Below are 57,671 nucleotides of genomic sequence, written 5' to 3' on the forward strand. Positions count from 1 at the left end.
AAGGGGCATAAATGAGCTTGGTGGTATTATCCATCAACCACAACATCTTAAAACGCACTCTTTATTCAGTGACTAATTTTCTGGAAACTGGTACTCTCAAAACTCAAATTTTAGGAAAAATAGTTAAAATTCTCTATTTTTCTGAAAAAGGCTACCCAGCCTCACCATATAAACCTTTCCAGATTTATTTCAGAACCTACTTGTGTTGGTAGATACCAACGATGCGTTAATTACGCGCTAATCGCATTGCTGATTTCAGCGAATCATTTGAAAAGGTCATCTTAGGATGACCTTTTTTGTTATCCCATGCTTAACTCGCATTCTCTAATAATGTGCGAATAAACTCGGCTTTGATAGCACTCTCCTGCTTACCGTCATGAATCAGGCATAAGTCTGCACGCAGTGATTCTTTCAGCTTGATAAAACGAATCCCATGCCAATGATGCTGAGAAAACGTCGACGGCACCAACGTCACGGTATTGCTGTTTGCTACATACGCCATCAAGGTGCTTGGCTCCACCACTTGTTTGCCAATATGGGGTGAAAAGCCTTCTTGCAGACAGGCATTGATGATGAAGTTTGCCGAGGCAGAATTCGCCAAGCTCATAAACGCAAACTCACACGTCTTTAAATCTTGGAGCCGCAGCAAAGATTTGCTGGCTAACTCATGTTGCTCCGACACCGCCACCACAAACACATCTTTGCCCAAAGATACCGACTGATACGGATAAATGTTGAGTGCATCGGCAAAACGAACAATGCCCACGTCGATTTTCTTCTCACTCAGATGCTTCTTTTGCGTCTCTGGGTTAAGGTCAAAAATGTCGGCGTGATAAGTGCTATGCTCAGCATGGAAGCGCTGTAACAAACGATCAAATCCGCCCCAAAATGCGCTACTTACCACACCAACTCGCAAGATATTTCTCTGGTTCAACCCCACTTGCTGCACTTGATTGAGCGAGACATCCAAGGTCTGAAAAATCAGTTGGCATTTGGACTCCAACAATCGCCCGGCCTCCGTCAGCATGACGTTTCTTGAATCACGCTCAAACAGTTTGACGTTAAGCTCTTCTTCCAACTCTTTGATGCGATTGCTCAACGGCGAATTGGTGATATTGAGGTTCTCGGCGGCCTTAGTGAAATGCTTGGTTTGTGCGACCTCGTAAAAGTAACGCAGCATCTTCAGCGTCACGCGCTCAAATGGTTCTGACTTCATGCATTGAGTCCTAGCGAATTTCATCATCCTCTTTTTAAGGATGATAGTAACGAATAAAGCAAAGATAACCAGCGCAGAAAGTCACACAATGGAATCAACACACAACCAGAAGGTGACTAACATGAATCACGATCCAGTAATCGACGCGCTACAAACCATTCGTGAACGCAAACCAAACTTCCAACCTAAAGCGGCGTTTATTTTAGGCTCAGGCTTAGGCGTATTGGCAGACGAACTACAAGACAAAGTGGTCATTCCATACGAAGAGCTCGAAGGCTTTCCGGTTAGCACCGTGCAAGGCCACTCTGGTGAGTTGGTGCTTGGTACCATGGGCGGCGTAGACGTAGTGTGCATGAAAGGTCGCGGTCACTACTACGAACACGGCTCAATGAAGGTCATGACCACGCCCGTGCGCACCTTTAAAAAGCTGGGCTGTGAGTTTCTGCTCGTCACCAACGCGGCAGGCTCACTTCGCCCTGAACGCATCGACGTCGGTTCTCTGGTGGTATTTCATGACCACATCAATACCATGCCTGAATCGCCAATGATCGGTCCGAATGATGAAGAGTACGGCCCGAGGTTCTTCAGCCTCGCCAATGCGTACGACAAAGACCTGCGCGCAGAAGCGTTTGAAGTCGGCAAAGCCAATGGCATTCACCTGAATGAAGGTGTGTTTGTCTCTTACACAGGCCCCAACTTTGAGACCGCAGCCGAAATCCGCATGATGCAAATCATCGGTGGTGATGTAGTGGGCATGTCGGTCGTGCCAGAAGTGATTTCTGCGGCGCATTGCGGCTTACCCGTATTGGCAGTGTGCGCGATCACCAACATGGCAGAAGGCTTGGGAGATGTAGAACTGTCTCACGCCCAAACATTGAAGTGCGCGAAGCTAGCCGAAGCCGATTTCATTCGCTTTATTAAGCGCTTTATGAAGCATCACTTCTAAAGCCGCTTCATTCCAAAAGCAAAAGGGCCATCAAGTAACTTGATGACCCTTTTTCGTATCACGTTTCCCAACGTTCGGGGGCATTTCGGAGCCGTTTGTGCGTTTTACTTAACTGCGCGAACCAATTCAGCAATGCCTTCCCAATCGCCGTTGTCCATCATTGCGGTTGGCACCATCCAAGTACCGCCACAAGCTACAACCGATTTCAGCGCTAGGTAATCTTCCACGTTGGATGGGCTTACGCCACCTGTTGGCATGAATTCCACTGGGTAAACCGCCGTGAGTGCTTTCAGCATGCTTACGCCGCCTGATGGCTCAGCAGGGAAGAACTTCAACGTACGCAGACCCATTTCCATCGCTTGCTCAACCAAGCTTGGGTTGTTTACACCTGGTACGATAGTCACGCCACGTTGCTGACAGTATTTCACTGTGGTTGGGTTGAAACCTGGGCTAACGATAAAGTCCACGCCCGCTTCGATCGCGATATCCACTTGTTCTGTGGTCAGAACGGTGCCCGCGCCAATCAACAGCTCTGGGTACGCTTCACGCATGATGCGAATCGACTCCGCCGCCGCTTCTGTGCGGAATGTTACTTCAGCACATGGTAAACCGTTTTCTACCAACACTTTTGCCAGTGGCAGAGCGTGTGCTACGTCGTTGATTGCGATAACTGGGACGATTTTGATTTCTCTTAATCGTTGTTCAAGTGTTGTCATGGGGAACCTCTAAAGAATAAAGCTTAATGTTGCGACGATAATAAACGCGATACCACCAAGTAACGTTTCCATTACCGTCCAAGTTTTTAATGTGGTTTTCTCATCCATCTCAAGCAGACGAGAGACCAACCAGAAACCAGAGTCATTGAAGTGAGACAGTACCGTTGCACCACCCGCAATCGCGATTACGATAAAGCAAAGGTCTAGTTCACTCAAACCTGTTGATGCTGCCACAACTGGCGCGATAAGAGCCGCCGTCGTGGTTAGCGCTACGGTTGCCGAGCCTTGAGCAACACGCAGACAGGTTGAAATCACAAACGCCGCCACAATCACAGGCATACCTGTGTCTGTAAGAACGTCAGCCAGTGCATCACCAATACCGCTTGAGCGCAGTACGCCGCCAAACATGCCACCTGCACCCGTTACTAGGATAACACCACAGATAGGAGCTAATGACTCACCACACAATTTTTCTAGTTTTGCCATGCCGTAGTCTTTGGCAAACACAGCCAAACAGACAATCAAAGTAATCAGCAACGCAACTGGGGTTTTACCTAGCATACGTAGGAACTCAACCAGTGCCGTTTTGCCATCAATCACACCCGCAACCGCCAGTGTGTTCAATACCGTATCCAAACAGATTAGCAGGACTGGCAGCACAAGGATGGTCATAACCGTGCCAAATTTTGGTGCGTTGCGCTCATCCACCATCGCTTCGCCATTAAAGAAGGCTTTAGATAGTGGAATATCGAATTTTTTGCCCGCGTACAAGCCAAATAAGTAAGCGCCAAGGTACCAAGTTGGAATAGCCACCAGAATACCCACCACCAATAACAGACCGATGTTTGCGCCAAGAAATTCTGCCGCTGCAACCGGCCCTGGGTGTGGTGGAACAAACGCGTGCATAACCGCAAAAGCACCGGCAGCAGGCAACGCGTATTTAATTGGTGAGCCACCAAAACGAGCCGCCACACTTAGGATGATTGGCATCATCACGACAAGGCCAGCATCGAAGAAGATTGGGAAGCCAAACAGTAATGAAGCGACGCCCAAAGCAAATGGTGCGCGCTCTTTACCAAAGCGACCAATCAAAGTGTCTGCCAGCACTTTCGCACCGCCAGTCACTTCAAGAATTTTACCGATCATCGCACCAAGACCAACCAGCAATGCCACGGAAGCCAGTGTGCCGCCGAAGCCGCCCATCATGGTCGATACGACTTTCTCAGAAGGAACGCCAGTGGCGATTGCTGTGCCTAAACTCACCATAGTAAGGGAAGCAAAAGCATGGACTTTCAGTTTAATGATCAGAACGAGTAACGCTGCAATGGCAAGGCCTGCAATCGTCAGTAGGAACGTAGGATCTGGGGCTTGGGTTAATTGCTCCATAGGTTCACCTTTAAGAATTATTGTTTGTGTTATGGTTCACATTTATTTCAGTTACCGGTAACATGTTACCGATAACATGAATAAGATAAACCCATATTTTAAAGTGAATTCAAAAATTGAGATCACGCGCAAATTTGGTTATGAGGATAAGTTATGGCTGGTAGTAGTGTCATCGTTATGGGCGTTTGTGCTAGTGGTAAAAGCACAATTGGTGAGCATCTAGCGAAAAAGCTAGGGCGTAAATTCATTGATGGTGATGATCTTCATCCACGAGCGAACATTCAGAAAATGGCATCGGGCCAGCCTCTGAACGATGATGATCGCAAGCCATGGCTAGAACGCATTCGTGATGCGGCGTACAGCCTAGAAAGCAAAAACGAACACGGCATTATTGTCTGTTCAGCACTGAAAAAGATTTACCGCGATCAGATCCGCGAAGGCAACGACAACGTGACCTTCCTGTTCCTTGATGGCGATATGGAGTTGATCCTGAATCGCATGCGTATGCGCAAAGGCCACTTCATGAAAGAAAACATGGTGAAGAGCCAATTCGAGACGCTAGAGCGCCCAGACAACGAGCCTCAAACTCTGATCGTCAGTATCGACGGAGACATCAGCGACGTGGTGGAACGCTCTGCCGCTGAGCTAATCAAAATGCAAGCGATCGAGGTGGCGTAATGACTCACTCTGTTGTTCTTGAGGTCACACAACGTTTGACCGAGCGCAGCCGTGAAGCGCGCGCTGCGTTTCTTGCTCGCACCGAAGTGCAAGCCGAAGCTGGCAAAGGCCGTGTTGGTTTATCTTGTGGTAACTTAGCCCATGCAGTCGCCGCTTCTTGCTCTTCTGAAAAGAAAAATATTCTCGATTTTACTCATGCCAATGTCGCGCTGATCAGCGCTTACAACGACATGTTGAGCGCCCACCAGCCGTACCAAGACTACCCAGCACAAATCAAACAAGTGCTGGCGGACTACGGCCATACAGCGCAAGTCGCAGGTTGTGTGCCAGCGATGTGCGATGGGGTGACTCAAGGTCAAGCAGGCATGGATATGTCGCTGTTTTCGCGTGACTTAATTGCGCAATCAACGGCGTTATCTTTGAGTCACAATGTCTTTGATGCCACATTACTGCTTGGTATCTGTGACAAAATCGCCCCGGGGCAACTGATGGGCGCGCTGTCTTACGCGCATCTACCGACTGCGTTTGTACCAGCGGGTCTGATGGCAACAGGCATCAGCAACGAAGAGAAAGTCGACGTGCGCCAAAAATACGCAGCGGGTGAAGTCGGCAAAGACGCTCTGCTGGATATGGAGTGTCGCGCTTACCACTCTGCGGGTACGTGTACGTTTTACGGCACCGCCAACACCAACCAGTTGGTGTTCGAAGCCATGGGCTTGATGCTGCCAGGTTCGGCATTCATTCATCCCCATACCCAACTGCGTATAGCGTTAACCGATCACGCGGCTCTGAAAATCGCCTCAATGACGGCGGGTTCTGCACACTTCCGTCCGTTGGCAGAAGTGGTCACAGAAAAGAGCTTGGTCAACGGCATCATCGCTCTACTCGCATCTGGCGGCAGCACCAATCACACCATTCATATGATCGCCGTGGCGCGTGCTGCTGGCATCTTGCTCACGTGGCAAGACATCAGCGATCTGTCGGATGTGGTTCCTTTGTTAGCTCGCGTTTACCCGAACGGCCCAGCCGATATGAACGCGTTCCAAGACGCGGGGGGCGTGCCTGCGTTATTGCACCGCTTGAACCAATCCGAGCTTTTGCATCGCGATGTGAAACCCGTGTTTGGTGAATTTGAAGACCAAATGACGCTGCCGAGCCTTGTCGATGGCCAACTGACTTGGACACCGTGCCAAGGCAGCCAAGACGGTGACGTGATCGCCAAACCGGACGCCACTTTCCAAAACACCGGCGGCACTCGCGTACTGACTGGCAACTTGGGTAAAGCCGTGGTGAAAGTGTCTGCGGTGAAAGAAGAGCAACGCGTGATTGTGGCACCAGCGATCGTATTCCAATGCCAACACGAAGTGGAAGCTGCGTACAAACGTGGTGAGCTGAACAAAGATTGCATCGTTGTGGTCACACACAACGGCCCAGCGGCAAACGGCATGCCTGAACTGCACAAGCTGATGCCCATTTTAGGTAACGTGCAAAAAGCGGGCTTTAAAGTGGCGCTGGTTACTGACGGTCGTTTATCTGGCGCGTCAGGTAAAATTCCGTCTGCGATCCATGTTTCTCCAGAAGCCATTCGTGGCGGCGCGATTGGTTTGGTGCGCAACGGCGATTTGATTCGTCTGGATTGCCAAACGGGCGAATTGAACAACTTAAGTGACACCACTGGTCGCGATTTGATTCATTTCGACACCGAATCTACCCAACAAACATGGGGACGAGGCTTGTTTAGCGTGATCCGCCAAAACGTCTCTAGCGCAGAAGAAGGCGCAAGCTTCATTGTTTAAGGCGAGAAGAAAAACCTCGTCATTTCGACAAGCCTAAGCAAGATCAGGAATTTAATATCAACGTGCTGTGAAGCCAGAGAAAACACCTCTGCCACAGCACTTTTTTGTTGGTAGATTCTGAATCACGCTCGTCCCTCGCTGTTCAGAATGACGAGATGTGGGATTGGTCATTTTTCTTTTTCAATAAACGAATTAGTCCGTCATTCCGACGAGCCTAGGCGAGATCAGGAATCTACTATCAACGTGCTGTGAAGCCAGAGAAAACACCTCTGCCACAGCACTTTTTGTTGGTAGATTCTGAATCACGCTCGTCCCTCGCTGTTCAGAATGACGAGCTTTGGGATTGGTCATTTCTCTTTTTAAATAAACGAATTAGTCCATCATTCCGACGAGCCTAGGCGAGATCAGGGATCTACTATCAACGTGTTGTGAAGCCAGAGAACCCCCTCTGCCACTGCACTTTGTTGTCGGTAGATTCTGAATCACGCGCGTCCCTCGCTGTTCAGAATGAAGATATCTGGGGTTCAGAGGATTGCATTAAGCGGTTTTCATCACCACGACTGCAGCAATCACCACAAAGATACCAAACCAGCCGATTGGCTTGAGTTTCTGTTTAAACAGCAAGGCACCACCAACTGCGGTACCTAAGATACCGATCGCGCCCCAAGAGGCGTAAGCAATGGCTAAGTCGATCTCTTTCACCGCTTGCGCCAATAGCGTGAACGCAGCCAGTACCAACACAATCGCGGTAATGCCCCAGCCTTTGTATTTAAAGCCGTGAGAACGTGTGAGCGCCATATTGGCCACGATGTCGACCAAGGCAGCCATCACGACAAATCCAAATGACATCGTAAAAAATTGACTCATGATTCACACCTTACACTTGTAGAAAATGAACGTTCTTTTGCCAGTTTATCGGCGTTTTTCTTGGTGTTAGATTGCCCGTGTGACTCCCCTAAAGTCACACAAACGATGCCGATGACAGCTAACATCAAACCAAGCAGCTCTTGGGTATTTAAGTCAGAATCAAACAACACGATCGAAACAACCGTGATCAATGAGATACCCAACCCTTCCCAAACAGCGTATGCCACGCCGATAGAAATCTTTTTCGCAGCAATCGAGAGGAAGTAGTACGACACCGCAATCAATACGTACATCACGATGTAGCCCAACCATCCATGACCTTGTCCGATAAAAGACATGGTGCTGGTGCCTGCTACTTCGGCAACGATGGCGAGCAATAAAAATAGACGTGCAACTAGCATGATGAATCCTCCATCAGAAATTAAAAAACTGCATAACGGAGAATGGTGAATGTCACGCATCTATATCGACATTCAAAAAGTTAAAAAGATAAAAATGAGCCACTTCTCCTGACTATTTGAGATAAGGTTAGCGCTGAGCAGGAAAAAGAGACAGGTAATTGAGATATTCATTTTTGAATATCTATAGGATCGAGTTGTCTATGTAATCACACATTTTCTTCATGGTTAAATTGTGCAGAGAATCTCGTTGACGAGAGACAATAATCAGTCGTCACTGTGCGAAAATTAATGGCGTCTTCAGAGTTTGGCGTACCACTTTATGTAAGTGTCGGTGCAAAGGATGGTTGCGATTGGTTTGTAAGAAACCGCCAGAGACGACAAACTGGCTAAACTCACGGTTGACCAAAGGCATCGCGTAAGAGTCCAGCTCCGGCATCAATACTGCCGAGCTTTGGCTGGCATACATAATCGCGTCGGTTTCTTGCAACATTTGGCACGCCACACGCAAATTATAGGATTTCAATAACACCACAGGCTCATAGCCCATACGACGATATTCGGACTCCACGGTACAAAGTGGTTTATACGAGGCGGGCGCAGGCAGAGACACCAGAGGCAGTTTGGAGACCGTGTCCCAATCATTGCTGACTTTCGACAAAGTCGGGTGGTTTTTACGTGCCAAAATCACCCGTTTTTCAACAAACAACGGACGCATATAAATGTCTTTCGACAGCTCGGTCTCTTGGTCAAGAATGCAGTAATCGTGCTCACCCTCTAACATTTCATCGTGCGAGTAACTGTTCCAACTGGAAAAGGCAAAGTGCGCTTTAGGGAACGCTCGATGGCAGCCAGTTAGCAATCGCTGCCCTTGTTCATCCATCAAATAAGGGTCGGTTACAATCGCGATCTGCCCTTGGTATTGCTGAGGGTCGAATACTTCAAACTCTTGCACCACTTTTTCCAGTGGTGCAATCATGTTGTCGAACTCGGCGGCGAGACGTATTGCCATCGGTGACGGCTCAACCCCATGCGCTTTACGCACAAACAGCGGGTCATCAAACACTTGTTTGAGCTTCATCACGCCGCGACTGGCGCTCGGTTGAGAAATGCCCAGCTGCATTGCGGCCAGCTTGATGCTGCGGTTTTCCACCACTGCCTTTAATAAACGCATTAAGTTGAGATCCAATGCATCCAGCTGATGTGCCATACCCTAACCTGCCAATACCATTGATGAGCGATTACAGAGAGCGGATAACTGCGAGTTAAACACTCTCTCCTGAGGTAATTTGATACCCCATATCAACCACTTTTTCTTCTTGCGCTTCACCTTTCAGACGCGCGATCAAAAGCTCTGCGCTCTTTTCACCGATTTTGAAACGCGGTGTATCGACGCTAGTCAGTTTCGGGCTGATGGTTTGACCAATATCCAGCGCGTTATAGCCCACAACCGCCAGCTGCTGCGGAACTTGAATGCCACGTTGTTGCGCGCTCAGCATGGTCCCTATCGCGATGTCGTCGTTGGTACAGAATACGCCATCAAGCGTTGGGTGAGTTTCTAGCGCGCGTTCAAGCAAATCATGCGCTAAAGAGAAGCTAGAGTGATCACCCGTTAATACGTGCTTAGGTTCTAGCCCTGCTTCCGTCATCGCGCGATCATAGCCTTGCATACGCAGCTTGGTTCGCGTATCCAAACGCGCCCCAAAATAAACGATTGTGCGCTTACCTGAATCTAGCATCTGCTTAACCGCCGTGTACGAGGCATCTTCATGATCGAGCCCAACCGCCATATCAATCGGCTTTGGTGGTAGTTCCATGGTTTCCACTACAGGGATCCCTGCATTTTTTATCATCTGCAATGTACGCGGCGTGTGATGGCTTTCGGTTAGAATAAGTCCATCGACCTGATAAGAGAGTAATGACGCGATCTTGCGTTCTTCTTCAAGCTCATCGTAGCTAAAATGCGCTAAAAGCGTCTCATAGCCATTGGCTTTGGTCACCATCTCAATGCCCTGAACAAAGGAAGCAAAAATTTGGTTGGACAATGAGGGCAGTAAAATACCAATGGCTTTACTGGACGACTTTGACAACATAGCGGGGGCACGGTTCTCGATGTATCCCATCTCTTCAATCGCTGTCGCAATCTTGGCCCGAGTCTTTTCTGCCACCGATTCAGGGTTACGCATATAACGTGAAACCGTCATCTTCGTGACACCAACTTGGTCTGCGACATCCTGCAATGTCGTGCGAGTTTTCTTATTCTGTTGAGCCATAAATATGTGATTTATCAGTAATGTTACAAGTAACATTATGACGAATAGACTCTCTGCCGACAAGCTCAGTGAAAATAATTCGCAAAATCATGACGTTATTATTCTATTAGCCACCAAATTGCGTTTCATACATTGTGAGTCAAAGCCGAATAAATAAATGACATTTATATCAAAGTTCTTATAAAATGCCGTACCTAAAAGAATAAGACATTAGGCACAGTGCAGTTAGGCTCTAGCGAAACTCAGATTTACTATCACTTGCTTGATCTGGACGACTCCCAAAAGCAGCAATACCTCCAAGCATTGCAACAAAGTCAACCTGAGCTGTATCAACAACTCGTTCCTCTTTTAGCCCACGAGACACCTGAAGAACAACTAACGCAGTTACTTTACTTTGGTGCTCACCAGGCTACGAACCGAGACGTCGATCTAAGCGGAGAAGTCATCAGTAAGTATCGCCTAACTCATGAGTTGGGTCGCGGTGGCATGGGTGTCGTTTACGCCGCTCTACGGGCAGATGAAACGTTCGAGCAAGATTTAGCTATCAAGTTTATTCAAAGCAATTTGAGTAATGTGCTGGGACAACGTGCACTCTTCGATGAGGCACAACTGCTCGCGCGCCTAAACCATCCATACATAGCGAAAGTGTTTGATGGCGGCCTTCATCAAGATTCAGTTTACATCGTGATGGAGCGGGTATTTGGTCAAACCTTAGATGAATACCTGTCAGAAAATAAGCTGGAAAAGACAGAAAAACTGCTGCTGTTTAAGCAGATTTGTCAGGCGATGGAGCACGCCCACCAGCATCATGTTTTGCATGCCGATCTAAAACCAGAAAATATACTGATTGATCGTAGCAAACGACCCAAACTGCTCGACTTCAACTTGACTCAAAAAGCGCACTCCACCCGAGAGGGCTCACCCTCGGCACTGATTGCGTTTAGCCAAAATTTTGCCAGCCCTGAGCAGCAGGCAGGACAAGTACTGACAGAGCAAAGCGATGTTTATTCATTGGGCAAAATCCTCGCTTTGATGTTTCCGTCACCAGCGGTTTGGTCTGATGTGTATTGGGTGATAAGACGGGCGACGCGTCCAGCCACCCAAGTGCGATACTCAGATGTACGAGCGCTACGCATTGATATCGAGCGAATTATCGAACGTCGCCCTATCGAGCAGAAAAAACACTGGCCGTTGTATAGCGCCTTTCGCTTGGTGCAACGGCGCCCTCTTGCTTCTGCATTGTCAGGCATCATCGTGCTATCAGGTGTGCTATTTGGCAGCGCCATGATGCAAAAGAATATCCAACTGCAACAAGAGAAGAAGATTGCAGAAGATATGATGTACGAAATGACTCGCCTTATCTTCCACGCGAAGGGGCAGAATGTCGAACACCTCTCGGTGAGCTCCATGATGGAGTTAACACGAAGGCGGATACTCTCTAATCCAGATATCCCCAAACATATAAAACAAAAAATGTTGTTGGCGATGATGACACCGGTGCCAAAGAAGCACCTAACTACTCCAATGAGTTGTCAGCCAAATTGTGCGTCTGAGGACAGCACCAACCCATAAGGCTTAAAACAAGATGTATACACGTTCAGTGGTATTTTGGCTGTCTGCATTGACGGCTACCTCCACGTTAGCAGCAGACACTTCTGCTGCCACTTCACACCCGCCCACTTCATCCTTGAAGCAAGGCTACTTTATCGATGCGCCGGTGACTGGCTTGTATTACAAAACCAGTTCCAATATCACTGGCGTTACCCAACAAGGGGCATTTCACTACCAACCTGGTGATGTGATTAGTTTCTTCCTTGGCAACGATGAGAAGGGTTATCTGCTGACAACCTTATCGAGCCAAGAAGTGCTTACACCGACGATGGCAACAACCAAACCCAGTCGTAGCATCAATATGACGCGCCTGCTGCTCTCTCTCGACAGCACGCCTGAGAATCGTAAGGAAATTGTCTTAGCCAACCGCGTGTTATCTGATGCTCGCTTTCAAAACCAGCTCAAGGGCCTTGACCTCAATTATCTGGATGACGCCAAACGTCACCTCAATCTCGACTGGGTGTCTGTCGATGAGGCAATTGAGCACCTAAACGAAAGCCAGCTGTACATTGAGAAAAACTTTGCCTCAGATGAGATCATCTTCGAACCTCGCGGCATGACGTTCAAAAACATCGTGATCAAAAAGAAAGATTGGCAAGGCCGCGCTTGTGCTTACGATTTACGTTATCAACATCATCCTAAATATCGCCCTCCGTTTGGTGAAACTCGATTCACCATCACCAAAGATTCATTGATTGAGCATCCAAGCATTGGCGATCATTTTCAAGGTTGCTTCCTCTCGATGAAGCGCCCTATCACGGAAGATGTTGTCGAACCGATAAGCAAGTTTGCGGATTGGTTTAATATCGTCGGTTGCTCAATCACTGGGTGCACCCGCAACGACTTGAATGGTTTCTCTCTCGAAGACTTTGATGATGAAGGCGACTGGAAATACCGCTCCGTTGCACTCAACTTTGATCCAAGTACTGAGCTACTGATGGAAAAAGTACAAGGCCTTGGGCGTAAAAAAAACATCCACCACCACAATCGTACAGAAATGCTGTGGTTTACGTATCCCAATACTAGCGAACACGACATTGACTACCTCGGCGTGTGGCAGCAAACCGAATACCACCAGCAGTCCATGACACAATCGTGCCTATTGATGCGCCACCAACAAGTCATGCGACTGCCGCACAATGCAGACACCTGTCCAACCGACGCAAGCCTATACACACAAGATGTCACCCAAGAGTATGCGGACATGTGGTGGGTCAACAATGACGAACCCAAAGCCGAGCTTGCGCAAATGAATGTCATGGTACGTTGGTCAACGACCCCTGCCGAAATCAATTACACCACTTGGGAATATCTGCCCGCTGGCGCAACTTGGGAACAAGGCATTTTATATCGCTATCAACAAGATGTTCTCCGCAACCGAGACGGCTCCGATCGCATTGAAACCCACACCATTTCTGAATTTGTCAAAGTGAGCGAGGATGTATAACCATGGCAACAGCAGTAGCACTGACACAAATCATTCAACAATGGCAATCTGGTGATAAACAAGCTGAGAGTGAGCTCTACCAATTTGCGTATTTGCAGTTACGTAAGATCGCCCAACACGAGCGTGAACGAAACGCGGAAAAGTACGGCACCGACAACAAAGTATTGGCCGATAGCGTCAACAGCACCACGGCATTAATTCATGATGCTTACCTGAAGATGTCCAACTGCGACATGAGTGAAATTGAAACAAAACGTGATTTCTTTTTGATGGCCGCCAAAGTGATGCGTCAAATCTTGATCGATAACGCACGCTCGCACCAAGCACAAAAGCGACAACACATCACATTGATGAGAGATGAAGAAGATCGCTTCGAACAGTTGATCATCATGGATAAAGCGCTGGATAACTTCAGTAGCCGTTACCCACGCCAATCAAGTGCACTCAAACTCAAGTATTTAATGGGCATGAAAAACCAAGAAATCAGTGAACTGCTCGAGTGCAGCGCGAGCTTAATAGAGAAAGACCTAAAATTCTCTCGCAGTTGGTTGCAATCACGAATGGCGCACGCGTAATGATAAGCAAAAAGTTTTGGATAATCGGCGCCATCTGCGTTGGTTTGCTCGGCGTATACTGCATGTCAGACGAATCCAGCTTGGCATCCGCGGCGGACTCATCAGACAGCACGAGCCAATCAACCACGCGAACACATCGTCAATATGAGCGCACATCTTTAGTTGAAGTAAAGCAAGCGTTGACGGGATCTGCGTTGGAGAACGCCCACACAAAAGACGGTGATGACGCCTTCAATTCTGCCATTTTAGGACAACCAGGGCCAGTTACGAACCCATTTCATACTACAGAAGACGGCTCTTTTTACGACTCGTCATTGGGTTATGAAGACAGCCGCTCAAAAGAGGACCCATCAGAGAATAATAAACCCATCATCAACCTCACGGTGGAACAACAGCTACAAACCATTATTTATACTTGGGAGCTCAACCAAAACTCTCCGATTAGCTATTCGCTCAATCTTAACCAACTGTTTGAAGACCCGGATGGCGATCTCCTCACCACTCGGATTTGGCTCGAAAACGCCAATGGATTAAGGGTGCTAAACCAAGGACAAATGATGGTACTAGGTGCACCAGAGAACATTAAAACCACCACATACCTGGCGGTAGCGGCGCGTGATGATTACCACGGCGACAGCGACCATGCGTGGGTCACAACACGTTTTGAGTTGCCTGTTGTCACTCCAGGTCACAATGACACGGAACACCCGTTAATTGGCGACATTGTCTATCGCTTGGAGACGACGCAAAATCTTGGCGGTACCGCGTACGCGTATGAAGTGGTGTATTGCGAAGCGTTTCAGTTTGAGGATGACGAGGTACGTTATGCCGCCTCAAGCAACAAACACCAGTGTCCTGAAGAGGGAGACTTAAAAAAGGTGGGTGAGTACAAAATCAGTGATGACTCGTTGATTGTTTATGTCCACGGCGTACGCCAAATTTGGACCACTAAAAAGGTATACGCATCTCAGGTTCATAAAGAGACTCAGAACTATTTCACCACCGTATTTGATGGCAAACAATTCGAAAGCTACACCATGCAAAAAAACAAGCAATCGATGGAAAAGCGCATCAATGTCCACACTGGTGAGTACGAATATCAAGGAACGTTGTTTGACTACCTCTTTCCCATTTCAGGAGGAGGTTACATAAACGGGACTGCTAGCAACTACATATTTGATAGAAGTGTTCAGGGTAACGAACCAGTGCACAAACTGGACTCTGATCTCAATATGAAATCAAACCAACATGACCTATTTTGTCATGATTATTTATTTTACTGGTACAGCTCTATCGTAGCGGGGCGAGGCGAGTTTGCCGATATTATCTCTAGCTCAATGGATTTTGACGGCGTAAGTCCAATACATTGTGCTGAATGGCCAGATGATTACTGGCAACGGACATTTATGTTTTACAACCTTGAATACACAGATTACGACATATTCATTCCAGGCGAAGTCTACAGTTATGTGCTTAAACCTCACCCTCAATTTGCTGATCGCGTTGAGGAATTTAAGATCAACATGATTTATCACGCCCCTGTCCTTAGCGACACCCAATAGACCTTTCTTTACAGGTGGTTATTTTGACAAAACAATCATCTCCAAAATAAAACTGGAACCGTGATCAAATTATCAATTTTCCATCATAGACAAAAAATAGAAATAAATTTTACGGGTTTTGTGCGGTTTTTCGTGTCTTGAACCTAGGCTCAATAGTCATTAAAAAGACACCACTCTCTTCAATCTCACTAGTGAGATTGAAAGATAAAAACAATAAAAAAGCGACTTTCTCATTCGGAAACGAAACAAGGACAAATGAATAATGAATAAGGTGAGTTTATTAGCAGCGTCAGTGGCTATCGCTCTTACTGGCTGTGGCGGTTCAGATGGTGGTTCAAACAGTGCTAACAACGGTGTTGTGATCACAGGCTTTGACGGCTACTTCAAACATGCAGTTGTTTTTGAAGATACGAACAACAACGGCCAATGGGACACTCAAGAAACATTCCTTGGTCTGACCGATGAGAAAGGTCAGCTTAAATTGGATGCAAAACCAGAAAAAACTCTAGCACTGCAGACCATTACACCAAACGGTGCAAAGCAGAAACAGCTTATCGCTTTGGATGCTAAAGAGTACGCTGGCAAATACACGGTTGATATGGATCATCCAGGCCAAGCCATGGCCCACGAAATCGTGTTCCGTGCACCAACATCGTCAAACGTGATTTCACCTATCACAGACCTTGTTGCGATTGAAATGGCAAAAGATCCATCCATTAGTGAAGAAGACGCAAAAGCCAAGGTAAACCAAGCGCTAGGAGGCTCAGAAGAAGCACCAATTGATCTGTACAGTGATTTTGTTGAAGGTGCGACAAAAAACGCCGAACTACATAAAACCGCTCAGATTCTGACCGACTCAAAAGCGCAAAACCCAGCTAACTACGAGAAAAAGGCCACTGAATTTGCTCAAGCGGCAAACCAAGAAGTCGATCGTCTTGTTGCATCTGGCGAAAACATCAATGACCCAAGTCTACGTCCAATCATCACTGACGCGACCCCAAATAGCGACAACTTAACACCTGAAACGGCAATCAATAACAAGCTAACCGTAAACGAAACCGTCGAAGAGGCTGCTAAAGATAAGCTTGGCAAATTACCAAAAATCGTACAAGGCGCAGGCTTTGATGGCGTTGAACTAAACATCGAAGGTCTTTTCACAGACAAAGACCAAAACCTTGTGACAACCAAACTGACGCACAACTTAGCAGGCACAGGCATTGAAGTTGCGCAAACTGGCAACCTGATTGTTCTATATCCGACTGCTATCGTAGAAAAAGCTGGTGATTTTGAGATAGTCCTAACGGCGCAAGACATTGATTCTTTAGGTAAGGTTTTGGGTACGGTAAGCACCGTATTTAAGTTCGAAATCGAATCGGCAAACTTACCACCAATGGTTGTAGAAACAGAACAAGCGCATCTACAGTCCATCGTTGATGGTTGGTACCTACAACAAGGTGAAGTATTTGAGCAAACGCTCGATATTTCTAACTTGTTCCAAGATAAAGACGGTCATATCACCGACTACTCAGCGGACTATGTGGACATTGAAGGTCTAACAGTATCTGAGGATGGTAATGCGATTGTCACCATTAAAGGCACACCGACAAAAGCGAGCGAAGCTGGTGCAGCACTTGCGATTAGCGCAACAGATGGCCATACCGCGGTACAGATTGCGCTTAGCATGCCAACGGTTATCGAAGGCGTAACGCCACCACCAGTAGTACCGACTTTGGGCTTCACTCACGAGCACTTCAACGGTCAAGAGTGGAAAATGGGTAGCTTTGCACAAAAAGACGGTGAAATTGGCTATGCCATGTTGATGCAAGACTCTGAAGGCCTACTATTCTGCTGGGGCTCAAACCATGATGAGATGAATCAAGAGTACAAAGCGAGCATCAGCGACTTCCTAGAAAACACATGGGAACACGATGCCTACGCTATTCTTTCCGATTTGGACCAACAAACTGGTTACGCGGAATACCACAATAAAGACTGTGAAGACGTCGAGCTGAAAGACGGCAAGCTATACAACAGCTACGGCGAAGAGTATGAAATGCTGTACCAGCACACAACCGAGCATAACGGCACTCAGATGATCGTTAAAATCTCAGATGATGAGCTGTTCTGGATGGATTCAAGCAATACACCATTCGCAGAATCACTTTCGGTTGCAGAACACATCAAACACGGCACGGTAGAGCATGACTTGATGGTAGAAAGTAAAGGCTCGGGCGACGACAAAGTCCTGAAATACTCGTCAGGTACGTACGAGTACGACGCTGATACTTACAACTACACGTCGTTCATGCCAACAGGATTCCAAACTCCAGGTAATTGGGAAATCCAGAATGATGAAGGCCGTGAGCTGCTGATTCTAAAAGAAACAGGCTCAGAGTCAGATTACAAAACTCGTCATCGTTACATCAACCGTGATTTTGGTGACTTCTACATCGGTATTCGTTGGAGTAAAGAGCAAAACGGTCATGAATCCGCGCCGGAATATGGTCTGTACTCTCACAACAAAGAAGCCATGACGAGCATCGCGAGTTCGCTCCCGATTTTGGAGCCTGGCGATGATGACTAAAGCAACCATCGTTAACCCTTGCTGTGATAGCGTGCATTTGCGTAGAAGACGCAGAACGCTTTGGGAACGCTTGGTCGGCATCAAAGAAGTGTATATCTGCTCTAACTGTCACAAAGAAACGCCACTCAAATAGCGATAATATTTGAGACCGCAAAAAAGCCCCGAACTCGGGGCTTTCTTCTATCTTTTTGACCGCAATATTTGAGTCGTTATTTCACGCACACTACGTTCAATAATGAGGTTCCGGTGAGCTGGTTTGGCTCACGATCTGCGAACAAACCTTTCTTATCTTTGCCCCAATACGGCAGTTGCAGTGGCCATTGATTTTTTTCCATCACACCAGACGCCCTCAACACTTTGAATTCTGCAGGGCTGGCTAAGCTCATACCCAGTTGCTGACATACTTTTTGCGAGTTTTCGTAGTTGAGACGATTCCACGGCTTGCCGTATTCCATGTAAAACTGATTGTGGTGGTCGAGTAAGTACGGCACCACGTACGTTTTGCCTTGTAAGGAGGTTCTCAACCGAACTTCAATGTCATCATTCCCGCTCACAACTGGCTTCGCTTTGGTCTTAGCAACAGGCTTGGACGAAGAATTATCACGTGTATTTTTTACCTTGGTCTTTGACTTCTCTGCCGGCGCTGTAAAGGCGTCGGTATCAGCTCGCACGGCAGGAACTGGCGCGGATTTCGGGGTCACCGTCGGTGTTGGCTTAACCGAAGATGCGGCTGATTTCGACGGCACAGCGGGTTTAGATGGTGTCGTAGACTGTTTATTCTCTTTTCCAACCACGCGGATGAACGCCTCTTTGTAATTCGACAAGGTTTTGACTCCTCGCAAATCCCCTCTCGCATCAGACAGATCTTTGTAAGGCCCAATCAAACAGCGATAACCTTTGGACTCCGGCTTCATCCACACGTCAGTCGTAATCTTGCTGTAAAGCGGCTTTGCTTTCGCGAGTGACATTGGCTTTGGTAGTAATCCGCATTGAATCCAGTAGAGGTAGTTGCCTCCTTGCGGCACTTTCTTTCCCCATACTCCGTTACCAATTGGGCACGTTTTCTCAAGCATCGGCAGTTCTTTCTCGCTGGCTTGAGTAGCTTGGCAAAGGAACTCCTCCGCCGATACTGGGCTAGAAAACTGGGCGCATACCAGCAACAAGCCGAAAGCTAGGCTTGCTTGGAAGATACGAGATGGGTGTTGTGCCTTCTTCATTTCCATACACTTCACTCTAAATTAGTGGGTAAGGTCATTATGGCGGCAAAGCGCCAAAAAAATGTGAACAAAGAATAACTAGCAAAAAAAGAGCCGGAATTTGCATCCGGCTCTCAGTTTAGGAAGGAATTAAGCGAATTTACAACGCTTGGCGGGAAAATTCTTAACCTTTGTACAGTTTCGGGTTGAATACATCTCGTAACCAGTCACCCAATAAGTTGATAACCAGAACCAGTGTAACCAACACGATGCCTGGGAAGGCAGTAATCCACCACGCACCTGAGAAGATGTAGTTAAAGCCGATGCTGATCAGCGCACCTAGTGACGGCTGATCAACAGGAAGACCCAAACCTAGGAATGACAGTGCCGCTTCCGACATGATCGCATTCGCTACCTGTACCGTCGAGATAACCAAGATTGGTGATAGACAGTTTGGCAGGATGTGACGGAACATAATGCGTGGCGCTTTAAAGCCCATCACTCGTGCCGCTTCTACGTATTCCTTCTTCTTCTCAGCCAGTACAGAAGCACGAATGGTACGTGCGTATTGCGGCCATTCAGCCACACCGATGATCACCACCAGCATCACCACCGCGTATTGACTGTAAAAATCGCTGCCAAAGCTGGCTTTGAAAATGGCCGATACGATGATCGCCACCATCATGGTTGAGAACGATAGTTGAACATCCGCAAAGCGCATCAAGAAGCTATCGATACGACCACCGAAGTAACCCGCCGACAAACCAATGATGATACCCAGAATCAACTGAAGACCGACGGCTAAAAAGCCGATCGTCAAAGACAGACGAGAACCATAAAGAATGGTCGATAAAATATCACGGCCTTGCTCATCCGTACCAAGAACAAAACGCTCATCGCCCTCTTCCATCCAAGACGGTGGTAGCTCTGAATCCATGATGTCGATAGACGTCAGATCATACGGGTCAGTCGGAGCTAGAATTGGCGCAGCTAATGCCAACACTAAGAACATCATAAAGACCGTAAAACTTGCCATCGCCACTTTGTCGCGCTTGAAGTAATACAAGAAGTCCGACTCTTTAAAACGCTGCCATGCAGATGGAGCGGCTTCAGGAGCTGGTGTTACATTTGATTGGCTCATGATTAAGCTCCTTTTCCAGTTAAGTTCACAGTTGGGTTGATGATGCCGTACAGCAAATCAACGATGGTATTGGTTACCACGAAAATCAGACCAACAAAGATAACGTAAGCTGTGATCAACGGTGTATCGACACGGTTGATTGCTTCTAGGAAAAGAAAGCCTGTACCCGGCCACTGGAATACGGTTTCGGTTAGGATGGTGTAAGCCACCATGGTACCAATCTGCACGCCACCTACCGTCAGTACTGGCAGCATGGTGTTCTTAAGTGCATGTTGGTAGTAAATCTTTTGTAAGTTCAAGCCTTTTGCTTTGGCGAACTTAATGTATTCCGAGCTCAGTACTTCCAGCATTTCTGAACGTACCAGACGGATGAACAACGGCAGCATGATAGACGCTAGCGCAATACACGGCAGGATAAGGTGCTTAATACCATCGATGGTAAAGAAGCCAGATTCCCAACCAAGCACGTTAGCGGTTTCACCTCGTCCGTAGGAAGGCAGCCAGCCGAGTTCGATGGAGAAGACGTACATCAGCATGATTGCGGTTAGGAACACCGGAATCGAGATGCCGACACTACTCATCGCCATAACAAATTTGGTAAAGACACTCTTCGGGTGAATCGCGGAATACACCCCGAGTGGTATAGAGAAAACGATAATGATGAGCGTCGCGCCAAACACGAGCTCTAATGTTGCCACCAGCTTATCGAGGATCACCTCAACCGCAGGTCGCTTGAAAAAGTATGATGTACCCAAATCACCTTGCAGTGCATTACCCACAAAGCGCGTGTACTTTGTGATAAAGGGATCGTTCAGGCCCAATTCGTCACGTAGCGCTTGGCGCTCCGACTCCGAAACCGACTGACCTACAAGCTCACGCAGCGGATCACCCAGGTTGTCCTGAATGGCAAACGCCACCAAACTGATCACAAACATCACTATCAGTGCCTGAAACAGGCGCTTGACCAGAAACGAAAACATTCCTTGCCCCTTAACTATCCATAGATCTCTAAACTTAGAGAGAAAATTCAGTCTGTAAAACTGGCTCAATCCGACTGAAATAAACCGAGCCAAGTGTCGAAAACAGAGAAGGACTGGCGCCCCTCTCTATCATGACTAAGTATGATTACTCGACAACTAGGTCGCCAAAGTAAGGCATTACCATTGGGTTCACGATATCTGCGGCTTTCACGTTAGACTTCGCACCCCACGCTTCACTTTGCCAGTGTAGCGGTACGAATGCAGCATCGTTGTATAGCGTCGCTTCGACACCTTTCAGCATTGCTGCACGTTTCGCAGGGTCCGTCTCTACGTTTGCAGCTTCAACCACTTTGTCCATTTCTGGGTTTGAGTAGTGACCACAGTTGTACTGACCACGACCGGTTTCTTCGTTACGAGTCATGGTTAGGAACTCGTTGAAGTTTGCCGAGTCCTCTGTATCCGAATGCCAACCGATCATCAGCATGTCTGCCGCACACTTATCAAACTCAGGCCAGTATTGCGCTTTTGGCATAGTTTTCAGATCAACCTTGATGCCAATCTTAGACAACATTGCCGCTGCCGCTTGCGCTACTTTCGCATCGTTTACGTAACGGTTGTTTGGCGCAATCATAGTTAGCGTCAGGCCGTTCTCATAACCCGCTTCTTTCATCAGTTGTTTTGCTTTCTTCAGATCGTAGCGAGGTACTAGCTTGTCATCGTGACCAACGTAACCAGTTGGACTCTGCTGACCAGCTGCAGTAGCGAAGCCTTTCATGATTTTCTTAACGATGCCTTCATTGTTGATTGCGTGAACAATCGCTTGGCGAACGCGAACATCTTTCAGTGCTTCGTTGCTGTTTTGGTTTAGTTGGAACGTGATGATACGAGTACCTGGTAGCGTGACTAGATCGATGCCGTCTGCGTCTTTCACACGTTTGTGATCGTTTGGTGCTACCGGGTGAATCATGTCAACGCCGCCAGAAAGTAGCGCAGCTACACGAGTCGCGTCTTCTTTGATTGGAACAAGCGTTAGCTTATCAACGTTACCTTTCGACTCTTTGTCCCAGTAATCTTTAAAGCGTTCAAATTCCACTTTTACGCCCTGTTCACGTGAAGTCACAATGAATGGACCCGTGCCAGATACGTTAGTCGATGCAAATGAGTTACCGTGCTTCACTAGCTCAGACTTGTCTTTACCGTCTGCTGTTTTACCCGTGTAGAACTTGCTGTCCATAGGGAAAATGTACGTTGCAGTTTGCAGCACAAGTGGGTAAGGACCTTTGGTTACAAGATCGAACGTGTTGTCGTCCACTTTGACGATTTTCTCGTACGGGTCGAAAATGTTTTTAAAATCAGGAGAACTTTGTAGACGCTCAAACGTCCATACAACGTCGTCAGCCGTTAGGGTATTACCAGAGTGGAATTTCACACCTTCACGCAATTTAAAACGAACGGTAGTGTCGTTAATGCGCTCCCAGCTCTCTGCTAGACGAGGTTCGAAATCCATTTTTTGAGTAAAGCGAACCAACGGATCAAATACCATGTGTGACATTTGCAGTGTGCCACCTGATAGCTGCTCATGTGGGTCAAGCGATACTGGGTCAGCTGCGTAGCCAACTTTGATATCTGCTGCCAGTGCATTAAAGCTTAGGCCCGCCGCCATTAGCGCCACTGCTAATTTGCTTTTCATGGTTTTCATTTGCATAACTCCTTCATGCGGGGATACGGATCCCTTGTTGTTGTGTTTGCGTCTTTGTTATGACTAAAGGTTAGCCAAGCGAGGTGCTTGGTTTATGCCGTCTCGATCTCTTCTCGCAAGCCTGTAAATTCAGGCATCAGAGAAATCAATTTTTTGCTGTATTCGTGTTGAGGTGCCGTGAATAACTGTTCTGTTGGTGCCACTTCTAACAGTGTACCCATTTGCATCACACCTACTCGGTCACACATCTGGCGAATAACAGGTAAATCGTGGCTGATAAACAACATAGTCAAGTTCAGCTCACTTTGCAGATCTTTCAGCAAGTTTAGAATTTGTGCCTGTACCGATACGTCCAGTGCCGATGTCGGTTCATCACAAATCAAAAGTCGAGGACGAGTCGCCAACGCACGCGCAATAGAAATACGCTGACGCTGACCACCGGAGAATTCATGAGGGTACTTAAGCCCTGCCATACGACCCAAACCAACATGATCGAGAAGGTCATTCACGATTTGGCGAGTTTCCGACTCGTTTTTCGTCAGTTTATGAAAACGGATTGGCTCAGCAATAATATCGAATACCTTCATACGAGGGTTCATTGAGGTATACGGGTTTTGGAACACCATCTGCATCTGACGACGCATTGGGCGGCGTTCTTTCTCAGAGGTTAAAGCTGTCAGGTCAATACCCTCAAACTTCACCTGACCAGAGTTAGGTTGGTATAAACCAGCAATAACTCGCGCAATGGTTGATTTACCAGAGCCAGACTCACCCACCAAACCAAAGGTTTCGCCTTCATGCACTTCAAAGCTCACATTATTGGATGCCTGCACGTATTCGCGACGGCTTTCAAATAAAGAGTCTTTGGTGACAAAGCGTAGATTAACGTTCTTCACGTCTAAAAGCGGGCCTGTGTACTCGCGCTCATCCTGACTTTGTCCTAGCCAGTGATTCTTAATGTCGAGAGGCTCCATTTCTGCCGCTTCTTCGATGTAGCTGACCAAAGGGAAGCGATCTAGCTTTCTGTCTGAACGTGGAACGGCTGAAATTAGGCTGCGAGTATAGGAGTGATCAGGGTCGCCCAACACTTTGGCTGTTGGCCCAAACTCCACCAAGTCACCACGATACATTACCGCGACGCGGTCAGTGACGTTGGAGACCACACCCATATCGTGAGTAACCAGCATACAGCCGACATTATTCTTGATACACAATTCTCGGATCAAGTTGAGGATTTGGTCTTGGATAGAAACGTCTAACGCCGTAGTTGGCTCATCGGCGATGATCAGATCTGGCTCACCAGCCAAAGCAATCGCAATGACGACACGCTGACGCATACCACCAGAGAATTGGTGTGGGTATTGTTTCAAGCGGTTTTCTGGCTGCGGGATGCCAACTTGCTGCATCAGAGAAAGTGCACGCTGATACGCCTCTTCATCAGAGACTTTCATGTTGGCGTGGATCGTCTCTTTCAGCTGCTGCTCAACCGTAAAAAGTGGGTTAAGTGAGGTCATTGGATCTTGGAAAATAAAACCAATCTTCGATCCGCGAACCTTACGCATCGCTTCTGGTGATAAACCAGAAATTTTTTCTCCATCCAAGAAAACATCGCCGCTAGCAACGCGACCTGGAGGGCTAAGCAAATCAATAACGGCGTTACCAACGGTGGATTTACCCGCACCTGATTCGCCAACAACACCCACGATTTCACCACGTTCAATATGAAAAGAAAGTGACTTCACGGCAGCGTGAACGCCGTGTCGGGATGGGTATTCAATACGAAGGTTTTTCACTTCTAATAGTGACATTTCAGACCTCTACTGCCTTGTCTGTGGTATCGAATCGCGCCAAAGGCACCATTCATCACCTGAATGAATCCGTTCAAATTCAGAATAATACTCTGAAATCTTAATGCGGAAACAATTTGGCAAAAATCACACAAAAAAGCAACAATTAAAGTATATTCCGCCGAGAAAACATTAAATAAACGCACAATGAGCGAATAAAAATGCATTAACAAGTATTTAACCATTTTCATATCACACTATTTTTGTGCGCCATGCACCAATAAAACTAGAAAAATGCTCTAAAAATAAGCACGAGCCAACCAGGACCATTAACCATACTATTCATGTGCAATTATTAACATTTAACAAACAATATCGTATGCGAAAAGCAATTTTTCAACATAAAAAACTATTAATAAAATAGTCGGCAAATATAAAAAGCCAAACTTAGAAAGAGAAAGGATAGGCTAAAACGTGAACACAACAGCAAAACCACACAAATCCTCTGTCGACGACGATTATGCGCCGCTTAAGCGGTTTGTTGACTAAACAAAAGAAAGTGCGGTTACCATCACTCTCCCATTGTAGGTGAAACACGTCGGTTTTAACCCTTTACGGCACAATTCAGAGTGGGATAATAGATAATCAATGTTAGAGCCAAGCTGTAAATGAAAGGAGCCCCTGTGCTTAAAGCGATTTTTTTTGATATGGACGAGACTTTATGTGCGACGTCACAAGCCGATAAAGTTGCAGGACAAAAGTTTACGACTTGGATTCATAAGACCTACCCGCAAGTTACCGAACCACAAGCTTTTTTACAGCGCTACTTACAGGGTGTGTACAAGAAGCTGAATGCGGAATTCCCTCACCTTGTGGCTCTGCTACCTGATGAAAACGCGTTCCGTTGTGGCCTGATCCAAAACATATTGGCGGAGCACGGAGTCAGCATTAATGCCGAAGAGGCTCAACAAGCTCAAGACTACTTTGACTCTGCACGTATGGGCGCGTTCACTTTCTTCCCTGGTGTAAAAGAAATGCTCAGCGACCTTCGTCAGCATTATAAACTCGTCGTGATCACTAACGGCCCGATTTTTTCTCAACACCCTAAACTCAGCGCGACACAGATGAGCGACTGGGTGGACCATATTATTGTGGGGGGAGAAGAGCCTGAAGAGAAGCCCGCTGCGAGCATTTTCCAAAAAGCGCTCGACTTGGTCGAAGTAAAACCAGAAGAAGCCCTACACATTGGCGACTCTTTACCAGCAGATATAGCAGGCGCTAACAATATGGGCATTTTGAGTGTGTGGGTAAATGCGACAGGCGCAAGTAACTCAACAGATATAACGCCAAATTTTGAAATCCAAGAAACGGTAGAGCTGAGAGAAATCCTTAAAACACTCGCCCAATAAAAGTAGCGGATTAGAAAAACACAAAACCCCAGACGTCGTTCTGGGGTTTATTTTGTCAGCTCGAAAAGCATTTGGATCATAGGTGGTCAAAAGCCTCTAGAGCTGTACACTTTTGGTGAAATTGAAATCGAATGCAGATGCTTTTAAGAGGGTAGATGCACAAAAGCCTCAGTCTTTCGACTGGGGCTCTAAATAGCGGTCGGTGAAGAGAGATTCGATCGGACTGGTGTTTCAGCCCACGCCCCTCAGTTCCCTACATTCTAAATTTCAAATGTAAAAAAGCCCCAGTCTTTCGACTGGGGCTTTAAATAGTGGTCGGTGAAGAGGGATTCGAACCCCCGACCCTCTGGTCCCAAACCAGATGCGCTACCAAACTGCGCTATTCACCGAGCATATATTCTTTAAATAAAGAATGGGGTGGCTAACGAGACTTGAACTCGCGACAACCGGAATCACAATCCGGGGCTCTACCAACTGAGCTATAGCCACCATCAAATTGTCATGTTTACCGCTATCTCAGCCATAAACTAAATAGTGGTCGGTGAAGAGGGATTCGAACCCCCGACCCTCTGGTCCCAAACCAGATGCGCTACCAAACTGCGCTATTCACCGACGATGTTTTATCTTGATTAAATCAAGATTGGGAGCAATGCTACCGCATTCAATCTAAAAAAGAAAGAATGGGGTGGCTAACGAGACTTGAACTCGCGACAACCGGAATCACAATCCGGGGCTCTACCAACTGAGCTATAGCCACCACTGATTTTTTACCGATGTATCCTCCGAGGCAATGGTACGCCCGAAAGGATTCGAACCTTCGACCTTTGGCTCCGGAGGCCAACGCTCTATCCAACTGAGCTACGGGCGCATGCCCTATCGGCGGAGTGGAATAATACGGATATCACACTATGCCGTCTAGTACTTTTTTTACTTTTTTTATCGTTTGGTCTCTTTTTCGACAGTTATCTTCCTTTAAACTGAATTTTTGATGTGATTCACGCCCTGTCATGGATAACTTGTTGTTTATTGCAACAAGTTATCGGGATATAATCACCCATTATTTACATTGATTTAACAGCTGCAACCAAGTTGTCTAATCATTCTATGCCATTCAGTGGAATTTAGTGATTTCTCTGCTCGGCATTAATACTCTAACTATATAAATAGGTAAGTCACTTACCTCGGGAATGTGAAGTGGGTTTAATGGATATGTCTCGACAAATGATTAGCGTTTTGTTCGCTGCCTTAACGTTTTCTACGGCAGCTTTAGCTTCTGACATCAGCCAAACTGAATACGATGCGATCGCAGAACGCATCCAACCTGTCGGTGATGTTTATCTAGCGGGTTCTGAGCCAGTGAAAGAAGAACCAACCGGTCCACGTGATGGCGCCACAGTTTATGGTACTTTTTGTATTGCTTGTCACGCATCTGGCGTAAACGGCGCACCTAAAACAGGTAATGCCGATGACTGGGCACCGCGTATTGCACAAGGCAAAGAGACGTTAGTGAAGCACGCGTTAGAAGGCTTCAATGCGATGCCTGCCAAAGGAACCTGTATGGACTGTTCTGACGATGAAATCATCGCAGCAATCGACCACATGATTGAAGGTCTATAAGTAAAGACATTAACGAAAAAGGCTTGCCAACTGGCAAGCCTTTTTGTGTTTAGTCAGTGAGCACAAGGTTACTCTATTTCTTAAACATTGCTCGAATATTGGCAATGTGTGCCTGACCTTTCGCCATACGCTCTTCTGCTGATACTGGCTTTTTATTGGCTTCCCATTCAACGTCATCAAATGGCAACTCATCCAAAAATCGGCTTTGAGTCGGTTTGATCAACTCGCCGAATTGTCGACGCTCTTTGCACATAGTGAAAGTCAGTTCACGCTGCGCACGGGTAATGCCAACATACATCAGACGACGCTCTTCTTCGACGTTGTCTTCATCAATACTGGTTTGGTGCGGTAAAATACCTTCTTCAGACCCAATTAAGTATACATATGGGAACTCAAGGCCTTTTGATGCGTGCAGCGTCATCAGTTGTACTGCATCGCTGTCTTCATCTTCTTCGCCACGTTCCATCATGTCACGCAAGGTCAAACGTTGAACGACTTCTTTTAACGTTTTCTCTTCTTGATCGTAGTTGTCACCTTCTAGGTCCGCCACTATCCACGAGTAAAGATCAGAAACGTTCTTCATTCGCATTTCAGCGGCTTTCGGGCTTGCTGAAGTTTCGTATAGCCAATCTTCATAATGGATATCGCGAACTAGCGAGCGAACCGCTTCGACGGTATCACCACGCTCAGCTTGGTCAGCAATCGCCACTAACCATTGGGTGAAACGACGTAAATTTTCCAGGCCGCGTCCCGTTAAGTGCTGTTCGAGCCCCATTTCAAAACTCGACTCAAACAGGCTCTTCCCACGCATATTGGCATAACTGCCTAGCTTTTCTAACGTTACTGGGCCAATTTCACGTCGTGGTGTATTCACAATACGTAAGAATGCATTGTCGTCATCTGGATTAACCAAAACACGCAAATACGCCATGATGTCTTTAATTTCTGCGCGTGCAAAAAACGAGGTGCCGCCAGAAATTTTATAAGGCACACGGTTTTGCATCAGAGACTTTTCAATTAAGCGCGATTGGTGGTTACCACGGTACAAAATTGCGTAATCACGATAGTCGGTTCGATTCAAGAATTTGTGTGCAATCAACTCCCCCGTGACACGCTCAGCCTCGTGCTCTTCATTTTTAGCCAACAACACTTTGAGTTTTTCACCGTCAGGAATTTCTGAAAATAAGGACTTCTCATAGACGTGAGGGTTGTTGGCTATCAAAATGTTGGCCGCACGCAGGATTCGACTCGTAGAGCGGTAGTTTTGCTCCAACTTAATCAATCGCAAATTCGGGTAATCTTCACCCAGCAAGACTAGGTTCTGAGGCTTCGCACCACGCCATGAATAAATGGACTGGTCATCATCTCCTACGACCGTCAATCGCCCACGTTCACCGACGATTAATTTCACCAACTCATATTGGCTCGTGTTGGTATCTTGGTACTCATCGACCAACAGATAGCGGATACGGTTCTGCCAACGTTGACGAACGTCTTCATGATTGCGCAAGAGTAAGACGGGCATCAAAATTAGGTCATCAAAATCGAGCGCGTTATAGGCTTTCATTTGCTTTTGGTACATATCAAAGCAGAACGCAAACAATTGTTGCTGCTCACCTTGCGCACGCGCTTTGGCTTGCTCTGGCGTCAACATGTCGTTTTTCCAATTGGAAATACAACTCAGAAGCTGACGTAGCAGGTCTTTATCACCATCAAGCTGCTTTTCGGTAAGTTCCTTGAGTAGCGCCAGTTGGTCTTGGTCATCAAACAGTGAAAAGCCCGCTTTCAATCCTAAATGCTTGTATTCGCGTTTGATGATGTTTAATCCCAAGGTGTGGAACGTTGATACCATCAAACCTTTAGACTCAGCTTTCCCCAACGTTTGGCCGACACGTTCTTTCATTTCACGCGCCGCTTTGTTGGTAAACGTCACCGCTGCAATATTACGCGCTTTGTAGCCACATTGCTGAACCAGATAAGCGATTTTATTGGTAATAACACGAGTTTTGCCCGAGCCAGCACCAGCTAGCACTAGGCATGGACCAGACACGTATTTCACGGCTTCATCTTGACTAGGGTTCAGCTTCATAGAAATTCTCTGCGGGTGATAAATGTGGCGCCTATGATAAAGGGGTGGCCTCGTGAAAGCTACGCTGATTTCTTGTAATTTTCATACCAACAAGCGCAACATTCTGTTGCATAAAAGGCGGGTATCTGAGCTATAATGAATGAACGTTCATTCACTAGTGGTAGGATTATGAAGGATAACCCTGCTGTAGATAAGCGAGAACAAATCTTAGTCGCTGCTGAGCAACTCATTGCTGAATCGGGCTTTCAAGGGCTTTCCATGCAAAAGCTCGCCAATGAAGCAGGTGTCGCAGCAGGAACGATTTATCGTTATTTCTCAGATAAAGAACATCTTTTGGAGGAGTTACGCCTTAACGTTGCAAAGCGCGTCGCTACGGCTGTGCAACTGGGCGTGAGTGAAGAGATGCCTTTAAAACAGCGATATCGAACCATGTGGCTCAATATTTGGAATCTAGCGAGCTCGAATTTAAATGCGCTCAGCAATCGAGTTCAATATGAGTCTCTACCCTGTTCAAATAGTAGCAAAGCTCGGGAACTTGAAAGACAAATGTTTGCCCAAGTAGATCTTCTTTTTAATCAGGGGAAAGAAGAGGGCGTATTCAAGCCTCTCGATAACGAAGTGCTTTCTGGGTTGAGTTTTGAGGCAAGTGTTGCACTTGCTAGGAAACACGCTTTGGGATTTTATCAACTGGATAAGGCGGCATTAGAAGCTGCTATTGAAGCCAGTTGGGATGCAATTATTAAACACTAACTTGGAGTTCTTAATAGAATGAAAAAGTGGACTTTCTTTATGTTACTTATCGCCGTTCTCTTGTTCGGCAGCGTGATAGGTTTCAATTTATTTAAGCAACAAAAGATTGCTGAATACATGGCAAACCGTCCTGAACCTGAGTTCCCAGTAACCGTGACGGAAGTACAAGCGGTTGATTGGGTACCAGTGATCGAGGCTATCGGTTTTATCGAACCAAACCAAGGTGTGACGGTCGCAAACGAAACCAGTGGTGTTATCGACAAAATCGCATTTGATTCCGGCACTCAAGTCAAAGCAGGTCAACCATTAGTACTGCTTGACTCTGACGTTGAGAAAGCGAATTTAAAGAGCTCGCAAGCCAAGTTGCCAGCAGCAGAAGCGAAATACAAACGCTACCAAGGGCTATTTAAAAAAGGCTCTATTTCTAAAGAAGCGTATGACGAAGCAGAAGCGAACTACTTCTCCTTAAAAGCGGACATTGAAAGCTTGAAAGCGACCATCGACCGACGCGAGATCAAAGCGCCATTTGATGGTGTAGTAGGTATTCGTAACGTGTACCTAGGTCAGTACCTACAAGCGGGTACCGATATTGTTCGCCTGGAAGACACCAGCGTGATGCGCTTACGCTTTACCGTGCCGCAAACCGATATTTCACGTATCAATATCGACCAAGAAGTGGATATCTTCGTGGATGCCTACCCAGATCAGCCTTTCAAAGGTTCAATTTCTGCGATTGAGCCTGCGGTTAACGTACAAAGTGGCTTGATTCAGGTTCAAGCAGATATCCCTAACAGTGATGGCAAACTGCGTAGTGGTATGTTCGCTCGTGCAAACATCATTCTGCCTAAATTAGAAAATCAGGTCACTCTGCCTCAAACTGCGATCACGTTTACGCTATACGGCGACAATGTTTACATCGTAACGGAAGAAGATGGCGAGAAACGCGTTAAGCAGCATGTGGTAAAAGTTGGCGAACGCTCTAAAGATATCGCACACATTCTAGAAGGCGTGAAGCCAGGTGATGTAGTGGTGACATCGGGTCAAGTCCGTTTAAGTAACCACGCAAAAGTAAGCATTGTTGAAAGCGATGCAACTACCCCACCTGCTGAAACACCAATGCTTTAAGTTGGAGGCATCATGCGCTTTACAGATGTTTTTATAAAACGTCCAGTTTTAGCGGTATCGATCAGTTTTTTGATTGCATTGCTTGGTTTGCAAGCCGTGTTCAAAATGCAAGTTCGTGAATACCCTGAAATGACGAATACAGTGGTCACCGTGACCACCAGTTACTACGGTGCAAGTGCCAACTTGATCCAGGGCTTTATTACTCAGCCCTTGGAGCAAGCGGTGGCGCAAGCCGATAATATTGATTATATGACCTCGCAATCGGTGTTAGGTAAATCAACCATTACCGTCAACATGAAGTTGAATACCGACCCGAACGCGGCATTGGCTGACATCTTAGCGAAAACCAACTCGGTACGTTCCCAGCTTCCAAAAGAAGCTGAAGACCCGACCGTAACGATGTCGACTGGTTCAACTACCGCGGTATTGTATATTGGTTTTACCAGTGACGAGTTGTCTTCCAGCCAGATCACCGACTACCTTGAGCGTGTAATCAACCCACAGCTATTCACTGTAAATGGTGTATCAAAAGTCGACCTTTACGGTGGTATGAAATACGCGCTGCGCGTATGGCTAGATCCAGCAAAAATGGGCGCATTAAAGCTGACTGCAACGGATGTGATGAGCGTTCTTAACGCCAACAACTACCAATCTGCGACGGGTCAAGCGACGGGTGAGTTCGTGCTTTATAACGGCAGCGCGGATACTCAGGTATCAAACGTCGCTGAGCTTGAAGCGTTGGTCGTAAAAACGGGTGAAGGGGACGTTATTCGCTTAGGTGATATCGCGAAGGTAACACTTGAGAAGAGTCACGACGTTTACCGTGCGAGTGCAAACGGCCAAGAAGCAGTGGTTGCTGCAATCAACGCCGCGCCAAGTGCCAACCCAATCAACATCGCTGCTGATGTGCTTGAATTATTACCTCAACTTGAGCGCAACTTACCAAGTAACATCAAAATGAACGTGATGTACGACTCTACCATTGCGATCAACGAGTCAATTCACGAAGTAGTGAAAACGATTCTTGAAGCGGCAATTATCGTACTTGTAGTGATCACACTGTTCCTAGGTTCGTTCCGTGCGGTCATCATTCCTATCGTCACTATTCCACTCTCTTTGATTGGTGTGGCGATGGTTATGCAGGCAATGGGCTTCTCTTGGAACTTAATGACACTACTAGCGATGGTACTTGCCATCGGCCTGGTGGTGGATGACGCGATCGTGGTGCTAGAAAACGTGGACCGTCATATCAAAGAAGGCGAGTCACCATTCCGTGCAGCAATCATTGGTACGCGCGAAATTGCTGTGCCAGTTATTGCGATGACATTAACGCTAGGTGCGGTATACGCACCAATCGCGTTGATGGGCGGTATTACGGGCTCGTTGTTCAAAGAGTTCGCTTTAACGCTAGCAGGTTCGGTATTTGTGTCCGGTATCATCGCTTTAACGCTATCACCTATGATGTGTTCAAAGATGCTGAAGGCGAACGAAAAGCCGAGCAAGTTTGAGCAAAAAGTTCATCATATCCTTGATGGCATGACCAATCGCTATGAGAAAATGCTTACAGCAGTCATGGCTCACCGTCCTGTTGTAATTGCATTTGCGATAATTGTATTTGCGAGCTTACCGATTCTGTTTAAGTTTATTCCTAGTGAGCTGGCGCCATCCGAAGATAAAGGTGTAGTTGTTCTGATGGGTACCGCACCATCAAACGCGAACTTGGACTACATCCAAAACACCATGGATGACGTGAATAAGATTCTCTCTGATCAGCCAGAAGTAGAATACGCTCAGGTATTTAACGGTGTGCCGAACTCAAACCAAGCGTTTGGTCTAGCAACATTGAAGCCATGGAGTGAACGAGAAGCAAGTCAATCTGAAATCACAAAACGTGTGGGAGGCCTAGTTTCAAGTGTCCCAGGTATGTCTGTCACTGCGTTCCAAATGCCAGAACTGCCTGGTGCGGGCTCAGGCCTACCTGTCCAGTTTGTAATTACGACACCAAATAGCTTCGAAAGCTTGTTTACTATCGCTAGCGATATCCTGACCGATGTTGCAAGTAGTCCAATGTTTGTCTATTCCGATCTAGACCTGAACTACGATTCAGCAACCATGAAGATTAAGATCGATAAAGACAAAGCGGGTGCCTACGGTGTGACCATGCAAGATATTGGTATCACTCTCAGCACCATGATGGCTGATGGTTACGTTAACCGTATCGACCTTAACGGCCGCTCATATGAAGTGATTCCTCAAGTTGAACGTAAATGGCGCCTAAACCCAGAGTCGATGAAGAACTACTATGTGCGTTCTGTTGATGGTAAAGCCGTCCCACTAAGCAGCTTGATTACGATTGATGTGATAGCAGAGCCTCGCTCTTTGCCACACTTCAACCAGTTAAACTCCGCGACGGTAGGTGCGGTGCCATCGCCTAACGTTGCTATGGGTGATGCAATTAACTGGTTTGAAGACATCGCACAAACCAAACTGCCTGCAGGCTATAACCACGATTACATGGGCGAATCTCGTCAGTTTGTAACGGAAGGTAGTGCCTTGTATGCAACCTTTGGTCTTGCACTTGCGATCATCTTCCTCGTTCTGGCGATTCAATTTGAATCACTCCGCGACCCTATTGTCATCATGGTATCTGTACCGCTAGCAATATGTGGTGCCTTGATCGCGTTGGCGTGGGGTACGGCCTCAATGAACATCTACTCGCAAGTTGGTTTGATCACGCTGGTCGGCCTAATCACCAAGCACGGTATCTTGATCTGTGAAGTAGCCAAAGAAGAGCAGTTACATAATAAACTGTCTCGTATCGATGCGGTGATGGAGGCTGCGAAAGTGCGTCTTCGCCCTATCCTAATGACAACTGCAGCGATGATCGCAGGTCTTATCCCGCTGATGTACGCAACAGGTGCAGGTGCCGCGCAACGTTTCAGTATCGGTATCGTCATCGTTGCTGGTCTAGCAATTGGTACATTGTTCACACTATTCGTACTACCTGTGATTTACAGCTACCTAGCAGAAAAACACAAACCACTGCCAGTATTTGTTGAAGACAAAGACTTGGAGAAATTGGCACGAGTTGATGAAGCGAAAGCAGCCCACCGTGAATTAGCGGATAACAGATAAGCTTTTAAGGCATTCAAAAAGGTCACTTCGGTGACCTTTTTTATTGCCGCTCTCTTTTTTGCCATCTAAATGGCGACTTTCACGTATCATTTACTTAAAATGAGGACAAATCAAAAGGAGTTTTAGCCACTATGTTTGACCCAAAGAAATTAGAGCAAATTGCTAAACAGATTCACGACTCAATGCCTCAACCTGTAAAAGAGTTAGGCTCTGATGTTGATCAGAAGGTTCGCCAAGTAATCCAAGGCCAACTGAATAAGCTAGATGTAGTAAGCCGCGAAGAGTTTGATGTTCAAACTCAAGTTTTACTGCGCACGCGTCAAAAGCTGACAGAAATGGAACAGAAATTGGCGGAGCTTGAAGAGAAGCTTGCAGAAAAATAAGTGTTAAAACGCTCCTCACAAAGGAGCGTTTTTCTTATCGGCGCGCAGATAAATCGGCTAAAAATAAAAAGGCTTGGTCAACGGCGACCAAGCCTTTTGATTAGATGTTGTGTTTTTGTATTTATCGACTCCAGTCTGGCTAGAGTTCATTTAATATTTTCTCTACTTTGAAGCAAAGAAAATTAGCCACCAACCGCGATGCGCTTCATATCTGTCATATAACCACGTAGTTCTTCACCGATATATTCTACAGGGTGGTTTCGGATTGTTTCATTCACAGCGATAAGAGTCGCGTTATCCACTTGGTTAGAAGTTTCACCTAGACCTTTACCAATGACGTCTGTACTAACAGAAGGCATGAATTTTTCACGCAGTAGCGGCGTTGCTACATTAGCAAATAGGTAGTTACCATATTCTGCCGTATCAGAGATAACTACGTTCATCTCATATAGACGCTTACGTGCGATAGTGTTTGCGATAAGTGGCAGCTCGTGTAGAGACTCGTAGTAAGCAGACTCATCGATGATGCCAGATGCCGTCATTGCTTCGAATGCTAGCTCAACACCCGCACGAACCATAGCAACCATCAGGATACCGTTATCGAAGTACTCTTGCTCAGAGATTTCTACGTCAGTTTCTGGGTAGTTTTCGAAAGCAGTTTCACCCGTTTCTGCACGCCAGCCTAGTAGGTTCGCATCGTCGTTTTCCCAGTCAGCCATCATAGTGCTAGAGAAGTGACCTGTAATGATATCGTCCATGTGCTTGTTGTATAGCGGACGCATCAGCTCTTTTAGCTCTTCAGAAAGTTCAAATGCTTTCACTTTTGCAGGGTTCGTTAGGCGATCCATCATGTGAGTGATACCACCAAACTTCAGTGCTTCAGTGATGGTTTCCCAACCGTATTGAAGAAGCTTACCTGCGTAGCCAGGATCGATACCATCAGCAATCATCTTCTCGTAACATACGATAGAGCCTGCCTGTAGCATGCCACAAAGGATAGTTTGCTCACCCATTAGGTCAGATTTCACCTCAGCAACAAAAGAAGACTCTAGACAGCCTGCACGGTGACCACCTGTTGCTGCAGCCCAAGCTTTCGCGATATCCCAACCTTCACCTTTTGGGTCGTTCTCTGGGTGAACAGCGATAAGAGTTGGAACACCGAAACCACGCTTGTACTCTTCACGAACTTCCGTGCCCGGGCACTTAGGTGCAACCATTACTACTGTTAGGTCTTTACGGATTTGCATGCCCTCTTCAACAACGTTGAAGCCATGTGAGTAACCTAGCGCTGCGCCTTCTTTCATTAGCGGCATTACCGTCTCAACAACGTTTGTGTGCTGCTTATCAGGAGTAAGGTTTACTACTAAGTCAGCTTGTGGAATTAGCGTTTCGTAGCTACCTACCTCAAAACCGTTGTCTTTTGCGTTTTTGAATGACTGGCGTTGCTCATCAATCGCTGCTTGGCGAAGCGCATAAGCAACGTCTAGACCAGAGTCACGCATATTCAGACCTTGGTTAAGACCTTGAGCACCACAACCTACGATGACCACTTTCTTGCCTTTTAAGTAATCCGCTTCTGAAGCAAATTCACTACGATCCATAAAGCGACAACGACCTAATTGGTCCAACTGCTCGCGCAAGTTTAAGGTATTGAAATAATTAGCCATCTGGGTGCTCCTTTGAGATTCTTCCATTGAGGTCGGTAATTGCCTTACCGAATAACTTCATACTAAAACAGACATTAAATTGCTTAAAGTGATATATTCACAATTAGTTATTGCAATTTATGCAACATGGAAATGAAGATTTAATGAATATCAAAAGCCTGCAACTTTTTATTCATCTGTGTGAGAGTAAAAGTTTCGCTAAGACCGCAGCAGCGATGCATGTGAGTCCTTCAGCCTTGAGCAGACAAATACAAAAGCTAGAGGAAGAAACTAGCCAACAATTATTTTTGCGGGACAATCGCAGCGTTGATTTAACGAGCCAAGGCAAAAAACTGGTTCCTGTCGCCTTAAAAATTCTTGGCGAATGGCAGCAGTACCAAAGTCACCTAAAGGGAGCAGAGGACGAATTGAAAGGAGAAATCCGTCTCTTTTGTTCGGTTACTGCAAGCTACAGCCACCTGCCAGAGTTAATCTCTGATTTTCGTCTGCAGCATCCTTTTATCGAATTTAAGCTATCAACCGGCGATCCAGCTCAAGCGATCGACAAAATTTTAGCAGATGAAGCAGATATTGCCATCTCAGCCAAATCTGAGCAGATGCCAAGCAAAATCGCATTTGAAACAATCAGTGAAATACCGCTTTCTGTCATCGCTCCTGTCGGCGTAAGTTCATTTGCGGAAGAGCTACAAAAAGAAAGACCAAACTGGTCAGTCATTCCATTCATTCTCCCAGAAGCAGGGACAGCAAGAGATAGAGCCAATACTTGGCTCAAACAAATGAAAATAAAGCCGAATATCTACGCGCAAACGTTAGGGCATGAAGCCATCGTAAGTATGGTTGCACTAGGATGCGGTGTAGGTATAGCACCTGATGTCGTGATCAACAATAGCCCGGTGAGAGAGAAGATAAATCGCTTAAAAGTGTTACCAATTAAGCCGTTTGAACTTGGTGTCTGCTGTACCAAAAATCAGTTAGAGAATCCATTAGTGAAGGCTTTTTGGAAAGTAGCGGAGAGTAAATACATTACACCTTAACGATAGATGTTTGAGTTCTGAGTGCTTAGGTAATTTTCAGAGCCCAGAAACGTAAAAAAGCCCACTCTTTCGAGTGGGCTTTTTCAAATTTAAAGCCTGGCGATGTCCTACTCTCACATGGGGAAGCCCCACACTACCATCGGCGCTATTTCGTTTCACTTCTGAGTTCGGCATGGAAATCAGGTGGGTCCAAAACGCTATGGTCGCCAAGCAAATTCTTTAATTCGGAAAGCTGTTTTCTTAATTCTCGTTCTTACACATTCAACGTTCTTTCATTGAGTCCATCAAAACCCCTTGGGTGTTGTATGGTTAAGCCTCACGGGCAATTAGTACAGGTTAGCTCAACGCCTCACAACGCTTACACACCCTGCCTATCAACGTCGTAGTCTACGACAACCCTTTAGGATACTTAAAGTATCAGGGAGAACTCATCTCAAGGCTCGCTTCCCGCTTAGATGCTTTCAGCGGTTATCGATCCCGAACTTAGCTACCGGGCAATGCGTCTGGCGACACAACCCGAACACCAGAGGTTCGTCCACTCCGGTCCTCTCGTACTAGGAGCAGCCCCTTTCAATTCTCCAACGCCCACGGCAGATAGGGACCGAACTGTCTCACGACGTTCTAAACCCAGCTCGCGTACCACTTTAAATGGCGAACAGCCATACCCTTGGGACCGACTTCAGCCCCAGGATGTGATGAGCCGACATCGAGGTGCCAAACACCGCCGTCGATATGAACTCTTGGGCGGTATCAGCCTGTTATCCCCGGAGTACCTTTTATCCGTTGAGCGATGGCCCTTCCATTCAGAACCACCGGATCACTATGACCTGCTTTCGCACCTGCTCGAATTGTCATTCTCGCAGTCAAGCGGGCTTATGCCATTGCACTAACCTCACGATGTCCAACCGTGATTAGCCCACCTTCGTGCTCCTCCGTTACGCTTTGGGAGGAGACCGCCCCAGTCAAACTACCCACCAGGCACTGTCCGCAACCCCGATAAGGGGTTGACGTTAGAACATCAACACTACAAGGGTGGTATTTCAAGGACGGCTCCACGCAATCTAGCGACTGCGCTTCAAAGCCTCCCACCTATCCTACACATGTAGGGTCAATGTTCAGTGCCAAGCTGTAGTAAAGGTTCACGGGGTCTTTCCGTCTAGCCGCGGGTACACTGCATCTTCACAGCGATTTCAATTTCACTGAGTCTCGGGTGGAGACAGCGTGGCCATCATTACGCCATTCGTGCAGGTCGGAACTTACCCGACAAGGAATTTCGCTACCTTAGGACCGTTATAGTTACGGCCGCCGTTTACCGGGGCTTCGATCAAGAGCTTCGACCGAAGTCTAACCCCATCAATTAACCTTCCGGCACCGGGCAGGCGTCACACCGTATACGTCATCTTGCGATTTTGCACAGTGCTGTGTTTTTAATAAACAGTTGCAGCCACCTGGTATCTGCGACTCTCAATAGCTCCATCCGCGAGGGACTTCACCGTCGAGAGCGTACCTTCTCCCGAAGTTACGGTACCATTTTGCCTAGTTCCTTCACCCGAGTTCTCTCAAGCGCCTTGGTATTCTCTACCCGACCACCTGTGTCGGTTTGGGGTACGATTCCTTACAATCTGAAGCTTAGAGGCTTTTCCTGGAAGCATGGCATCAATGACTTCACATCCGTAGATGCTCGACGTCGTGTCTCAGCCTTAAGAAGAGCCGGATTTACCTAACTCTTCAGCCTACGCACTTGAACCTGGACAACCGTCGCCAGGCCCACCTAGCCTTCTCCGTCCCCCCATCGCAATTGTAAGAAGTACGGGAATATTAACCCGTTTCCCATCGACTACGCCTTTCGGCCTCGCCTTAGGGGTCGACTTACCCTGCCCCGATTAACGTTGGACAGGAACCCTTGGTCTTCCGGCGAGGAGGTTTTTCACCCCCTTTATCGTTACTCATGTCAGCATTCGCACTTCTGATACGTCCAGCATGCGTTACCACACACCTTCAACCGCTTACAGAACGCTCCCCTACCCAATGCACAAAAGTGCATTGCCGCAGCTTCGGTTTACTACTTAGCCCCGTTACATCTTCCGCGCAGGCCGACTCGACCAGTGAGCTATTACGCTTTCTTTAAATGATGGCTGCTTCTAAGCCAACATCCTGGCTGTCTGAGCCTTCCCACATCGTTTCCCACTTAGTAGTAATTTGGGACCTTAGCTGGCGGTCTGGGTTGTTTCCCTCTCCACGACGGACGTTAGCACCCGCCGTGTGTCTCCCGGATAGTACTTACTGGTATTCGGAGTTTGCAAAGGGTTGGTAAGTCGGGATGACCCCCTAGCCTTAACAGTGCTCTACCCCCAGTAGTATTCGTCCGAGGCGCTACCTAAATAGCTTTCGGGGAGAACCAGCTATCTCCAGGTTTGATTGGCCTTTCACCCCTAGCCACAAGTCATCCGCTAATTTTTCAACATTAGTCGGTTCGGTCCTCCAGTTGATGTTACTCAACCTTCAACCTGCCCATGGCTAGATCACCTGGTTTCGGGTCTATATCCAGAGACTGAACGCCCAGTTAAGACTCGGTTTCCCTACGGCTCCCCTAGATGGTTAACCTTGCCACTGAATATAAGTCGCTGACCCATTATACAAAAGGTACGCAGTCACAGGACAAAGCCTGCTCCTACTGCTTGTACGTACACGGTTTCAGGTTCTATTTCACTCCCCTCACAGGGGTTCTTTTCGCCTTTCCCTCACGGTACTGGTTCACTATCGGTCAGTCAGTAGTATTTAGCCTTGGAGGATGGTCCCCCCATATTCAGACAGGATATCACGTGTCCCGCCCTACTCGATTTCACTGAATATGCGTCGTCAGTTACGGGGCTATCACCCTGTATCGCCAAGCTTTCCAGCTTGTTCACCTGACGCCTATAAAGCTTAAGGGCTAGTCCAATTTCGCTCGCCGCTACTTTCGGAATCTCGGTTGATTTCTTTTCCTCGGGGTACTTAGATGTTTCAGTTCCCCCGGTTCGCCTCGTTATGCTATGTATTCACATAACGATACTTACTTATGTAAGTGGGTTTCCCCATTCGGAAATCCCAGACTCAAGTGGTTTTTACTACCTAATCTGGGCTTATCGCAAGTTAATACGTCCTTCATCGCCTCTGACTGCCAAGGCATCCACCGTGTACGCTTAGTCACTTAACCATACAACCCGAAGGAGTTTCGAGTTGATAATCAAATCACCAAAGTTGTCTCTCATTATTTGAATGAGCGAGAGACATTCGATTTTGCCGGACTCAAATTCCAAGAACACTTGAATGTGTTTTTAGTTGTATTCCATAAGGAATACTTTGAGAACTTTACAAACAACAATAAATTGTTGTTTTGTCAGCTTTCCAAATTGTTAAAGAGCTATGTTTCTTCACAAGGAAGTTACATTTTCTAAAGACTTTCAGAGTCAAAAATGCCAACCAGTATCAATTGCTTGTTCTGGTTTGGACGTTTTATTCCAAAAATACTTAGAGAATGGTGGGCGATACCGGGCTCGAACCAGTGACCCCCTGCTTGTAAGGCAGGTGCTCTCCCAACTGAGCTAATCGCCCACATTATTTTGATTTCCGTGGAAGGAAATGGTGGGTCGTGCAGGATTCGAACCTGCGACCAATTGATTAAAAGTCAACTGCTCTACCAACTGAGCTAACGACCCAATGGTATCCCGTAGGGGAGTCGAACCCCTGTTACCGCCGTGAAAGGGCGGTGTCCTAGGCCTCTAGACGAACGGGACACTAAGTTGAACATCTTGGGGGATGTTCTATCTCTTAAACTTCATAAACCGTATCAATCTGTGTGAACACTCATCGCAATAATCATCGTATAAGGAGGTGATCCAGCGCCAGGTTCCCCTAGCGCTACCTTGTTACGACTTCACCCCAGTCATGAACCACAAAGTGGTAAGCGTCCCCCCGAAGGTTAAACTACCTACTTCTTTTGCAGCCCACTCCCATGGTGTGACGGGCGGTGTGTACAAGGCCCGGGAACGTATTCACCGTGGCATTCTGATCCACGATTACTAGCGATTCCGACTTCATGGAGTCGAGTTGCAGACTCCAATCCGGACTACGACGCACTTTTTGGGATTCGCTCACTTTCGCAAGTTGGCCGCCCTCTGTATGCGCCATTGTAGCACGTGTGTAGCCCTACTCGTAAGGGCCATGATGACTTGACGTCGTCCCCACCTTCCTCCGGTTTATCACCGGCAGTCTCCCTGGAGTTCCCGACATTACTCGCTGGCAAACAAGGATAAGGGTTGCGCTCGTTGCGGGACTTAACCCAACATTTCACAACACGAGCTGACGACAGCCATGCAGCACCTGTCTCAGAGTTCCCGAAGGCACCAATCCATCTCTGGAAAGTTCTCTGGATGTCAAGAGTAGGTAAGGTTCTTCGCGTTGCATCGAATTAAACCACATGCTCCACCGCTTGTGCGGGCCCCCGTCAATTCATTTGAGTTTTAATCTTGCGACCGTACTCCCCAGGCGGTCTACTTAACGCGTTAGCTCCGAAAGCCACGGCTCAAGGCCACAACCTCCAAGTAGACATCGTTTACGGCGTGGACTACCAGGGTATCTAATCCTGTTTGCTCCCCACGCTTTCGCATCTGAGTGTCAGTATCTGTCCAGGGGGCCGCCTTCGCCACCGGTATTCCTTCAGATCTCTACGCATTTCACCGCTACACCTGAAATTCTACCCCCCTCTACAGTACTCTAGTCTGCCAGTTTCAAATGCTATTCCGAGGTTGAGCCCCGGGCTTTCACATCTGACTTAACAAACCACCTGCATGCGCTTTACGCCCAGTAATTCCGATTAACGCTCGCACCCTCCGTATTACCGCGGCTGCTGGCACGGAGTTAGCCGGTGCTTCTTCTGTCGCTAACGTCAAACAACGCCGCTATTAACGACGCCGCCTTCCTCACGACTGAAAGTGCTTTACAACCCGAAGGCCTTCTTCACACACGCGGCATGGCTGCATCAGGCTTGCGCCCATTGTGCAATATTCCCCACTGCTGCCTCCCGTAGGAGTCTGGACCGTGTCTCAGTTCCAGTGTGGCTGATCATCCTCTCAGACCAGCTAGGGATCGTTGCCTTGGTGAGCCCTTACCTCACCAACTAGCTAATCCCACCTAGGCATATCCTGACGCGAGAGGCCCGAAGGTCCCCCTCTTTGGCCCGTAGGCATCATGCGGTATTAGCCATCGTTTCCAATGGTTATCCCCCACATCAGGGCAATTTCCTAGGCATTACTCACCCGTCCGCCGCTCGACGCCGTTATCGTTCCCCGAAGGTTCAGATAACTCGTTTCCGCTCGACTTGCATGTGTTAGGCCTGCCGCCAGCGTTCAATCTGAGCCATGATCAAACTCTTCAATTTAAGATTTTGTTCGGCTCAATGAATACTGAACATTCCTTTCGCTAATAAATAGCAGAAGTAATGTTTGAATTGACTGTGCTGAATCCGAAGATTCAATGGTCACTTCGTATCATTGAAACCTAATTTGAAACCGAAGTTTCTAATTGGATTATCATCAACGAGTGCCCACACAGATTGATAGGTCTATATTGTTAAAGAGCTTTTCCTGTTGAGCTTTACTCAAAACAGGACGGCCATTTTAGCGAGTTAAAGTTTAGTGTCAATCACTTTTTTCAAACTTTCTTCAAGCGTTTCCGCTTGGCTAATTTGGCTTGCTAACTTGGCTTTCGTTTCTTTCGAAGCGTTGCCGTGTCAGCGAGGTGGCATTATAGAGATTGCGATCACATTGGCAAGCCCTTTTTCACGTTTTTTTTGATTTTTTTATCGTTTGGGTGTTTTTTATTCTAAAAGGCGAGTTTTCACCACTATTCTACCTCCATGTCCCCTGTAATTGCCCCTAATAAGGAGAAAAGATGAGCTCAATTAGAAGCTACAAAGATATAAAGCCTCAACTTGGTGAGCGTGTTTACGTTGACTCAACCTCAGTGTTAGTCGGAGATATCCGTATTGGGGACGATTCTAGCATTTGGCCATTAGTAGCGGCACGAGGCGATGTGAACCACATTCACATTGGTGATAGAACGAATATTCAAGATGGCAGTGTTTTGCATGTCACCCATAAGAACGCCGAAAACCCAAACGGCTACCCACTTATCATTGGCAATGACGTTACGATTGGCCACAAAGTGATGCTGCACGGTTGTGAGATCCACGATCGTGTTTTGGTTGGTATGGGGGCGATTGTTTTAGATGCTGTCGTTATTGAATCAGAGGTGATGATTGGAGCGGGCAGTTTAGTACCGCCAGGAAAGAGATTAGAAAGCGGCTATCTTTATGTCGGTAGCCCAGTAAAACAAGCTCGCCCTCTATCAGAGACAGAACGAGCTTTTTTGCAAAAGTCTGCCAATAACTATGTTCAAAACAAAAACGACTACTTACATGAAGCAGAAGACTTGAACTAAAGGTCTGTTAACCAATGATGATATGGCCTTCTTCACTGAAGGCTTCATCTTCTATTAACTCTTCTGCTATTTCTTCCAGATCAAATCGGTAGTCAATAAAAGCAGAGAGCACGGCCTGCTCCGTATCTAACTCTGAGCCAGATAACTTTTCTAACTTTTGTTTCGTCACAAAGCATTCTATTAGCGCACCAGATTGTTGCGCCGCAAAGTTTACTGATTGTGATATTTCATCCCATGATTGCATGTCTGGGAATAAGATGGATTGATTCATCGCTTATTGACCTTCAAGGTTCTTTCTTAATTCACGCAAAATCTGTTTAGCTCCAGGACGAAGACCGCGCCATAACATAAAACTCTCAGCAGCTTGGCCAACTAACATACCTAAACCATCATAAGCATGTGCGACACCATGTTGCTTAGCCCATTGGTTAAATGTGGTATCACCTTTGCCATACATCATGTCGTAGCTTGTACTATTGGCGGCGAACACCGAGGAAGAGATCGCAGGTAACTCACCACTCAATGATGCAGACGTGGAGTTGATTACGACGTCGTACTCTTCAGCAATGGTATTCATCTCTTTTGCTGTAACAGGGCCATATGCAGAAAACAATTCTGCCAATTCTTCGGCTTTGGAAAATGTACGATTAGTTATCGTTAGAGATGTTGGTTTTTGATCGAGCAATGGTTTAATCACTCCTCGAGCGGCACCACCAGCTCCTATGATCAGGATACGTGCACCTTCTAAAACGACTTGATGCTGCAACAAGTCTTGCACTAAGCCTGCACCATCAGTGTTATCACCAATGATTTCACCATCATCAAGCTTCTTAAGTGTATTCACTGCTCCAGCAAGCTGAGCACGCTCGGTCAAACGGCTGGCAAATTGATAGGCATCTTCTTTAAAAGGCAAGGTCACGTTACAGCCTTTGCCGCCGTCAGCAAAAAATGCTTTCGCCGCCTCGATAAATCCACCCACAGGCGCACATTCTGCGGTGTATGTTAGGGACTGATTCGTTTGACGAGCAAAGAGTGTATGGATAAATGGCGACTTGCTGTGCCCGATAGGGTTACCAAACACGGCGTAACGATCGATTTGCGGGGTCATTTCCTTACCTTTATTCCTTACTTAGATATAGAGAAAACAGGGCCATCTGATTACAGATGACCCTATCACTATCTATCTATATAGAAAAGGAGATTCCGTGCTTACCATTCGCGTGGTTTCAGGTATCGATCGTAAAGTTCGGCTTCAGGCGTTCCTGCTTCTGGTTCGTAGCGGTACTCCCATCGCGCTAACGGCGGCATCGACATCAGAATCGACTCGGTACGCCCACCACTTTGTAAACCGAATAAAGTGCCACGGTCGTACACTAAGTTGAACTCAACATAACGACCACGACGGTAAAGTTGGAATTCACGTTCGCGCTCGCCATATTCGATGTCTTTACGACGAGACACGATCGGCAAATAAGCTTGGCAATAGCCTTCACCCACCGCTTTGATGTAATCAAAACACTTATCAAACTCCCAGTGATTCAAATCATCAAAGAACAAACCACCAACACCACGAGTTTCATTTCGATGTGGCAAGAAGAAGTACTTATCACACCACGCTTTGTGTTCAGCATATACTTCTTCACCAAATGGGGCACAGATTGCCTTAGCTGTATCGTGCCATGACTGACAATCTTCTTCGAAAGGATAGAAAGGAGTCAGGTCGAAACCACCACCAAACCACCAAATTGGTTCTTCGCCCTCTTTCTCGGCGATAAAGAAACGCACATTCGCATGAGAAGTTGGGACGTAAGGGTTTTTGGGATGGATAACCAAAGAGACCCCCATCGCTTCAAAACGGCGACCCGCTAGCTCCGGACGATGTGCCGTCGCAGATGCTGGCATTTCTTTCCCTTCTACATGCGAGAAGTTCACCCCACCTTGCTCGAAAACAAGGCCATCACGCATAACACGTGAGCGCCCACCGCCACCAAGACGTTCGCCCGGTTCACGATGCCATGCATCCTCGACAAAGACGGCCTCTCCATCTCCTTGCTCTAACTGCTGACAAATGGAGTCCTGAAGTGACATCAGGAACTGCTTTACGGCGTGCTTATCGATTGCTGACATACGTTATTACCTATTACGTGATACCGGTTGATGACTGGCAAGCAGGGTTAGCCCTGTCTTAATATTTGTGAAGTCTTGGCGTCACGAATCTCGCTGGGTTTATCACGACCGCTGGTTTCACCACGAAGAATGGCCACCAGCTTGTCACCCAATTGCTCTTCGACTTCTTCCGTGGTCATACACGGTGGTAAGCCGGAAAGATTCGCGCTGGTAGAGGTTAACGGCTTTCCGAATGCATTACACATTTTTTGAACCAAAGGATGATCAGTCACACGAACCGCAATTGAATCAAACTGCCCTGAAACCCAGTTGGAGACTTTATCGCTCGCTGGCATGATCCAAGTGTATGGGCCTGGCCAAGTAGCATGTACAGTCTGTAATTGTTCTTCAGTCAACTGAGATTCATCAATATACGGCAAGAGCTGCTCATAACTTGCAGCGATCAGAATCAGCCCTTTTTCCACCGGGCGCTGCTTGAGCTCCAGCAGTTTTTGAATTGCTTCTGGGTTATCTGGATCGCATCCGACACCAAAAACCCCCTCTGTTGGGTAGGCAATCACTTCGCCTTGTTGTAGTGCGTTGAGCACTTGTTCAAAGTTATCCACCGATTACTTCCTGATTGTCTGACTGTATTATTTTCACTAAGTGTACAAATATTCATTCTCAGACACTAAAGCAATTTTTTTATAAAATGTATCAATAGCGTCAACAACAAGACGCAAACGTTTGCTTGAGATAAAAATCCCCGTATAATGCGCACAAATTTATCAGCTCACCTAATTTTGCAGCTTGAAGGAGTTTGAGATGAAAGTCGGTATCATCATGGGTTCTAAATCCGATTGGCCAACCATGAAACTAGCAGCGGACATGCTAGACCAATTTGGCGTACCTTACGAAACAAAAGTCGTGTCAGCACACCGAACTCCTCAATTACTGGCGGACTACGCCAGTGGCGCAAAAGAACGCGGCATCAAAGTTATCATCGCAGGCGCAGGTGGTGCAGCCCACCTACCAGGTATGGCTGCGGCGTTTACTAGTTTGCCAGTGCTTGGTGTTCCCGTTCAGTCTCGTGCACTGAAAGGTATGGATTCACTGCTCTCTATTGTACAGATGCCAAAGGGAATTGCGGTTGGTACATTAGCGATTGGCGAAGCGGGCGCAGCAAACGCAGGTATCCTAGCAGCGCAAATCCTAGGCACTCATGATGAAAACATCATGGCGAAGGTAGAAGCGTTCCGCAATGAACAGACGGAAACAGTGCTCGCAAATCCAAACCCTGCAGAGGATTAATCAGATGCATGTACTGGTTCTTGGTGCGGGTCAGTTGGCTCGCATGATGTCTCTGGCTGGTGCGCCATTGAATATTCAAATTTCAGCTTACGATGTCAGCAGCGGTGATGTCGTTCATCCTTTAACTCAACAGGTACTTGGCCATGGCTTGGAAAATGCGATTACGCAAGTTGATGTGATTACTGCCGAGTTCGAGCATATTCCACATGACGTGCTCAAGGTTTGCGAAGCGAGCGGCAAGTTCCTACCAAGTACGCAAGCCATCAAAGCAGGTGGTGATCGCCGTATTGAAAAAGCACTGCTTGATGATGCTGGCGTGCGCAACGCGAAATACTACGTGATTGAAACTCGTGAAGACTTTGAGCGCGCAATTGAACACGTTGGTATGCCAATGGTTCTGAAAAGTGCATTAGGAGGTTACGATGGTAAAGGTCAATGGCGCTTAAAAGAAGCTTCTCAAGTCGACGAAATTTGGACTGAGATGGCAGAGTGCATCGCGGCAACACCAACTCAAGCGATTGTTGCTGAAGAGTTTGTTCCTTTTAACCGCGAAGTATCACTAGTTGGTGCTCGAAGCAAAGATGGCTGCGTTGAAGTGTACCCTCTAGCAGAAAACGTTCACATCAATGGCGTACTGAGCTTATCCACCGCAATTGATGCGCCAGAACTTCAAGCGCAAGCCAAGCAGATGTTCACCGCTGTAGCTGACAGCCTGAATTATGTTGGCGTACTGGCATTAGAGTTCTTTGATGTCGATGGCACACTGTTAGTGAATGAGATTGCCCCACGCGTGCACAACTCTGGTCACTGGACACAGCAAGGTGCAGAAACGTGTCAGTTTGAAAACCATCTGCGCGCAGTATGCGGCTTACCATTAGGTAGTACGAAATTGGTTCGTGAAACCTCAATGATCAATATTCTTGGTGAAGACACACTACCAGAAGCATTGTTATCAATGGATGGTTGCCACCTTCATTGGTATGGCAAAGAGAAACGTGCAGGTCGCAAGATGGGACACATCAACGTGTGTGGCGACTACCCAGGAGAATTGCACCGTAGGTTGTGCGCTCTGGCAGACATCTTAGACCCAATAGCTTTCCCAGCCGTGCAAGCGTTCGCTAAACAGCCTCAGCACTAACGTTTGGCAGCAAAAAAAAACAAAAAAGGGTCGCACGATGCGACCCTTTTTAATTCCTTTGATGTATTTACCCTTGTTGGGTGTGCTGGCACTTACGATTGGCACATTGCAATTTCACACCACTGGCGAGTTTCTTCTCCACCAACAAAGTAAAACCACATTCTTCGCATCTCCCTTTAACCGGAGGGAGATTCACTGCAAATTTGCATTTAGGGTAGTTATCACATGCGTAGAAAGTTTTACCAAAACGCGTCTTACGTTCAACTAAATGACCTTTACCGCATTCAGGACACGCGTGGTGCTCTTGCGACTGCTTTTCTGGCTCTGGTTGATTAATCGACTCAATATGATGGCACGCCGGATAGTTACTGCAACCAACAAACATCCCATAACGCCCTTGGCGTAATACCAACTCGTTACCACAATCTGGACAAGGAACGCCAAGCTCTTTGACGATGTGTCCATCATTGTTGTGCAGGGCTTTGATGTAATCACAGCTTGGGTAGTGGCTACAGCCAAGAAAGGGACCGTGTTTGCCATGTTTGAGGATCAACTCACTGCCACATTTAGGACACGGCTCGTGTTCCAATGCGTGTTCATGGGCAGAGAAAAGGGTGTTGTCGATTTTACTACTCATACTTACCGTTTCGTGAAAAACACACCAAAAGACAAGCTCGCGTTCTTGCTAGCTAAACTCGAACTTGCCTGGATTGGGTTAGTGAAGAATCCCTTGTTCCTTGGTGTACAACAGCTCTTCCATTAGCGTATAAGCGTTTTCATTACCAGGCACATTAAACAGCACCATCAAAATGATCCATTTGAGGTCTTCAAGCTCAAACTCGCTCGTTTCTAGACCCATCACTCGGTCAATCACCATTTCGCGAGTTTCTGTGGTTAACACATTGATTTGCTCGAGAAACAATAAAAACCCTCGGCATTCCAAATCTAAACGCTGCATCTCTTTCGCTGTGTAGATACGAGTTGATGACGAAGCCATGCAAGTCGAGATTGCAGAAGAGGTGTCACTTTGCTGCAATGCGGCAAGCTCTTCTAACCAGACAAGGGCTTTGTAGATATCTTTTTGTTGGAAGCCTGCACGGAGCAGCTCTTCTTCCAACTCGTCTTGTTCGACCTGTAACTCTGCATCGCTATGGATGTAGGTTTCGAATAGATACATCAGTATATCCATCATCATAGCTAGCCCCTCCCCTTTCGAATATAGCCACCTGAAACCGCAACGACATGCCCAGAGAGTTCTAACTCTAAGAGCTGCATCATGACTTCCTGGACAGGTATATTGGTCCTGTTTGCAAGAATATCAACCGGTGTAGCTTCACTTCCTACGTTAGCTAACAGCTGAGGAAATGGCAATTCTTCTTCATCATTTAACGTAGAAAATAAATCGGTACTCTGATTAATAGACCAATCAAGCAAAGACTGTATTTCATCTAAGACATCTTTCGTCTTTTCTACGAGGCAAGCACCATGACGTATCAACTGGTTGCCACCGCTGGCATTAGGGGCATTTATCGAAGCTGGCAGCGCAAACACTTCTCGACCTTGCTCAAGCGCGTAACGAGCAGTAATTAACGAGCCACTCCTTTCCGCCGCTTCCACAACTAACACACCTAGCGATAATCCGCTAATAATGCGGTTTCGACGCGGGAAGTTTTCCGGGCGCGGCTTGGCGTTGGGGCGAAACTCAGACACCAAAGCCCCATGTTCAATAACACGTTGCGCTAAACCACGATGACGTGCCGGATAAATATTTTCTAAGCCAGATCCCAGCACCGCAATCGTCTTACCTTTTGCTTGCAACGCACCATCGTGCGCATGGCCATCAATGCCTAAAGCGAGACCACTGGTGACAATAAAATCGTGCTGAACAAATTCTGCGGCAAAGTGGCGTGCATGCTGTAAGCCATCAATACTCGCATTTCGGCTACCCACCATGGCAATTTGTGGTTGCGATAAAAAGGTGGGACTCCCCTCAACAAATAACAACGGAGGCGGCGCAACGATTTGTTTGAGTTGAGGTGGATAAAGCGGGTCAGTCAGTGTCAGGATATGATGATTTGTAGAAGCCTCAAACCAACTTAAACAGGCATCAACTTCTTTATCTGTTGAAGCCCAAGCTTGAATTTGCTTAGTTGTTAACCCAAGTTGTTGTAGCTGTTCGGGAGAGAAGTTTACGATGTTACGCGGCGTGTCTCTTGCCAGTAGCTTATTCATTTTGACCCCGCCAATGCCTGGTAAACAACTCAGTTTTAACCAGGCAGCGAGATCATCGTTATTTCGTCGATTCATCGATGGTTAATTCGTTCGCCAACGGTGACACCACCGAAACATCTTGGTTAATGGGTTTCGTACTGTTAGTGATAAGTGCCAAGCTAAAGTACTGATACGGACGAATCACAAGCAATTCGCCAACTTTACTCTGTGGCAGAGTGATTTTCTTATCAAGCACGCCAAACTCTTTCTTGAACTCATCGCCGTCTTTGTAAACTGGGTGCGCGTCTTCTTTTAAATCAAACACACTGCCTTGCTTCAGATTGTCTGACGTGCCTTTATCAATCACCACGACTTGGTTAGTTGAACTAAAGCGAATACCTTCGATATTACCTAGCAACTTTGCCGAACTGCCTTGTGGCGACGGCAGCGGGTAGAACGTAGTCGTGAAGTCAGTATTCTCAACCGATTGATTTGGCAACGCGATATCGTTACGTAGAATTTCTTGCATCTGCGATGTAAGCTTCAAACCTGAATAATCACTCGAAGCTTCAACGAGCTCGCCTTTGGCAATCAAACGCAGCGCGGTAATCTCTTCGGACACATCGTCACGCGAAAAGGTAGCTACTGGTCGGTAAATAGCCCAACCTGTCGCGGTCTGATTACCATTGATATACAGCACATCTTCTGCAGTCAGATACTTACTGCCTTTGCTGCTACCCATCACTTTTGCTGCACTGTTCAACGCATCTTGATCCAGCAACCGATCCGATTTGAGGTAAGGCATCACCAAACCTTCCGCGACCGTTGGTACCGCTTTCTTTTCCGTGATACGTGCTTTCGGGCTCAGCTTCTTAACCGGTTTTAGGCTCAATACGGGCTGACCGTTAATCCACACCAAAGACAGCTTGTCACCGGGATAAATTAAATGAGGGTTGTCGATTTCCGGGTTTACTTGCCATAAACGAGGCCACAACCACGGGCTATCCAAGTACATGGCCGAAATATCCCATAGCGTATCGCCCTTCACGACTACATATGTTTGTGGCGCATCATCTTTAACAGTCAGTGGTTTCGCATCCACATTTGCTACAGCGTTGAAAGAGAAAAGTAACGGCAACGTAACACTGGCAACGTTGCGGAAAATTCGATTCATGACCCTCGTCCTTGGTCTGTTAAGCAGGAACCAGAATGGAAATTGGTGCAAGGATGCTGTCATTTAGGCTATAAAATGTCTAGAATTGAGCCAACAAGGTTTGTGCTGTTTCGGCACAGTTCAATATTTCGAGTGAATATGTCTGTATTACAAGTATTAACATTCCCAGATGATCGCCTGCGCACGGTCGCGAAGCCTGTTGACGCGGTGACTCCTGAGATTCAAAAAATCGTCGATGACATGATTGAAACCATGTACGACGAAGAAGGTATTGGCCTTGCTGCAACGCAGGTTGATATCCACAAACGTATCGTAGTGATTGATATTTCAGAAACTCGCGATGAGCCGATGGTGCTAATCAACCCTGAGATTCTGGAAAAGCGTGGCGAAGATGGCATCGAAGAAGGCTGTCTGTCGGTACCAGGTGCACGCGCACTTGTGCCTCGCGCTGCAGAAGTTACCGTTAAAGCACTGGATCGTGATGGCAAAGAGTTCACCTTTGAAGCCGACGACCTGCTAGCGATTTGTGTTCAACACGAGCTTGATCACCTACAAGGTAAGCTATTCGTGGATTACCTATCACCACTGAAACGCAAACGCATTCAGGACAAGCTAGCAAAAATCAAACGCTTTAACGAGAAGCAGCAAAACGCTTAATCTCGAACCATACCAATTAGAAGGAAGTCTACCTTGAGTCAGTCTTTACGTATTGTCTTTGCAGGTACTCCGGATTTCGCCGCCCGTCACTTGGCGGCGTTGTTGTCTTCGGAGCATGAAGTAATCGCGGTTTACACAAACCCAGATCGTCCAGCGGGTCGTGGCAAGAAATTGGCTGCGCCACCGGTAAAACAACTGGCGCTGGAACACAACATCCCGGTTTACCAACCTGAAAGCTTTAAGTCCGACGAAGCGAAACAAGAACTTGCCGACCTGAACGCCGATCTCATGGTTGTCGTGGCGTACGGTATGCTCCTGCCACAAGCGGTTCTTGATACCCCTAAACTGGGTTGTATCAACGTACATGGTTCTATCCTACCTCGTTGGCGTGGTGCGGCTCCAATCCAACGCTCTATTTGGGCGGGCGATGCAGAAACTGGCGTGACCATCATGCAGATGGACATCGGTCTCGACACTGGTGATATGCTGAAGATTGCAACTCTGCCAATCGAAGCGACAGATACCAGCGCTTCAATGTACGAAAAATTGGCGGAGCTTGGTCCAGAAGCCCTGATTGACTGCCTAGCAGACATTGCTGCGGGTAAAGCAGTGCCAGTGCAGCAAGACGATGAGCTAGCGAACTATGCGAAAAAACTCAGCAAAGAAGAAGCACGCATCAACTGGAACGACGATGCGGCGCACATTGAGCGCTGCGTTCGTGCATTTAACCCATGGCCAATGAGCCACTTTGAGGCGGCAGAAAACAGCATCAAAGTATGGCAAAGCCGTGTGGCAGAGCAAACCAGTGACAAGCCAGCCGGCACCATCGTGCAAGCAGATAAAACCGGTATCTATGTTGCGACAGGCAACGGTGTACTGGTGCTAGAGCAACTGCAAGTTCCTGGCAAAAAAGCCATGTCAGTTCAGGATATTCTAAACTCACGTGCAGCTTGGTTTGAAGTCGGCACTCTGCTGGTTTAAGCCATACTAGGGGTTATCATCCCCAATAATACGAACTTTTAGAGGGCAGAGATGCCCTCCTTTACTTTAAGGTACTCATCATGAATGTTCGCGCTGCGGCTGCTAACGTCCTGTATCTTGTCGTCGACAAGGGCCACTCACTTTCAAGCGCTCTTCCAGCGGCTCAACAAACGGTACGACCTCGTGACCATGCTCTGCTACAAGAGATCTGTTACGGTGCGTTACGTTACCTACCTCGCCTAGAAATGATCGCAAACCAGTTGATGGATAAGCCGCTCAAAGGCAAACAACGTGTATTCCATCACCTAATTCTGGTTGGTATTTACCAACTGAGTTTCATGCGCATTCCTGCGCACGCAGCTGTCGGTGAAACGGTTGAAGGCACTAAAGAGCTGAAAGGTCCTCGTCTGCGTGGTTTGATTAACGCAGTATTGCGTAACTACCAACGCAACCAAGAAGAACTCGACCAAATGGCCGTCAGCAACAACGCTGGCAAGTACGGTCACCCAAGCTGGTTACTAAAACTGCTGCAAGAGGCCTACCCACAGCAATGGGAAAGCATTGTTGAAGCGAACAACCAAAAAGCACCAATGTGGCTGCGTGTGAACCACCAACATCACACTCGTGATGAATACCTTGCGCTACTCAAAAATGAAAACATTGATAGCACGCCACACACAGAAGCAATGGACGCCATAAAATTGGCCGCACCATGTGACGTGATGAAGCTACCTGGTTTTGATAAAGGTTGGGTTTCGGTCCAAGATGCGGCAGCGCAGCTTTCGATCAACTACCTAAAACCACAAGACGGCGAACTGATTTTAGATTGCTGTGCTGCGCCAGGTGGCAAGACGGCGCACATTCTAGAGCGCACGTCGGGCAGTGAAGTGGTCGCGATTGACTGCGACGACACACGCCTGAAACGTGTGCATGAAAACCTGAAGCGTCTCAACCTTCAGGCAAAAGTGGTTTGCGGCGATGCGCGTAATCCACAAGAATGGTGGCAAGGCGAGCAATTTGATCGCATTTTGCTGGATGCCCCATGTTCTGCGACTGGCGTGATTCGTCGTCACCCAGACATCAAATGGCTACGTCGTGCAGACGACATCGCCGCATTAGCAGAGCTACAAAGTGAAATTTTTGATGCCATGTGGACGCAGCTGAAACCCGGCGGCACAATGGTTTACGCGACTTGTTCAATCACACCGCAAGAAAACGTGGAGCAAGTAAAAGCGTTTTTAGCACGTACCGCGGATGCGCAACTGCTGGATTCTGATCCCGACCAGCCTGGTCGTCAAATTCTACCAGGCGAAGAAGACATGGATGGTTTCTACTACGCAGTGCTAACCAAAACACACGCGTAACAGCATGCTAAATAGGGCGATTGGAGTGATTTCAATCGCCTTTTTCAGATACGAGAAAAGAGTATGAAGATCATTATTCTTGGTGCAGGTCAGGTTGGCGGCACACTGGCAGAAAACCTAGTGGGTGAAAACAACGACATCACCATCGTCGACAACAATGCCGACCGACTGCGTGAATTACAGGACAAATACGACCTGCGTGTGGTCAATGGCCATGCGAGCCACCCAGACGTGCTGCACGAAGCGGGCGCACAAGACGCCGATATGCTCGTCGCGGTGACCAACACTGATGAAACCAACATGGCCGCCTGTCAGGTCGCGTTCACTCTATTCAACACCCCAAACCGCGTTGCGCGTATTCGCTCTCCAGAATACTTGGCAGAAAAAGAAGCCCTGTTTAAATCTGGCGCTATTCCTGTTGATCACCTTATCGCCCCAGAAGAACTCGTTACGAGCTACATCGAACGCCTGATCCAATACCCAGGCGCGCTGCAAGTGGTGAGCTTTGCTGAACAGAAAGTCAGCCTAGTGGCGGTGAAAGCCTACTATGGTGGCCCGCTTGTGGGTAATGCGCTGTCTGCTTTGCGTGAGCACATGCCGCACATCGATACCCGTGTGGCGGCGATTTTCCGTCAAGGTCGCCCGATTCGTCCGCAAGGTACCACCATCATTGAAGCCGATGATGAAGTATTCTTCGTCGCCGCAAGTAATCATATTCGCTCAGTGATGAGTGAGCTTCAGCGCCTAGAAAAACCGTACCGCCGCATCATGATTGTTGGCGGGGGTAACATCGGTGCCAGTCTCGCAAAGCGCTTAGAACAAAACTACAGCGTGAAGCTGATTGAACGTAACTACCAACGTGCAGAAAAACTGTCAGAAGAGCTAGAAAACACCATCGTGTTCTGCGGCGACGCGGCAGACCAAGAGCTTCTCTCGGAAGAGAACATCGACCAAGTCGACGTCTTCATCGCGCTGACCAACGAAGATGAAACCAACATCATGTCTGCGATGTTGGCAAAACGCATGGGCGCGAAAAAAGTAATGGTGCTGATCCAACGTGGCGCTTATGTAGATCTGGTACAAGGCGGCGTAATTGATGTGGCGATCTCACCACAACAAGCGACCATTTCCGCCTTGCTGACGCACGTTCGTCGCGCTGATATCGTGAACGTATCCTCACTTCGCCGCGGCGCTGCGGAAGCCATTGAAGCCGTCGCTCACGGTGATGAAAGTACATCCAAAGTTGTTGGACGTGCGATTGGAGATATTAAGCTCCCACCTGGGACCACCATTGGTGCTATCGTTCGTGGCGAAGAAGTCCTTATTGCCCACGATCGTACGGTCATCGAGCAGGATGACCATGTGGTGATGTTCCTGGTCAACAAAAAATACGTATCAGACGTCGAAGCGCTATTCCAGCCGAGTCCATTCTTCCTCTAGGATTTTCCTATGGTCAACTTACGTCCCGTACTGTTTGTTATCGGGCTGGTTTTATCCAAACTGGCCCTATTTATGTACGTGCCGACTTTGGTCGCTTTCTTCACTGGTACGGGGGGATTTCTCGATTTCGCCCAAGCCGTTGTGATCACGCACCTTGCCGCTTTCATTTGTTTGACGATCGGTCGAACCGCTAAGTTCAAACTCAGCGTACGCGATATGTTCCTCATCACCAGTTTGGTTTGGACCATAGCGAGTGCGTTTGCCGCCTTGCCATTTGTGTTTATCAACCACATCAGCTTCACTGACGCCTACTTCGAAACGATGTCGGGTATCACCACGACGGGCTCAACGGTGCTCAGTGGCCTAGACAACATGGCGCCGAGCATCTTGCTGTGGCGCTCTATTTTGCAGTGGCTTGGGGGGATTGGTTTTATCGTAATGGCGGTGGCGGTACTACCTATGCTCAACGTCGGTGGTATGAGGCTATTCCAAACCGAATCATCCGATTGGTCGGATAAAAGTAGCCCGAGAGCAAAAACGGTCGCCAAAAACATCGTAGCGGTTTATTTGATGCTTACTGGCTTATGCATTGTGGGCTACTTGGTCACAGGCATGAACCTGTTTGAAGCGATCAACCATGCCTTTACCACGCTATCAACAGGTGGATACTCTACATCCGACGGGTCGATGAACCACTTCTCTAATGGCGCACACTGGGTGGCCACTACCTTTATGTTCTTAG

46 protein-coding genes, 8 tRNA genes and 3 rRNA genes (1 of these 57 running past the window's edge) are annotated in these 57,671 nt (G+C 47.2%); 24 read left to right on the top strand and 33 right to left on the bottom strand.

Translation table 11 applies throughout. From position 1 onward, the window contains the following. Positions 1 to 310: 310 nt before the first annotated feature. Positions 311 to 1,216, bottom strand: coding sequence for a LysR family transcriptional regulator (locus ACZ5ZC_RS16625; protein ID WP_464932142.1), 906 nt, complete (start codon positions 1,214 to 1,216; stop codon positions 311 to 313). A 121-nt stretch (positions 1,217 to 1,337) separates the two neighbouring features. Between ACZ5ZC_RS16625 and xapA the strand changes: the two genes are divergently transcribed. After that, a complete protein-coding gene (xapA, locus tag ACZ5ZC_RS16630; RefSeq protein WP_021822698.1) occupies positions 1,338 to 2,162 on the top strand; it encodes a xanthosine phosphorylase in 825 nt (274 codons plus the stop codon). 104 nt (positions 2,163 to 2,266) lie between these two features. Here the strand turns inward: xapA and ACZ5ZC_RS16635 are convergent, their stop codons facing one another. Beyond that, positions 2,267 to 2,878: a bifunctional 4-hydroxy-2-oxoglutarate aldolase/2-dehydro-3-deoxy-phosphogluconate aldolase gene (locus tag ACZ5ZC_RS16635; RefSeq protein WP_005379148.1), complete on the bottom strand. Its 612-nt coding sequence runs from the start codon at positions 2,876 to 2,878 to the stop codon at positions 2,267 to 2,269. A 9-nt stretch (positions 2,879 to 2,887) separates the two neighbouring features. Then, positions 2,888 to 4,264, bottom strand: coding sequence for a GntP family permease (locus tag ACZ5ZC_RS16640; RefSeq protein WP_012841240.1), 1,377 nt, complete (start codon positions 4,262 to 4,264; stop codon positions 2,888 to 2,890). Positions 4,265 to 4,417: 153 nt separating this feature from the next. On the opposite strand from ACZ5ZC_RS16640, the gene ACZ5ZC_RS16645 reads away from it, so the two are divergent. Next, positions 4,418 to 4,942 (top strand): gluconokinase, encoded by a 525-nt coding sequence (locus ACZ5ZC_RS16645; protein WP_005467756.1) that lies wholly within the window; start codon positions 4,418 to 4,420, stop codon positions 4,940 to 4,942. Continuing rightward, positions 4,942 to 6,738 carry a phosphogluconate dehydratase gene (gene edd / locus ACZ5ZC_RS16650; RefSeq protein ID WP_464932143.1) on the top strand — a complete coding sequence of 599 codons (1,797 nt, stop codon included), beginning with the start codon at positions 4,942 to 4,944 and terminating at the stop codon, positions 6,736 to 6,738. Before ACZ5ZC_RS16645 ends, edd begins: the two co-directional genes overlap by 1 nt. Positions 6,739 to 7,275: 537 nt before the next feature. Here the strand turns inward: edd and ACZ5ZC_RS16655 are convergent. The 4 genes from ACZ5ZC_RS16655 to ACZ5ZC_RS16670 all read right to left on the bottom strand — a co-directional run bounded on the left by ACZ5ZC_RS16655 (position 7,276) and on the right by ACZ5ZC_RS16670 (position 10,276). Then, on the bottom strand, positions 7,276 to 7,605 hold the full coding sequence (locus tag ACZ5ZC_RS16655) for an SMR family transporter (protein ID WP_053807555.1): 330 nt from the start codon (positions 7,603 to 7,605) through the stop codon (positions 7,276 to 7,278). Then, complete coding sequence (locus ACZ5ZC_RS16660; protein WP_012841241.1) at positions 7,602 to 8,006, bottom strand: SMR family transporter; 405 nt, start codon at positions 8,004 to 8,006, stop codon at positions 7,602 to 7,604. Before ACZ5ZC_RS16660 ends, ACZ5ZC_RS16655 begins: the two co-directional genes overlap by 4 nt. Positions 8,007 to 8,277: 271 nt before the next feature. Then, positions 8,278 to 9,213, bottom strand: coding sequence for a LysR family transcriptional regulator (locus ACZ5ZC_RS16665; RefSeq protein WP_182019122.1), 936 nt, complete (start codon positions 9,211 to 9,213; stop codon positions 8,278 to 8,280). A gap of 55 nt (positions 9,214 to 9,268) precedes the next feature. Then, on the bottom strand, positions 9,269 to 10,276 hold the full coding sequence (locus ACZ5ZC_RS16670) for a LacI family DNA-binding transcriptional regulator (protein ID WP_005394370.1): 1,008 nt from the start codon (positions 10,274 to 10,276) through the stop codon (positions 9,269 to 9,271). Between the two features lie 219 nt (positions 10,277 to 10,495). On the opposite strand from ACZ5ZC_RS16670, the gene ACZ5ZC_RS16675 reads away from it, so the two are divergent. The 6 genes from ACZ5ZC_RS16675 (at position 10,496) to ACZ5ZC_RS16700 (ending at position 18,188) form a co-directional block, all read left to right on the top strand. Continuing rightward, positions 10,496 to 11,848: a serine/threonine-protein kinase gene (locus tag ACZ5ZC_RS16675; protein WP_145473379.1), complete on the top strand. Its 1,353-nt coding sequence runs from the start codon at positions 10,496 to 10,498 to the stop codon at positions 11,846 to 11,848. Positions 11,849 to 11,861: 13 nt separating this feature from the next. Further along, complete coding sequence (locus ACZ5ZC_RS16680; RefSeq protein WP_395186196.1) at positions 11,862 to 13,334, top strand: chromosome partitioning protein ParA; 1,473 nt, start codon at positions 11,862 to 11,864, stop codon at positions 13,332 to 13,334. A gap of 2 nt (positions 13,335 to 13,336) precedes the next feature. Then, the gene (locus ACZ5ZC_RS16685; RefSeq protein ID WP_005394366.1) at positions 13,337 to 13,909 is read left to right on the top strand and encodes a sigma-70 family RNA polymerase sigma factor; all 573 of its coding nucleotides are present in this window, start codon (positions 13,337 to 13,339) and stop codon (positions 13,907 to 13,909) included. A 2-nt stretch (positions 13,910 to 13,911) separates the two neighbouring features. Next, positions 13,912 to 15,471, top strand: coding sequence for a hypothetical protein (locus ACZ5ZC_RS16690; RefSeq protein ID WP_464932382.1), 1,560 nt, complete (start codon positions 13,912 to 13,914; stop codon positions 15,469 to 15,471). A gap of 262 nt (positions 15,472 to 15,733) precedes the next feature. Continuing rightward, on the top strand, positions 15,734 to 18,055 hold the full coding sequence (locus ACZ5ZC_RS16695) for an acid phosphatase (RefSeq protein ID WP_464932144.1): 2,322 nt from the start codon (positions 15,734 to 15,736) through the stop codon (positions 18,053 to 18,055). Further along, positions 18,045 to 18,188 (top strand): hypothetical protein, encoded by a 144-nt coding sequence (locus ACZ5ZC_RS16700; protein WP_012841245.1) that lies wholly within the window; start codon positions 18,045 to 18,047, stop codon positions 18,186 to 18,188. Before ACZ5ZC_RS16695 ends, ACZ5ZC_RS16700 begins: the two co-directional genes overlap by 11 nt. A 76-nt stretch (positions 18,189 to 18,264) precedes the next feature. On the opposite strand, the gene ACZ5ZC_RS16705 is transcribed toward ACZ5ZC_RS16700, so the two are convergent. The 5 genes from ACZ5ZC_RS16705 to ACZ5ZC_RS16725 form a co-directional block, all read right to left on the bottom strand. After that, positions 18,265 to 19,278, bottom strand: a complete 1,014-nt coding sequence (locus ACZ5ZC_RS16705; RefSeq protein ID WP_085343344.1) for an SPOR domain-containing protein — start codon at positions 19,276 to 19,278, stop codon at positions 18,265 to 18,267. A gap of 157 nt (positions 19,279 to 19,435) precedes the next feature. After that, positions 19,436 to 20,392 (bottom strand): ABC transporter permease, encoded by a 957-nt coding sequence (locus tag ACZ5ZC_RS16710; protein WP_005394358.1) that lies wholly within the window; start codon positions 20,390 to 20,392, stop codon positions 19,436 to 19,438. Between the two features lie 2 nt (positions 20,393 to 20,394). Continuing rightward, positions 20,395 to 21,372, bottom strand: coding sequence for an ABC transporter permease (locus ACZ5ZC_RS16715; RefSeq protein ID WP_031780394.1), 978 nt, complete (start codon positions 21,370 to 21,372; stop codon positions 20,395 to 20,397). A gap of 145 nt (positions 21,373 to 21,517) precedes the next feature. Next, positions 21,518 to 23,071 (bottom strand): ABC transporter substrate-binding protein, encoded by a 1,554-nt coding sequence (locus tag ACZ5ZC_RS16720; protein WP_005394355.1) that lies wholly within the window; start codon positions 23,069 to 23,071, stop codon positions 21,518 to 21,520. A 92-nt stretch (positions 23,072 to 23,163) separates the two neighbouring features. Continuing rightward, positions 23,164 to 24,879, bottom strand: a complete 1,716-nt coding sequence (locus ACZ5ZC_RS16725) for a dipeptide ABC transporter ATP-binding protein (RefSeq protein WP_005379108.1) — start codon at positions 24,877 to 24,879, stop codon at positions 23,164 to 23,166. 662 nt (positions 24,880 to 25,541) lie between these two features. On the opposite strand from ACZ5ZC_RS16725, the gene ACZ5ZC_RS16730 reads away from it, so the two are divergent. Continuing rightward, a complete protein-coding gene (locus tag ACZ5ZC_RS16730) occupies positions 25,542 to 26,267 on the top strand; it encodes an HAD family hydrolase (protein WP_005394354.1) in 726 nt (241 codons plus the stop codon). Between the two features lie 312 nt (positions 26,268 to 26,579). Here the strand turns inward: ACZ5ZC_RS16730 and ACZ5ZC_RS16735 are convergent. The 5 genes from ACZ5ZC_RS16735 to ACZ5ZC_RS16755 all read right to left on the bottom strand — a co-directional run bounded on the left by ACZ5ZC_RS16735 (position 26,580) and on the right by ACZ5ZC_RS16755 (position 27,135). Then, positions 26,580 to 26,656 (bottom strand) — tRNA-Pro (locus ACZ5ZC_RS16735). 24 nt (positions 26,657 to 26,680) lie between these two features. After that, positions 26,681 to 26,756 (bottom strand) — tRNA-His (locus ACZ5ZC_RS16740). Between the two features lie 46 nt (positions 26,757 to 26,802). Next, positions 26,803 to 26,879: transfer RNA gene (locus ACZ5ZC_RS16745), tRNA-Pro, on the bottom strand. A 69-nt stretch (positions 26,880 to 26,948) separates the two neighbouring features. Further along, positions 26,949 to 27,024, bottom strand: a tRNA-His gene (locus ACZ5ZC_RS16750). A gap of 34 nt (positions 27,025 to 27,058) precedes the next feature. Further along, positions 27,059 to 27,135, bottom strand: a tRNA-Arg gene (locus ACZ5ZC_RS16755). A gap of 335 nt (positions 27,136 to 27,470) precedes the next feature. On the opposite strand from ACZ5ZC_RS16755, the gene ACZ5ZC_RS16760 reads away from it, so the two are divergent. Beyond that, a complete protein-coding gene (locus tag ACZ5ZC_RS16760; RefSeq protein WP_012841248.1) occupies positions 27,471 to 27,884 on the top strand; it encodes a c-type cytochrome in 414 nt (137 codons plus the stop codon). A 73-nt stretch (positions 27,885 to 27,957) separates the two neighbouring features. Here the strand turns inward: ACZ5ZC_RS16760 and rep are convergent, their stop codons facing one another. Continuing rightward, positions 27,958 to 29,973, bottom strand: a complete 2,016-nt coding sequence (rep, locus tag ACZ5ZC_RS16765) for a DNA helicase Rep (protein WP_109168649.1) — start codon at positions 29,971 to 29,973, stop codon at positions 27,958 to 27,960. Between the two features lie 168 nt (positions 29,974 to 30,141). On the opposite strand from rep, the gene ACZ5ZC_RS16770 reads away from it, so the two are divergent. From ACZ5ZC_RS16770 to ubiK, 4 genes are all read left to right on the top strand, one after another. Continuing rightward, positions 30,142 to 30,723, top strand: a complete 582-nt coding sequence (locus ACZ5ZC_RS16770) for a TetR/AcrR family transcriptional regulator (RefSeq protein ID WP_005398171.1) — start codon at positions 30,142 to 30,144, stop codon at positions 30,721 to 30,723. An 18-nt stretch (positions 30,724 to 30,741) separates the two neighbouring features. After that, entirely contained in the window at positions 30,742 to 31,848 is a 1,107-nt protein-coding gene (gene vmeC, locus ACZ5ZC_RS16775) for a multidrug efflux RND transporter periplasmic adaptor subunit VmeC (RefSeq protein WP_005398173.1), read from the top strand. Between the two features lie 12 nt (positions 31,849 to 31,860). Next, on the top strand, positions 31,861 to 34,983 hold the full coding sequence (vmeD, locus tag ACZ5ZC_RS16780; RefSeq protein ID WP_048624578.1) for a multidrug efflux RND transporter permease subunit VmeD: 3,123 nt from the start codon (positions 31,861 to 31,863) through the stop codon (positions 34,981 to 34,983). Positions 34,984 to 35,114: 131 nt separating this feature from the next. After that, a complete protein-coding gene (gene ubiK, locus ACZ5ZC_RS16785; RefSeq protein WP_005398178.1) occupies positions 35,115 to 35,366 on the top strand; it encodes a ubiquinone biosynthesis accessory factor UbiK in 252 nt (83 codons plus the stop codon). 182 nt (positions 35,367 to 35,548) lie between these two features. Here ubiK and ilvC read toward each other — a convergent pair whose 3' ends face one another. After that, entirely contained in the window at positions 35,549 to 37,033 is a 1,485-nt protein-coding gene (ilvC, locus tag ACZ5ZC_RS16790) for a ketol-acid reductoisomerase (RefSeq protein ID WP_054868310.1), read from the bottom strand. Positions 37,034 to 37,176: 143 nt separating this feature from the next. On the opposite strand from ilvC, the gene ilvY reads away from it, so the two are divergent. Beyond that, complete coding sequence (gene ilvY, locus ACZ5ZC_RS16795) at positions 37,177 to 38,067, top strand: HTH-type transcriptional activator IlvY (protein WP_054868309.1); 891 nt, start codon at positions 37,177 to 37,179, stop codon at positions 38,065 to 38,067. 94 nt (positions 38,068 to 38,161) lie between these two features. Here ilvY and rrf read toward each other — a convergent pair. From rrf to ACZ5ZC_RS16825, 6 genes are all read right to left on the bottom strand, one after another. Further along, positions 38,162 to 38,278: ribosomal RNA gene (gene rrf / locus ACZ5ZC_RS16800) — 5S ribosomal RNA — on the bottom strand. A 94-nt stretch (positions 38,279 to 38,372) separates the two neighbouring features. After that, positions 38,373 to 41,263: ribosomal RNA gene (locus ACZ5ZC_RS16805) — 23S ribosomal RNA — on the bottom strand. Positions 41,264 to 41,585: 322 nt separating this feature from the next. Then, positions 41,586 to 41,661, bottom strand: a tRNA-Val gene (locus ACZ5ZC_RS16810). 28 nt (positions 41,662 to 41,689) lie between these two features. Then, a tRNA-Lys gene (locus tag ACZ5ZC_RS16815) sits at positions 41,690 to 41,765 on the bottom strand. Between the two features lie 2 nt (positions 41,766 to 41,767). After that, a tRNA-Glu gene (locus ACZ5ZC_RS16820) sits at positions 41,768 to 41,843 on the bottom strand. Between the two features lie 90 nt (positions 41,844 to 41,933). Further along, positions 41,934 to 43,486 (bottom strand): 16S ribosomal RNA (locus ACZ5ZC_RS16825). Together the 16S, 23S and 5S rRNA genes with 3 tRNA genes alongside form the textbook arrangement of a ribosomal RNA operon. Positions 43,487 to 43,998: 512 nt before the next feature. Here ACZ5ZC_RS16825 and ACZ5ZC_RS16830 point away from each other — a divergent pair. Then, positions 43,999 to 44,547 (top strand): gamma carbonic anhydrase family protein, encoded by a 549-nt coding sequence (locus ACZ5ZC_RS16830; protein WP_464932145.1) that lies wholly within the window; start codon positions 43,999 to 44,001, stop codon positions 44,545 to 44,547. Positions 44,548 to 44,554: 7 nt separating this feature from the next. Here the strand turns inward: ACZ5ZC_RS16830 and ACZ5ZC_RS16835 are convergent, their stop codons facing one another. From ACZ5ZC_RS16835 to tsaC, 4 genes are all read right to left on the bottom strand, one after another. Beyond that, positions 44,555 to 44,818, bottom strand: a complete 264-nt coding sequence (locus ACZ5ZC_RS16835; protein WP_054868152.1) for a DUF1488 family protein — start codon at positions 44,816 to 44,818, stop codon at positions 44,555 to 44,557. Between the two features lie 3 nt (positions 44,819 to 44,821). After that, a complete protein-coding gene (gene aroE, locus ACZ5ZC_RS16840; protein WP_124008270.1) occupies positions 44,822 to 45,655 on the bottom strand; it encodes a shikimate dehydrogenase in 834 nt (277 codons plus the stop codon). 101 nt (positions 45,656 to 45,756) lie between these two features. After that, positions 45,757 to 46,674 carry an oxygen-dependent coproporphyrinogen oxidase gene (hemF, locus tag ACZ5ZC_RS16845; protein ID WP_054868151.1) on the bottom strand — a complete coding sequence of 306 codons (918 nt, stop codon included), beginning with the start codon at positions 46,672 to 46,674 and terminating at the stop codon, positions 45,757 to 45,759. 47 nt (positions 46,675 to 46,721) lie between these two features. Continuing rightward, positions 46,722 to 47,279 (bottom strand): L-threonylcarbamoyladenylate synthase type 1 TsaC, encoded by a 558-nt coding sequence (gene tsaC / locus ACZ5ZC_RS16850; RefSeq protein ID WP_005394015.1) that lies wholly within the window; start codon positions 47,277 to 47,279, stop codon positions 46,722 to 46,724. A 199-nt stretch (positions 47,280 to 47,478) separates the two neighbouring features. Here tsaC and purE point away from each other — a divergent pair, with 199 nt between their 5' ends. Beyond that, entirely contained in the window at positions 47,479 to 47,964 is a 486-nt protein-coding gene (purE, locus tag ACZ5ZC_RS16855; RefSeq protein WP_005379082.1) for a 5-(carboxyamino)imidazole ribonucleotide mutase, read from the top strand. Positions 47,965 to 47,968: 4 nt separating this feature from the next. After that, positions 47,969 to 49,102 carry a 5-(carboxyamino)imidazole ribonucleotide synthase gene (locus ACZ5ZC_RS16860; protein ID WP_464932146.1) on the top strand — a complete coding sequence of 378 codons (1,134 nt, stop codon included), beginning with the start codon at positions 47,969 to 47,971 and terminating at the stop codon, positions 49,100 to 49,102. A gap of 67 nt (positions 49,103 to 49,169) precedes the next feature. Here ACZ5ZC_RS16860 and ACZ5ZC_RS16865 read toward each other — a convergent pair whose 3' ends face one another. The 4 genes from ACZ5ZC_RS16865 to ACZ5ZC_RS16880 all read right to left on the bottom strand — a co-directional run bounded on the left by ACZ5ZC_RS16865 (position 49,170) and on the right by ACZ5ZC_RS16880 (position 52,487). After that, positions 49,170 to 49,739, bottom strand: a complete 570-nt coding sequence (locus tag ACZ5ZC_RS16865) for a DNA topoisomerase family protein (RefSeq protein ID WP_054868149.1) — start codon at positions 49,737 to 49,739, stop codon at positions 49,170 to 49,172. Positions 49,740 to 49,817: 78 nt separating this feature from the next. After that, positions 49,818 to 50,297, bottom strand: coding sequence for a DUF494 family protein (locus tag ACZ5ZC_RS16870; protein WP_005379074.1), 480 nt, complete (start codon positions 50,295 to 50,297; stop codon positions 49,818 to 49,820). Positions 50,298 to 50,299: 2 nt separating this feature from the next. Next, complete coding sequence (dprA, locus tag ACZ5ZC_RS16875; protein ID WP_145533255.1) at positions 50,300 to 51,409, bottom strand: DNA-processing protein DprA; 1,110 nt, start codon at positions 51,407 to 51,409, stop codon at positions 50,300 to 50,302. Then, positions 51,393 to 52,487 carry a LysM peptidoglycan-binding domain-containing protein gene (locus tag ACZ5ZC_RS16880; protein ID WP_237309817.1) on the bottom strand — a complete coding sequence of 365 codons (1,095 nt, stop codon included), beginning with the start codon at positions 52,485 to 52,487 and terminating at the stop codon, positions 51,393 to 51,395. The genes dprA and ACZ5ZC_RS16880 overlap by 17 nt, the downstream gene beginning before the upstream one ends. A 138-nt stretch (positions 52,488 to 52,625) precedes the next feature. On the opposite strand from ACZ5ZC_RS16880, the gene def reads away from it, so the two are divergent. From def to ACZ5ZC_RS16905, 5 genes are all read left to right on the top strand, one after another. Continuing rightward, entirely contained in the window at positions 52,626 to 53,144 is a 519-nt protein-coding gene (gene def, locus ACZ5ZC_RS16885) for a peptide deformylase (RefSeq protein ID WP_005461416.1), read from the top strand. A 33-nt stretch (positions 53,145 to 53,177) separates the two neighbouring features. Beyond that, positions 53,178 to 54,125, top strand: coding sequence for a methionyl-tRNA formyltransferase (fmt, locus tag ACZ5ZC_RS16890; protein WP_020839886.1), 948 nt, complete (start codon positions 53,178 to 53,180; stop codon positions 54,123 to 54,125). An 80-nt stretch (positions 54,126 to 54,205) separates the two neighbouring features. After that, positions 54,206 to 55,489, top strand: coding sequence for a 16S rRNA (cytosine(967)-C(5))-methyltransferase RsmB (gene rsmB, locus ACZ5ZC_RS16895; RefSeq protein WP_005394040.1), 1,284 nt, complete (start codon positions 54,206 to 54,208; stop codon positions 55,487 to 55,489). 63 nt (positions 55,490 to 55,552) lie between these two features. Further along, positions 55,553 to 56,929: a Trk system potassium transporter TrkA gene (gene trkA / locus ACZ5ZC_RS16900; protein WP_005394041.1), complete on the top strand. Its 1,377-nt coding sequence runs from the start codon at positions 55,553 to 55,555 to the stop codon at positions 56,927 to 56,929. Between the two features lie 9 nt (positions 56,930 to 56,938). Beyond that, positions 56,939 to 57,671, top strand: the 5' portion of a protein-coding gene (locus ACZ5ZC_RS16905; RefSeq protein ID WP_005394042.1) for a TrkH family potassium uptake protein. The gene runs 713 nt beyond the window's last position; the window shows 733 of its 1,446 coding nt (coding positions 1-733); it begins with the start codon at positions 56,939 to 56,941; the stop codon falls past the right edge of the window.

The sequence above is a fragment of the Vibrio sp. JCM 18905 genome (assembly GCF_055393305.1).

Bases quoted from the DNA above. Each gene is read 5' to 3' on its own strand.
- ACZ5ZC_RS16625 (WP_464932142.1), bottom strand. From the start codon at position 1,216: ATGAAGTCAGAACCATTTGAGCGCGTGACGCTGAAGATGCTGCGTTAC.
- xapA (WP_021822698.1), top strand. From the start codon at position 1,338: ATGAATCACGATCCAGTAATCGACGCGCTACAAACCATTCGTGAACGC.
- ACZ5ZC_RS16635 (WP_005379148.1), bottom strand. From the start codon at position 2,878: ATGACAACACTTGAACAACGATTAAGAGAAATCAAAATCGTCCCAGTT.
- ACZ5ZC_RS16640 (WP_012841240.1), bottom strand. From the start codon at position 4,264: ATGGAGCAATTAACCCAAGCCCCAGATCCTACGTTCCTACTGACGATT.
- ACZ5ZC_RS16645 (WP_005467756.1), top strand. From the start codon at position 4,418: ATGGCTGGTAGTAGTGTCATCGTTATGGGCGTTTGTGCTAGTGGTAAA.
- edd (WP_464932143.1), top strand. From the start codon at position 4,942: ATGACTCACTCTGTTGTTCTTGAGGTCACACAACGTTTGACCGAGCGC.
- ACZ5ZC_RS16655 (WP_053807555.1), bottom strand. From the start codon at position 7,605: ATGAGTCAATTTTTTACGATGTCATTTGGATTTGTCGTGATGGCTGCC.
- ACZ5ZC_RS16660 (WP_012841241.1), bottom strand. From the start codon at position 8,006: ATGCTAGTTGCACGTCTATTTTTATTGCTCGCCATCGTTGCCGAAGTA.
- ACZ5ZC_RS16665 (WP_182019122.1), bottom strand. From the start codon at position 9,213: ATGGCACATCAGCTGGATGCATTGGATCTCAACTTAATGCGTTTATTA.
- ACZ5ZC_RS16670 (WP_005394370.1), bottom strand. From the start codon at position 10,276: ATGGCTCAACAGAATAAGAAAACTCGCACGACATTGCAGGATGTCGCA.
- ACZ5ZC_RS16680 (WP_395186196.1), top strand. From the start codon at position 11,862: ATGTATACACGTTCAGTGGTATTTTGGCTGTCTGCATTGACGGCTACC.
- ACZ5ZC_RS16685 (WP_005394366.1), top strand. From the start codon at position 13,337: ATGGCAACAGCAGTAGCACTGACACAAATCATTCAACAATGGCAATCT.
- ACZ5ZC_RS16695 (WP_464932144.1), top strand. From the start codon at position 15,734: ATGAATAAGGTGAGTTTATTAGCAGCGTCAGTGGCTATCGCTCTTACT.
- ACZ5ZC_RS16700 (WP_012841245.1), top strand. From the start codon at position 18,045: ATGATGACTAAAGCAACCATCGTTAACCCTTGCTGTGATAGCGTGCAT.
- ACZ5ZC_RS16705 (WP_085343344.1), bottom strand. From the start codon at position 19,278: ATGGAAATGAAGAAGGCACAACACCCATCTCGTATCTTCCAAGCAAGC.
- ACZ5ZC_RS16710 (WP_005394358.1), bottom strand. From the start codon at position 20,392: ATGAGCCAATCAAATGTAACACCAGCTCCTGAAGCCGCTCCATCTGCA.
- ACZ5ZC_RS16715 (WP_031780394.1), bottom strand. From the start codon at position 21,372: ATGTTTTCGTTTCTGGTCAAGCGCCTGTTTCAGGCACTGATAGTGATG.
- ACZ5ZC_RS16720 (WP_005394355.1), bottom strand. From the start codon at position 23,071: ATGAAAACCATGAAAAGCAAATTAGCAGTGGCGCTAATGGCGGCGGGC.
- ACZ5ZC_RS16725 (WP_005379108.1), bottom strand. From the start codon at position 24,879: ATGTCACTATTAGAAGTGAAAAACCTTCGTATTGAATACCCATCCCGA.
- ACZ5ZC_RS16760 (WP_012841248.1), top strand. From the start codon at position 27,471: ATGGATATGTCTCGACAAATGATTAGCGTTTTGTTCGCTGCCTTAACG.
- rep (WP_109168649.1), bottom strand. From the start codon at position 29,973: ATGAAGCTGAACCCTAGTCAAGATGAAGCCGTGAAATACGTGTCTGGT.
- ACZ5ZC_RS16770 (WP_005398171.1), top strand. From the start codon at position 30,142: ATGAAGGATAACCCTGCTGTAGATAAGCGAGAACAAATCTTAGTCGCT.
- vmeC (WP_005398173.1), top strand. From the start codon at position 30,742: ATGAAAAAGTGGACTTTCTTTATGTTACTTATCGCCGTTCTCTTGTTC.
- vmeD (WP_048624578.1), top strand. From the start codon at position 31,861: ATGCGCTTTACAGATGTTTTTATAAAACGTCCAGTTTTAGCGGTATCG.
- ubiK (WP_005398178.1), top strand. From the start codon at position 35,115: ATGTTTGACCCAAAGAAATTAGAGCAAATTGCTAAACAGATTCACGAC.
- ilvC (WP_054868310.1), bottom strand. From the start codon at position 37,033: ATGGCTAATTATTTCAATACCTTAAACTTGCGCGAGCAGTTGGACCAA.
- ilvY (WP_054868309.1), top strand. From the start codon at position 37,177: ATGAATATCAAAAGCCTGCAACTTTTTATTCATCTGTGTGAGAGTAAA.
- ACZ5ZC_RS16830 (WP_464932145.1), top strand. From the start codon at position 43,999: ATGAGCTCAATTAGAAGCTACAAAGATATAAAGCCTCAACTTGGTGAG.
- ACZ5ZC_RS16835 (WP_054868152.1), bottom strand. From the start codon at position 44,818: ATGAATCAATCCATCTTATTCCCAGACATGCAATCATGGGATGAAATA.
- aroE (WP_124008270.1), bottom strand. From the start codon at position 45,655: ATGACCCCGCAAATCGATCGTTACGCCGTGTTTGGTAACCCTATCGGG.
- hemF (WP_054868151.1), bottom strand. From the start codon at position 46,674: ATGTCAGCAATCGATAAGCACGCCGTAAAGCAGTTCCTGATGTCACTT.
- purE (WP_005379082.1), top strand. From the start codon at position 47,479: ATGAAAGTCGGTATCATCATGGGTTCTAAATCCGATTGGCCAACCATG.
- ACZ5ZC_RS16860 (WP_464932146.1), top strand. From the start codon at position 47,969: ATGCATGTACTGGTTCTTGGTGCGGGTCAGTTGGCTCGCATGATGTCT.
- ACZ5ZC_RS16865 (WP_054868149.1), bottom strand. From the start codon at position 49,739: ATGAGTAGTAAAATCGACAACACCCTTTTCTCTGCCCATGAACACGCA.
- ACZ5ZC_RS16870 (WP_005379074.1), bottom strand. From the start codon at position 50,297: ATGATGATGGATATACTGATGTATCTATTCGAAACCTACATCCATAGC.
- dprA (WP_145533255.1), bottom strand. From the start codon at position 51,409: ATGAATCGACGAAATAACGATGATCTCGCTGCCTGGTTAAAACTGAGT.
- ACZ5ZC_RS16880 (WP_237309817.1), bottom strand. From the start codon at position 52,487: ATGAATCGAATTTTCCGCAACGTTGCCAGTGTTACGTTGCCGTTACTT.
- def (WP_005461416.1), top strand. From the start codon at position 52,626: ATGTCTGTATTACAAGTATTAACATTCCCAGATGATCGCCTGCGCACG.
- rsmB (WP_005394040.1), top strand. From the start codon at position 54,206: ATGAATGTTCGCGCTGCGGCTGCTAACGTCCTGTATCTTGTCGTCGAC.
- trkA (WP_005394041.1), top strand. From the start codon at position 55,553: ATGAAGATCATTATTCTTGGTGCAGGTCAGGTTGGCGGCACACTGGCA.